Raw genomic sequence first — 48929 nt, 5'->3', positions numbered from 1 at the left:
CGCCGTCGACCGGAGCGGCTACAAACGTGGCAATGGCGACGATGACCAAAACCTCAGAGATCACCGCCTCCAAAGCCAAAGGCTACACTGGAAACGCCTGCGGCGAATGCGGCCAACTAACGATGGTCCGCAACGGCTCCTGCGAAAAATGCGACAGCTGCGGTTCCACGAGCGGGTGTAGTTAAAAGTTAAAAATATCCGCGTGTTTCGTTAAATGTTACACGCTTAAGCTTGGACAATGCAATAACGCGCTCCGGCATCGTCGGGGCGCGTTATGTCTGTAGTGCAATGCCCAAACACACGCGTCCCGCTCACTCAGTAACGAAGGTCAGCTTAATTGCGTCTTCGCCGACGGGATTGGTGCCGACAAGGCGGAGCGATATGTACCCGTTCCCAGTAAACCGTGGGATATTCTCAATCACGTCTCAACAGCCATACGAGGAAAAGAGCTATGGGTCGAGTACTCTGGATGTCGAGCGCTAGGGGCGCATCCGGTCCGCGGAAAGGGCAGAGCCCACCCTCGTAAAACGAATCGATTCATAACGGACTTTCTGCCTGCTATGCGGACGTCGGGCGCAACAACGAAAGGAAGTCTGTTATGCCCACAAAGCTTCTTCCCACGCGTCCCAGCCTGGATCATCTCAAGAAACAGGCGAAGGATCTCCTCGACGCGCATCGCGCCGGTACGATGGCCGCGGCCCAACGGATCCGAGAGTTTCATCCTCGGTTTCGCCGCGCAAACGACGCGGAGATCGCGAAGTCAATATTCAAGCTCAGCGACGCACAGCTTACGATCGCGCGCGAGTACGGCTTTCCGAGCTGGCCGCAGCTCAAGGACTACATCGAGGCTCCAGACCGCGAAGACCTACAGGCGCCGACGCATGAGCGTATAAAAGACCCGGCGTTTCGGCATGCCGTCGAGTTGCTGGACGCTGGACGCGCCGGCGAACTGCGCGCATGGCTGCACGGGCATCCCCATCTCGTCCGCCAGCACGTCGCCCTTCCCGGCTCGAACTATTTCACCAATCCGGCGCTTTTGGAGTTTATCGCCGAGAATCCCACGCGGCATGGAACGCTTCCGCCGAACATCGCCGTGGTCGCACGAGTCATCTTAGATGCCGGAGCGGCCGACGATCGCGCCGGCCTGGACTCCGCTCTCGAACTTGTCGCATCGAGCCTTGTCGCACGCCGATACGGCGTTCAGCTCGATTTGGTCGCGCTGCTCTGCAGCTACGGTGCGGATCCCACACCCGCAGCGCGCATTGCTGCGCTGTACGGCGAGTTCGCCGCTGTCGAAGCGCTCCTTGAGAGCGGCGCTACGCTCGATCTTCCGGTTGCCGCGGCGCTCGGAAGAATAGACGACGCGCGCGCGATGGTCGCGACGGCCACGGCGGAGCAGCTCGACGCCGCCCTCGCGGTGGCCGCCAACCACGGTCATGCCGACCTCGTTACCTTGCTATTGGACGCCGGCGCTCACGTGAACCGGTTCAGTCCTGTCGGTGCACACTCGCACGCCACGCCGCTGCACCAAGCGGTGGCCTCGGGCCAAGAGAAGGTCGTGCGGCTGTTGGTCGAGCGCGGCGCAGACCGGAGCATCAAGGATATTCGCTATAACCGTACGCCGCTGGATTGGGCTGAGTATCTCGGACACGCCGCCATCGCAGATTACCTTCGCGAACTTTGACGCGATTCCAAGCAATTGTCCATTTAGAGGTCCTACGCACAAGTGAAAATCGTCGTGCTGATACCGTTCTTGGCCTCCGAGCTGCGGGCAATACTTATTGGGTTCCATCAGCCAATGAACGGCATTCAGGTCGTTCCTCAACCATTCCGCATTCTTCGGGCGCTCCAGGCGCATGTTTGTCGTCCGCCAAGTGAAGATCGCTTACCGCAGCAATGACCGGCAGCACCACGCTCACCTTGTTTCCACTTACCAATCGCGTCGATGACAGGTTCGTGCAGAGTTGCGCGACAATAAACAAGCCGCGCCCGGACTCGCTGTTCCTCGGCGGCAAAGAGTGCATCAGCACGAAGCCCGCGCCCGAATCGCAGACGTCGAGCGTCACGAGGCCGTGCGCGTCGGACTCTACGGTAATTTCGATGGGCCCGGGCGCGTGTCGCACAACGTTTGCGACCAGCTCGCCAAAGGCGATTTCGGCGCTTTTGCAATCGGACTCCGATGTGCACGCCTGCTGCAACGCATCCAAAAACCCGTGTCGCGCGTAAAGGGCGAGTCTTGCGTCAGCTGCTTGAAACTGCCATTCCATTGTTGCCCCCGAGGCCTCCGGACCTTTCCGGGCCTCTGTGTTGTACGGTGTCCTCGTGGGGTTGCCGGGCCGCTCCGCCACTTCTTACCCTATAAGCACGATTCCATACATAGTGGTGGCCACTTTCTGCCAAAGCTCGGCTTCGCGGCAGGCCGGCACCGAGATTACTCGAAGCTCGGAAACCTCGCCGTACTTGTGAAAAAGGTGCGCGGTCGCCGGTCTAATCATAGACCTATCGGTCGGACCCTAATCGAGCAATCCCCGAATCGCCAGTCACCTATGAGGCTGGCAAAAGTGGTGATCTCGATGGCGGATGCTTTCTCGCCAACTCACACAACGGGCAATGTCTTTTTGGATAAAATGCCAGCGGCCGCGCGAGCGGCTCTTCATCCGCACCTTCAGCATGTGTCGCTAAAGCACACGCGCGAGATTTACGCGGCGGGTGAACCGATGGACGCGCTGTTTTTTCCGATCCACAGCATTATCTCGGTTGTCGCGGATCTGCGCGAGGGCGAAACTGTCGAAATCGGTATTGTCGGTCGCGAAGGTATGTCCGGTCACACCGTGGCGCTCGGTCAATCCATCGCACGACACCGGTCCAACGTGCAAGTGGGAGATTCGGCGGAGTGCATATCTGCCGACCACTTTCGGGCGGCGCTCCAAAGCGAGCCGGAACTCCAAGCGTACGTGGAGCGCTACGCATACGCAACGACCATTGCTCTTGCACAGTCGGTCGCGTGCAATAGCCATCATCCGGCCAACGAACGATGCGCCCGCTGGCTTTTAATGGCGCACGATCGCGTTGAAGGCGACGTTGTGTTGTTGACTCAAGAATTCTTGGGGCAAATGCTCGGGGTTCGACGTGGCAGCGTAACCATCGCTGCGTCTGCTCTACAAGAAGCTGGGTTTATTTCGTACTCGCGCGGGCACATTTCCATACGCAATCGGAGCGGACTCGAATCGGCGTCCTGCGAGTGTTACGATACCGTGGAACACGAGCTGAAGGGCATCATGGGGTATTCTATTAGCAAGACGGCCGACATGGATGCCGACGCGCGCCTCGTTACTAAGAGACAGGATGGGTCCGCGAGTCCCAGCTCAGACGGTCACGCCGGCAGCACCTATTAATGTATTAATCTGGGCAGCGTCCTGGAGGGCGTCGGCGACGCGCGGTTCCCAATGCACGATGTCGCGGCGACCGGGCTTGCTAAGCAACAGGCAGATCTGATAGTCGGCTCTAGCCAGATCAATCGAGTATGAATAGCTGATCCAGATTCGCAAGAGAAAGCATCCGCGCCAAACGCGGTGCGACATGAAGGAGGCGCAGCTGCGTCTCGGGATCATGCTCCCTCCATTGGTGCAGCTTGCCGATCAGCACGCCAAGGCACGAGCAGTCCAGATGTTCCGTCGTCGACAGATCGAGCACGACATCGCCGCGCCGTGAAGCGCAGTAAATTCAGACGGATGCCTCGCCAGCGAACCGTGAAAAGAGCGCTTAAGGACGCGTTGGCGAGTGGTCATTGCCGGCAGAGTCGAAGTAGTATGATCCAAACTCTTTGCCCAGTTCCTTCAATGAGAATGGCGTTCCCATTGACTGCATTGCTATGCTGTCGCGATGCGGCTCTTCGATGCGAACAATCAAGGTCGCGGGATACGGCGTCGAAAATGAATCGAACAGATCTATAGCCATACGACGAGCGTTTTCAACGGCTTCTTCGGCTGTTGCACCAACGGCCGCGATGTCCATTTGGCTTTCCGCGATGTAGCCGTTGCCAAGCCGGGTGACGTGGATGCGCACTGGGTCCAAGGTCTAGATCTCCTCCAGGGCGAGCGGGGAAACGGTGTCCTTATTGTAAAGCCAGGAGGCGACAGCATCGGTCAGATGCCGTGCATACGAGAGGCCCGAAAAAGTGGACCCCGGCTTCTTTCTCACTACGTTTAGCAACCAACTAACCGATTGCGACGCCCTCTCCGATTGTTATCGACCTCGATGAGAGCAGGATCAGCGCCAAGACAACTGAAGTCCGGCGGCTGTGGCGGATTCCGGTCCGTTCATGCGGGTGCTGCACTCGATCTTCTCAAGCCGGCAGCGGTGACGATCAACCCGTTCGCTCCGGGCGTCGCGGGGCTCGCGACGGTCACGGTCTCGGGCAACGCAACTTTCAAACTGCTTCCGTAATCTTGGGCTTGCATTTAAGCAATGGGCACTGCGAATCTTCAATCGACCGACAAAGAATCAGAGCCCGTAGTTCCCGCGGATCTTCGCAGGGCTCTCGCAGCCGCGCCGATCGCGAAGGCTCGATGGAACGATCTTACGCCGATCGCGCGCATGGACTTTATTAGTTGGATAGACGGCGCCAAACAATCGGAAACCCGCAGACGCCGGATCGAGAGAACCTGCGAGACGGTTGCCGCCGGTAAGCGACGCCCCTGTTGTTTCTCGATCGTGCCGCTCGATCTTCACAAAGCGCTTACGGCTACGCCGGCAGCAAAGGCACGATGGAGCGATCTTACGCCAATCGAGCGCAGAGAGTTCATCAGTTGGATAGGTTCGGCTAACCAGCCCGAGACCCGTAAAGAACGAATCGAGAAAGCCTGCACGGCGGTCGCGGCCGGAAAACGACGCCCGCTCAAGAACGCGTGATTCGACTTGGGCGCAAGCCGCCTCTACGCTAAGGCCGGTCGGGCGCTCCGTAGTTGACCATGCAAAAACCAAGGCCTGGCCCCGTCAACTTGCTCGATATGGATATTATCGCTATACTAGTTGTATGCCCAAAATATCCATGCTTATTGGCGAGACCGAGCTTCGGCTCATTGATTCAGTGAGCAAAAATCGCACGGTTTTCATGGTAGAAGCCGCCGTGGCCGAGGCAAAAACCCGGAGGCGCGCCCTGCAGGACGCGGAGATCGCTCGTATCTGTCGAGAGAACGCCGATGACGACCGAGCTACTGCGGCCAATTGGGACCCGACGCTTCTCGACGGGTTGCCGGACTAGGTGCTTCAACGTGGTGAAGTCTGGCGCGTCGCTTTTGATCCCGTGTGCGGCAGCGAGCAAGCGAAAACCCGTCCCGCCGTCATCGTTCAGCGAGATTCCGCGAATGCGTCATCGCCTATTACGATCGTATGCCCGCTTGCGGACGCACGCAACAAAGACGGCAATCTGCTAAACGTCTTCGTTCGGCGGGGCGAAGGCGGAACACTAAAGGACAGTCTCGTTTTGTGCAACCAAATTCGCGCGATCGATCGCTCGCGTTTGTTTGGGAGTGCCCTAGGATCCCTAGACGAACCCACGATGCAGCTCATTGCCGAGGGACTCCGGGCGATTCTGGACATTTGACATCACGTCGTCGCAACCAAGAACTGTTCCGAGTTTCCCGGTCGCAAGCCGTCGCTGCGCTCGACAAAGTAACGCTGATAGAGTGCAGCTCCCGTCACGACATCTGCCTCCTTCAAGCCGACGCCATGCGCCAGTGCGACGATTTCAGTTGGGGCAAAGAAGCTGACAAACGGCGTTCCGCTCGCACGCGCCCCGTCGATCGCCGCCTCAAATCCGGCACGTTCTCGCGATTCGACCAATTCGAGTGGGAGCACAAACGTCATCGCGAACGTGGAGCCCGGCGCGAGCGCTGCGATGTGATGCAGCATCTCCACAATTGCATCTTGCGTTAGGTACAAACTCACGCCCGTGCACGCGACGATGGCCGGCTCGAAGCGGTTAAAACCGGCTGCGAGCAGCGCGTCCCACCAAGAAGTACCCGACTCGAAATCGATCGGCACGAACCGCAGCCACTCCGGGATCCCGAAGCCGAGCTCGTTCAGTCGTTGTTTCTTCCACGCCTGCGGACCGGGTTGATCGACTTCGAAGATCTTCACGTGCGAGGCGATACGGGTCGACGTTGCGCGAAAGTGTCGAGACCCGCACCGAGCATCACATATTGCCGTACCCCGCGAGCCGCGGCTTTTTCAACCAGATCGTCAATAAATCGAGCGCGCGCCACAATCGACGCACGAAACGAGCCCGCACGTTGCGGATCCATGTCGGGCCGTTCGCGCCAACCCTCCTTCGGCGAAAGAAGTTTAAGACCGACAACGTCTTCGAACACATGCGGAGGCGCGTCGATGTGTGCGTGCAGCGCGCGCCACAAGGCGACGCGTTCCGCGGTCGACTCCGGCGCAACGGCAGAGTTGTCATGCATGATGGCCCGAAACGGCTCCTTTTCTCGGCGCACGCAACCTGGCTGTTTTCTCGACGGCAGCTAGCATCCTCATAACAAACATCCTCTAGCTAAATCATGACAACGAGGTCGGAGTACGAGAGCTTGCTGGATCGCCCTTGTCGGTAATGGGTCGAACCCGGAAAGTCCGCATAACCGCGCGAAATCAAAAGCGTGGTCAAATGGGGTAGAAGATAACGATGCTTGAGACTATCGCTCGAAAGGCGTCGATCGCGATTGGCGCATTCGTCTTGCTTCTTCTGCTGCCCGTGAGTGCGGCCACGCCGCCTGATAGCCAAATCCACGCTCACGTGAACGCCGCGCTGGAGCAGCTCGACCGATTTAAACTGACGCACGATCCCGCCGATGTAAAGACCGCCCTTGCCGACATGGATACGTCACTCGATTTGGACTCTCTCACGGTCGAAGGCTTTGTCGTCGATCGGCGGCGTTTCGCGTACGGCTATGCGAAAATCGCCGCGGCGATAGAGCGTTCCTACGATCCGAACTACAATGCTCTCGATCCCAACAACGTGCCGGTCGTGCCATGCCCACCGCCGCCGCGGGAACTTAGGGGCGCGATATGCCCGGCGCTTTCGGATATTCACGATCCCAAGGTTCGCGCGGAGTACGCGGAGCTTCTCCGCGCAAACGACGATAAGGGTCGACGCGCGAGCGTGTATCTTATGTGGCAACGCTTGGACGAGTCCGCTATGGCTCGCCTTGAAAGCGGGCTCGATCTCTTAAGACGCGTTCAGCCCTGCACTGTCTCCGACGATTCCGATACCTTACGTTCGATCTTTCAAGCTGGCGGGTTAAGCCGCCAAAACCTTGGGCGAATCGAAAAGGTGCTCCAGACGCCGACACCGCGCGGCCGGGCTCTACGCCTTATTGACGACGCGCCACATCTCGCGTGGTCGGATTGCAACAAGCCCTGATCCTGCGTGCAGGAGCACTCTTCGGACAACTGAAGATCGGCGCATATGGCGAATCCCACCACAGCGCAGAGCACGCCGGGACTCAAGCGCCGCCTTGGCATCGCAGACTTTACGTTGATTACGATCGGCTCGGTTATCGGCTCGGGGATCTTCCGCAATCCCGCCGTCGTCGCGCAGCGCGCCCATTCGCCGGTTCTTATCATGTCGTGCTGGATCGCCGGCGGCGTTCTCGCACTGATCGGCGCCTTCGTCTTTGCCGAACTCGCCTCGCGACGCCCGGAAAACGGCGGCCTCTATGCCTATTTGCGCGACGCCTTTGGCTCGGGCGTCGGTTTCGTTTTCGTGTGGATGGATTTTTGGCTGATGTACAGCGGCGCAACCGCGGCCTCGGCCGCGCTCTTCGCCGGATACGTCATACCGGCTCTAGGCATCACCGCCGACTCGCGACTCGTCGCGGTCATCACGCTCGCCTGCGTTACGCTCATCAATATTTTGGGCGTTCGACAGGGAGCGGCTTGGCAGAACCTTCTCGTCGTTTTGAAAATGGGCGCGATCGCCGCGTTGATCGTTGCGGGTTTCGCGGCGCACCCGTTGCCCGCACAGGCGCCGCTGGCGGCATTTCACTCGCCGGTCCAACTCCTCGGCGCGCTCGGCGTCGCCATGCTGCCGGTGCTTTTTGCCTACGTCGGGTTTCAATCGGCGGGCTACATTACCGGTGAAGTGCACGATCCCGTGCGAACCGTTTCTCGCGGCTTGCTTCTCGGCGTCGGCATCGTGGTCGTCGTCTATCTGCTCGTCAATGCCGGCTGCCTGCGCGTCCTGGGCGCGGCCGGCCTGGCGGCGTCTACAACGCCCGCGGCCGACGTCATGCGTGCCGCATTCGGACCCCTGGGCTCGCGTTTGATCGCCATCGCCATCGGGATATCCACGCTCGGCTATATGAGTACCTCGATTCTGCTGGCGCCGCGGATCTATTTTCAACTCGCGCGCGACGGCATGCTCTTTCGTCAAATCGCGTGGGTGCATCCGCGCACACACGTTCCCGTGGTCGCGATCGCCCTTTACGGCGCGATGGCCGCCGTGCTCGCCGCCAGCGGAACGTTCGCACAGATCATCAATTGGGTCACGTTGCCGGTGTGGTGCTTTATCGCGCTCGCGGCCGTTGCATTGTTCGTGCTGAGAAAGCGCGACGCAGCGCTGGCACCGCCGCAGATTCGCGTTCCCGGTCATCCCTGGACGACGCTTCTACTCGTCGTCGCGGTCATCGGCGTCGTGGTATCGGAGATAGCGATCTATCCGCGCGATTCGATCTATGCGGTGCTGGTCGCCGTCGTCGGCGCAGTCGTCTACGCGGTCGTCGTTCGAAGAATGGTCTCGATGAAAGGCCGGCCGAGCGGGGTATAGAGTGTGCATGGAAACTATTGTGTTTTACGGAGCAGGCATGCTCGGCTCGGGCTTCGTTCGGGCATTTCGCCGCCGCGGCGTCGCCGTGCACGTCTGGAACCGCACGTTCGAAAAAGCGCAGGCGCTTGAAGCGTGCGGTGCCGTGGCCTTCCGCAGCGCTGCAGAGGCGGCGCGCGGCGCGACGCGCGTTCATTTGTGCCTGCGCGACGACGCGGCCGTCGACGAGACGTTTGCCGCCGCTCGCCCGGGCATCGCGCCGAAGACGCCGATCGTGGATCACACAACCGTCACGCCGCGCGGCGTCCTGGATCGCGCGAAGCGCTTGAACGACGCGGGATACACGTTCCTCCACGCGCCGGTGTTCATGGGGCCGCCCCAGGCCGAACAGGCTACCGGGACGATGCTCGCCTCCGGGCCGAAGGGCGATTTCGAGGCCTTGCACCCTTCGCTCGCGCCGATGACCGGCGAAGTTCGCTATCTGGGTGCGCGTGTGGATCTCGCCTCGATTTTTAAACTTATGGGCAACGCGATGATTCTCGCAGTTGTCGGCGGATTAAACGACGTCTTCAGCCTGGCCGAAGCGTGCGGCGTCACCCGCGAAGAGGCCTACACGCTCTTCGATTTCTACCATCCCGAAGGACAAATTACCGGTCGCGGAAAGCGCATGTCGCAGGCCGATTACGAGCCCACGTGGACGCTTGAGATGGCGCACAAAGACGCAACGCTGATGCTGCAAACGGCAAACGATCGAAGCCTGCCTATTATCGCGGCGATTGAAAGCAGACTTCGCTATGCAATAGAGCGGGGATTCGGCGACCAGGACCTGGCAGCTATCGCTAAAAGTTAATGACGGGTGCGCCTGTCATTTCCAGAAGCGAGCTACGTCGAGACCGAACGCGGATACCGCCTCACTATCGGCCGGGTATCTCTTAGCCAAAGCACGTTCCTACTGCTCGCCGCGATTATTGTCGGCCTCGGCGGTGGATTCGGGGCCGTACTCTTTCGTCGTTTGATCTCCGGCGAAGGTGCGTTCGCATTCGGCTGGCTTGGCCCGCACCTCGCGTTTCTCGGCCACGCGAGCGTCGTTCCGGTACTGATCCTCGGTGGCATCATCACCACGTTCGTGGTCGAACGATTTGCAAAGGAAGCTAAGGGTCACGGCGTTCCCGAGGTGATGGCCGCGGTCGCACTGCGCGGCGGCATCATGCGTCCGCGTATCATCGCGGTAAAAAGTCTCGCCTCGGCAACCTGCATCGGCTTCGGCGGAAGCGTCGGGCGCGAAGGGCCGATCGTTCAAATCGGCGCAACAATCGGTTCGGTCATCGGGCAAATCGTTCGAGCTCCAGCACCAATTGTACGGACCCTGGTAGCGTGCGGCGCGGCCGCTGGGATCTCCGCGACGTTCAATGCCCCGATCGGCGGGGTCTTCTTCGCGAACGAGGTGATTATCGGCGACTTCGCACCTCGTTCGTTTGCGGTTATCGTCGTCGCGAGCGTCGTTTCAGCGGTCATAGGCCGCGCGTTCTTCGGAAACCATCCGTCCTTTAACGCGGCGGCGTTTTACCTCGCCTCTCCGTGGGAGCTGGTACTCTACGCAATTCTAGGACTGGTCGCCGCGGTGTGGGCGTTTGGTTTTGTGCGCTTTCTCTACATCCTTGAGGACGGCTTCGAACGCTGGAAACTCCATCCGCTCCTGAAAGCGGCCATTGCCTTCGGCGTGGTGGGCCTGATCGGAGTTTGGGTGCCGCAGGTTCTCGGAGTCGGCTACGGCAGCATGCAATCGGTGCTCGACGGTCACGTGCCGGCGCGGCACGCACTCATGCTCGCCGTACTCAAACCACTCGCCACTTCACTTACACTCGGCGGTGGCGGCAGCGGCGGCGTATTTGCTCCATCGCTCTACACCGGGGCTATGCTCGGCGATGCATTCGGCCGCATCGTGCATGACATCTTTCCCGCCTGGACGGCCAACGCCGCCGCCTACGGCCTAGTCGGGATGGCTGCCGTGTTCGCGGCCGCTGCCGAAGCCCCGATCACCGCGATTATGATCGTTTTCGAAATGTCCGACGACTACACCATCATCCTGCCGCTAATGATCTGCACGGTCATTGCGACGGTGCTGGGCCGTCGATTGCTTGGGCACACCGTTTACGAAATGAAACTGGTGCGTCAAGGCATCGATTGGATGACGGTTCGACGCCCGCGACTCTTGACGCGCGTAAGTGTAACGGTCGTAGAGCGGCAGCCGCCGATCGTTGCCCACGCCGGCGAGACCGTCGCCGACGTCGCCAAACGCCTGCACGGCAGCGAGGAATTTGTCGTGCCGGTTTCCGAGGAACGAAAGTTCACCGGGTTCGTGACGGCTACCGATATCGCGGCCACACTCGCCGCGGGGTCTTCATCGACGCTCGTCCGCGAGATCGCGCGTAAAAGCGCCGCTAAACTCACCCGAGCCGATACGCTCGAACAAGCCGCAACGCTCATGGCAGACCTAGGCACACCGTTGTTACCTGTCGTCGATCCCTCGGACGGCACACTGCTCGGTATCGTCACCCGGCGCGACGTACTCGACGCCTATCGCAACGCCGCAGATCCATAGGGGTTAACCGCTCGTCGGCTTAGCGTGGACGGGTAGCTCGACGCGGATGCTCACGCACTCGCCTTCCTGCCGCACGTCAACGCGTTCGGCGGCATCGAAGTCGGAATCGTCGCGAGCGAGTTCCCGCAAACGAGTGACGAATTCGCGCCGGCAATGGCGAACGTCCGCGCTATCCGCGCAATCGACGAAATCTCACAGTAACCATCGGGAGGGTAGCGCCGGCTGCGATCCGTAACTCGACGTATGTCCGCTGACAGCAATTTTGCCGCACACGCTCCGGTTATCGAAACGCCGCGTCTGGTCATGCGCGCTCACCGGCTCGAGGATTTTCCCGCCTGCGCCGCGATGTGGGCCGATCCGATCGTTACGCGCTACATCGGCGGCAAACCCTCCACGCAAATGGAAACCTGGGGGCGGCTGATGCGTTACGTCGGCCATTGGGCGCTGCTGGGCTTCGGCTATTGGGCCATCCAAGACAAGGCTAGCGGCAATTTCGCCGGCGAACTTGGATTCGCCGATTTCAAGCGCGATATGCAGCCGTCGATCGACGGCATGCCGGAGCTGGGCTGGGCACTCGCAACTCCCTTTCACGGCAAAGGCTACGCGACCGAGGCGGTCCGTGCGGCGATTGCCTGGGGCGACGCTCATTTCGGATCGGCTCGCACCGTCTGCCTGATCGATCCGGAAAATCTTGCGTCCATCCGAGTCGCGCAGAAATGCGGCTATATGGAATCCGAGCGTACGACCTGGCACGGTCTGTCCACGGTGCTGTTTACGCGGTAGACGTCATGTAACGGGCCGGAAACGCATCGCTTTTCGGCGCGGTACACCGCTCGTGTTTTCGACGAATTCGAATCCGAGTCGCGCGTACAGACGCATCGCGGCCGCATTGTTTTCTTCCACCAACAGTTCGAGTTCTTGGCCCGTTTCTTGGATGGCGCGACGCACTAACGCGCTGCCGTAGCCGCTCCCGCGGTGCCGCGGATGGACGGCGATCGAACGCAGGCGGACGGGATCGGCGTCCAGATCCAGTAAGACGTAGCCGGCGACGTCCCCCGCGGGGCCCGCGGCGACGATCGTTCGAAACCGGCGCTCGGCAACGATCGCGGCGTAAAACGCGTCTTCGTACTGCTCGTCGGCCGGAAACGCCAGCCGGTCGATCTCCTTCATCGCGACAACGTCCGCGGGTACTGCGTAGGCAAAATCCGGCATACTGTTCAACCGCCGAGACGCTTCTGGACGAAGTGGTGCCGCCCTCCGTTTTTTGGGAAACAACACGTTCATGCAGCAACACGACGGCTCCGGAACGCGTTCCGAACGCTACCGCGAAATCATGGGCGTCCTAGCCAAGCACGGTCTGGCCGCGGCCGGGGCCGGCATGCGTCTTCATCCCGACGGCGAGCGGGCCCAGCTTCAGGCCGAGCAATTACGGTTGGCTTGCGAAGAGCTCGGCACGACGTTTATCAAGCTCGGGCAAATTCTCTCGACCCGCGGCGACCTGCTGCCGCCACAGTATCGCGACGAGCTTGCAAAGCTTCAGGACTCCGTCGCTCCGCTCGACGCGGCCATCATCGTAACGGAGATCGAAAACGAACTCGGCGCATCGACCGCGGAGCTCTTTGCCACGTTCGATCCCATTCCGCTGGCCGCCGCCTCGATCGGGCAGGTTCACGTCGCAACGCTCGCCGACGGCCGCGACGTCGTGGTCAAAGTGCGCAAACCCGGCGTCCGCGCGGTCGTCGAACGCGATCTCGATATTCTGAACGGACTCGCTGCCTCTGCCGAAAAACACTTTCCGGATTTCGCAGATCACGATGTCGAAGGGCTGGTCGAAGAATTCGGCGACATGCTGCGCGCGGAGCTCGACTACACGCGCGAAGCGCGCAACATCGAGATCTTTCGCGGATTCTTCGGCGACGAGCGCGGCTTCGAGTTGCCTGAGGTCATCTGGGATCGTTCCACGGCCCACGTCCTGACGCTGACGCTGGTGCGAGGCACGAAAGCGACCGAAGATTTCTCCCTCACCAAAAAGCGCCAGGAAGCCGCGGCGCAGCGCATCGCCCGCTTCGTCCTCGAGCCCGCTTTCGTACACGGCATCTTCCACGCGGATCCGCATCCCGGCAACGTTCTGATCCGGTCCGACGGAACGGTCGGCATCATCGACTTCGGCATGGTGGGCCGGCTCTCCGAAGAGCAGCGCCGCCGTCTGGGCGACATCTTTCTGGCCATGGAACACCACGACGCCCAGCGCGTGAGCGATCACCTCATCGATCTCGCGCCGCCGCTTGCGCCGGTCGATCGAGTCGCCTTCGGCGCACAGATCGGCCGCTTGCTCGACCGCTATATGAGCAGTTCGCTCGAGCAGGTTCAAATGGGGGCCGCACTCGGAGAAATGCTCGATCTCATCCGCGAGTACGGGCTGCGCATGCCGGCTTCGGTGGCCTTTCTCTTCAAAGCGATTGCGATGAGTGAAGGATTGATTCTCGCCATCGCGCCGGGCAAAACGATTTCGAGCTTTCTCAAGCCGATAACCAGCAAAGTAACCCTCGCGCAATTGAATCCGGAGCAATGGGCCGAACGAGCCCGGCAGGCTACCAGGGAGGCTGCGGAGCTCAGCTTGGAGCTGCCGCGGCGCGCGGATCGGGTGCTGGCCGATATCGAGCGCGGCAATCTGCGCGTCTGGACGCGCCTCGAAGATCTCGAGCCGGTCCTCACGCGCTTCGAGCGGATCGTCGAACGCGCGAACGCAACGATGATCGCCGCCGCCTGCATCGTCGGCATCACGATTTTGCTCGCCGTCTACCACCCGGGAGGGTGGAAAGGCGCCATCGGTTGGGTACTCTGGTTCGCCATCGTGATTGCCGTTTTGTGGGTCACTCGAACGGCCTGGGCGACGTTTCGCAAACGCGGTTGAACCGCGGGCACAATTTTCTAAAAACTCTTTGATTGACAGGCGATGCGGACAAGCGTAGACTTGGGTCGAACCAATTAATTCGTTAATAGTTCGAGCAGGAGGCTCCCATGCATGCGCTTCATGCACCCCACAGTCCTCACATCGGACCGGGTTTTAGCCGGCTCGTCATCAGCCTAGTCGCCGCGCTTCTCCTCGTTTTCTTCGGATTCGCGGCTCTCGGGCGATTCACGGTCGCGTCGAACTCCGGCACCAACACGGGCGGGCTCAAAATCATTACCACGGTTATGGCACGGCATCACGCCAGGTGATCGCCTAGAGCGAGCGTAGCGCTCCAACGACGGCGCTTTTGGTCGCGCGAAGCACGACCAAAACGGCCACGGCGCTCGACGCCAGAGCGGCGATCGCGAGAATCGCAAGGTAGAGCCATGGCACGGTGAGCGCCGACGGCGGCGGATCGAAAACACCGGTCAGCACCTTCACGAGCATTTGCGCGATCAAAAAGCCCAGCACGATGCCGAACGCCGCGCCGGCGACCACGACGAGTGCCGCTTCGCTCCACAGAAACGCTCCGAGCTGCCGGTCCTTCGCGCCGATCGCGCTCAGAATCGCGAACGCCCGCAATCGCTCGGTAAAGCCTAGCGCGAGCAACAGGCCGGTGGATGCCGCCACGAATAGCACCGCAAAGATCAGTTCGATCGCCGTCAATCCGTGCAAGTCGATCGCGGTAAGACTCGAGCCGACTTTGCGGCGGCTCTGCAGAACGTCGGTCACCTTCGCCCCCGGCAGACCCGCGACGATCTTCCCAGCACTACGGCTGACCGAGGCGATCGCGCCGTTCTTCACGTTGAGCAGCACGTCTTCGGCCGCGTTCGAACCGGTCTGCTGCGAGACGTACGCCATGTTCGCGATCAGAAACGAATCCTTGGGTGCCGTTGGGAACTCGCGACTCACGCCGATAAAGCGAAATTTCACCGGCACGTACGCATGCGTGCGCACGTTCTGCAGCCGCAGCGTCAGGCTATCGCCCAGATGCAACTGATACGTCGTAACCGTCTCCTCGGAAACGAGAATTCCGTTCGGATGAGCGGCTAGATCCGCTAAGGTCTGCCGCGCGTTATTGTTCCCGAAATACGCGTCGGACATGGGCGTAACCGACCCGATGGTATGCGGATCGATTCCGTAGAGGTCCTGAAGATCGCTGCCCACGTAGGCGTACCGATGCTGCATTGGTGCGGCGGCGGTGACCCCTTGGATCGCACGCAATTGCGCGAGTTTCGCCGATGGCGGCGCGCTCGTCAATCCGCTCACGGTTACGTCGGCACCGTTGGTGAGTTGCGCGTCCACCCGCGATTGAGCGTTGTAGGTCGCATTGAATACCGCCGTCGAGACGCCGAAAGCGAACGCCAACCCCACCAGCAGAATCGCGCGGGTTACCGCGCCGTGCTGGCGATCGAGCGAGGCCGCGACGACGCCGGAGAGCCGTCCGGCGATCCCGCGCAAGGCCGCCGCCACGCCCGGCCGGCCGCGCGTTACGATCGAACGCCAAACGCGCACGGTGAGCAAGCCCGCGCCGATCCACAGAAAGAGCGGCGCCAGAAACGCTTCGTAATGCACCGAGGTTTGCGGAACGCCTTCGGGCGCCAAAACCACCTGATAGCCCGTACTCGCCGTTTGCCAAAAGACCACGACGGCAACCGCGAGCAGGATCAGATCGAGAAAGAGGCGCTCCCAAAGCGGCGCGACGGCGCGTCCAACGACCGCGCGCGCCGCGGTGACGGTCGTGAGTCGGGCTTCCCGCCACGCCGGCACGAGAATCGCGAGTAACGCCACGGCAAAGCCGATGCACGCCGCGATAACGATCCAAGCCGGCGCGCTCGCAACGTGTCCGCGAGCGAGCGCGGCATGCAGAATCAGTCCCAGGAGTACGCCGCCGACTCCGACGACGAGGGCCTCAACGCCGCTCAAACTCAAGAGTTGCCGCGTCGTCGCTCCGCGTACCCGCAAAAGCGCCTGCTCGCGGCGCCGCCGCACGTTGCCGGATCCGGCGACGGCGAAGGTCAGCAGTACGGCCAAGATCGCACCGGGAATCCCGAGGAACAAAAAGAGCACGCGCGCGTAAAGCGCGTCGGCCTGCGTTCCGAGCAATTTGGCCGCCAGGTTGTCGCCGACGATGCCGTTGCCCGCTATTCGCGCTTCGACATTTTTGGCTTCGCCCGTAACGGCCGCGTAGGCCGCTAAGGGATCCGCCGGAAGCGCGTGACCGATACGCACGTGGAACTGTTCGCGCACCGAGTCCGGACGCACGATCCGTTGCCGATCGAAGAGTGCGTGCCATTGCGCTTCGGGCAGCAACACGACGTTATCGGGCGGCGCCTGCGGCGCCGCACCCGGCGGCAATCCGACCGCTTGAAAGAACGAATCGATGTTCGGCATCGAGATCACGCCGGCGACCTTCACGCGCACCGGCGGTAACCCAACGCGGCGAATCGTGACGGTGTCGCCCACACTCGCGTGCAGGTTCGCAGCCGTTTGCTGGAAGAGCAGCGCGCCGCTACGAGCACCGACCAGCCACTGCACTTCGTTGGGAAACGCTTTCAAGTACCCGTTCTGCAGACCCACCGCTTTGCCGGCGCCCGTCGTTTGCGTGGAGCCCTTCGAGGTCAGTTGAAAGCCGGCGACGTTTGCATACCACACGCGCTCGAGCGCGGTGTACGGCGTCGCTTTGGCGATTGCCGAGCGAATCGACATCGGATCGGCGCTTGGGTTGAGCTGGACTTGCCAGTCAACCGAGACGCCGGCGATCGCCTGCGCCGTCATCTGCGCGGAACTCGACGAGACGAACGACCCGATCGCCGCCAACAGCGCGATCGTCAGCGCAACGCCGACTATCGCTCCAACGAGGCGGCCCGAGCGCGTACCGATCAATCCGCGCAACCATACGACGATCATTCGCTCACCCGCAAGATGCCGTGCTCCATACTCCAGCGATGCTCCATGCGCGCCGCAACGGCGCGATCGTGCGTGGCGATGACGAGGGCCGTCTTCGTGCCCTCGAGCGATCGCATGACGACATCGAGCAGCCGTTCCGCAGTCGGTCCGTCGAGTTGCCCCGTCGGTTCGTCGGCTAAGACGAGCGGCGTCTTCGCAACCAGAGCGCGCGCGAACGCGACGCGCTGGGCCTGACCGCCGCTCAGTTCCTCCGGCAGCTTCTCCGCAAGACCTGCGAGTTCGATGGATTCCAACATCTGCAGCGCGCCGGCGCGCGCGCGCGATTGGGATTCGCCTTCGAGCAGCAGCGGCAGCTCGACGTTCTCAAGAACCGTCAGCGGTGCGAGTAAACTCATATTTTGGAATACGAACGCGACGTTGTGCGGACGCAGCCGGTCGATCGTTCCAAACGCCGGCCAGCGAACGGCACCGCCCGTCGGCGCGTCGATCCCGCCGAGAATCTGCAGGAGCGTGGACTTCCCGCTGCCCGACGGTCCGACGAGCGCGACGCGAGCGCCGGCTTCGATGCTGCAACTCGCATCGACGAGCGCGACGATCTCCGATCCGCCGACCCGATAGCTTCGCGAGACGTTTCGCGCCTCCACCAGCGCATCACTCATTGACGACGCGTCCGTCGTGCAGGCGAATGACTCGGTCGGCCCAGGCCGCCAGCGCCTCGCTGTGCGTTGCAACCAGCGTCGCGCCGCCTGCCGCTTTGCGGCGATCGAGCATTTCGAGCAATCGTTTCTCGGTTTGAGCGTCTACTTCACCCGTGGGTTCGTCCGCCAAGATCAGCGGCGGATCGACCGCTAACGCGATGGCGAGTCCGGCGCGCGCCGTCTCGCCGCCGGAAAGATGATCCGCACGGGAACCGCCGCGAGTTTCGAGTCCGACGGCGCGCAACAGCTCGGAGACGCGTTTGCCCGTTGAACGGTGCGCGAGCTGCAGCTGCAGCGCGACGTTCTCCGCGACGGTCAGGTGGCCGATCAAATTTCCGGATTGCAGCAAGATGCCTATTTTGCGCGCCCGAATCGTGGCGCGATCGCCTTCCGAACGGCGCGTTAAGCGAGTACCGTCAACGACGACGTACCCGCCGTCGGGTTCGTCCAAGCCCGCGAGACACGCAAGCAGCGTCGATTTTCCGCTCCCCGACGGCCCCATCACCGCCACGGTTTCGCCGGCCGCAATTGCCAGCGAGACTCCGCGCAACGCGAGCGTCTCTTCTTCACCGGCGTGGTAAAACCGATAGAGATCGTGCGCTTCGAGGGTGGGTCTCGCCGCGGCTACTTCCACGCGAAGCTGCGCGAAATCTTACGCCATTGATCGACGTTGTCGGCGCCGAGCGGTGCCCAGAGATCGACGCGCACGCTCTTACCTCCGCGTGCAAAAACGTAGCTGTTATTTTCGAGACGAATCCGCTTGCCCGTCACCGCATCGGTCGCGGAATCCGACGTATAGGTTATCAAAGTTGCCGGACCGCTCGGGAGCGTGACGGTCTTCGCCTTCGCATCGCGGACGCCGGCAAAGGCCGATCGAATCGCCGCGAGCGCCGCACCCGTGCTCGATGCGCCCCGAGTCTCCACGGCGCGCTCGCCGTCGTAGTGCCAGGTAAACGTGACGTCGGAACCCTGGGTGCTACGCGACCAGCCCTCGGGCGCGAGCACCGAATACCCGCCGCTCGACGCGTAGGGCACGAAGAGCTGCGTATCGGGAATGTCGCCGGCCGGATTGGCCTGTGCGGCATGCGGCGCCGCCGCCTGCGGGGCCGCCGTCGCAACGCTCGCCGTCGAGGCGCTTTGCTGTTGCGAGCACCCGCTTGCGACGAGCGCCAAGGTTAGTACGGCCGGCCACCAACGCTGTTGCATTCTCGATCCTCCTGGACGTTAGCATACCCCGAATAAATGACGCTTCGATGAACGCTAACGTAAGGGGACGCTCGCCTGCGCGAGGAACCGCAGATGAACGAGGCGCGTTTCGGGGAAGGAGGTAGCCGATGCACTGGCCGCGATTTTCATTGATTTGCGCGTTGTTACTGGCCTCCCAGGCGAGCGCGGCGCGCGCGAGCGATACGTTGGCGGCGGCGGGCACTTCGGCGTATTCCATCTACGGCCACGCCCGCACGGTTTGGCTGGCGCAGAAGTACCCCGACTATCTCGCCTACACGATCGTGGTGAGCGTCGACGAACGCGGCGTCACGAAGTCGAACCACTATCACTCCGTCTACGACGCGCTGCACGACGTCGTTCACGTCAATGCGATCAGCGATGAGGAACACGCGGCGCCGCACGTTCCGACGGGCATAAACCTGCATATTCGTCCGAAACGCCAGTATCAAACGATCGTCGACAAGCGCGTCGGCAATCCCGAAGAGGCCGTAGATTTTCTCGGCATCCCGCTGCTGGCGCCCAACTACTCGTTTGGTCTCGCACCGTACGTTGCGCCGGAGCAGAGCGTTACGAGCGATCAGCTCGTCGCCCAAATACGCAGGCAGTTCAACGACCCGATGCCGGCCGCCAAGGCGCAAGAACTTAATAGCGACGGCACGCTCAAAGAGATTGCCAGCGTCAGCGCGCAAGCCCGGGATTACGTCGTCACGTTCGACGGCACCGAGCGCGTGAACGGACAACCCGCCTATCACCTCTCGCTGCATCCGGTGCACGATCCGGCGCGCCTGCGCCTACGCGAGATGTGGATCGACCCGCAAACCTACGCAACCACGCAGATCGTCACCGCGGGCAATTTCACGACGCCGCAGGCGATGGTGCCTTGGACCATCACGTTCGGAACCGTCGACGGCGTGCAGTACATCGCCTCCGAGACCGCGGACGCGCCGGTCAGCGTCGGTCCGCATACGTACGATCGCGCGAGCATTTCGTTTCAAGCGATCTCGCCGACGCAGTGGTCGCCGCTCTGGGTGAACGGATTCGCCTCGTCCTCCGACAAGGCGATCGTCGAACCGAAGAACTAGCGGTTTAGAGCTGGAAGCGCAGGCCGAGTAATGCCGCGTTGGCGCCGGTGTTGCCGGCAGCGGTGTAGCCGCGCAGTTCGAGTGAGGTGAACGGCGCAACTTTTGCGCCGACGAACGCGGTGAAGATGCCGGTGCTCTTCGCACCGCCGAGCTGCCCGACTCCCACACCGGCACCGCCGTAGAATCCCGCCGCGCCGGCCCGGCCTTCAACCGTAAGCGCGTAGCCGCCCTTACTGCCGAGCGGAAGCAGCCCGGTCACGTCGATCGACGCCGGCAGCACCGGAACCGCGCGCCCCGAACTCAAAAATACCGCCCCGCCCGTCGACGACGCACCGTTTCCGCTTTGCGTGAATAGACCGGCACCGCCGGAGATCGTGCCCGCGCCGGCGGGAGCGACGAATAGCGATACGCTCAGGGCGCACGCGAACAGACTGTAGAGTGAACGCTTCAACATACGGCCGCCTTTTGCAGCGGCGTAAACGAACTCCTCGCACTCGAGCGAGCGCTTCGTACGCGTTTTGCAGGACATTGCTACGACCCGCGTTCTATTGGGAGCGTCATGCGCGAGATCGGCGACTTTTGGGAACAACGCGGCATCTATCTCAACACCGCGACTTACGGTCTTCCGCCAAAACCGGCATTCGACGCAACGGTCGCCGCGCTCGAGAACTGGCGAACCGGACGCACGAGCGAAGACGCGTGGGAAGCCAGTACCGAGAGCGCCCGCATTACGTTTGCGGGAATCCTCGGCGTCGAGCCGTGCAACGTGGCCGTCGGTGCCACCGTCTCCGAACTGATCGGCCTGATCGCCGCCTCGGTTCCCGACGGCGCCCGCGTGTTAACGGCCGAGAACGACTTCAGTTCGACGATTTTTCCCTTCTCCGTGCACGAGCACCGCGGCGTCCGCGTCGACGCGGTTCCACTCGCGGCACTCGCCGATTCGATCGACGCGTCGCACGCCATCGTCGTCGTGAGCCACGTACAGGCGCGAAGCGGTGAAGTCGCGGATCTCGCGCGACTCCTTGCGAAGTGCAAACAAACCGGGACGCAGCTTTGCGTCGACGGCACGCAGGCGTGCGGCTGGCTTCCCACCGACGCTCGCGAGATCGACTTCTACGTGTGCCACGCCTATAAGTGGTTGATGGGCCCGCGCGGCAGCGCATTTCTCACCGTCCGGCCCGATCGTTTGGCATCGGTCCCGCCGCTTCACGCGGGCTGGTACGCGACCGAGGATCCGAATAACAATCTGTTCGGGCTTCCCAATCGCATATCGCAAAGCACCGCACGCCGGCTCGATACGTCGCCGGCCTGGTTTTCGTGGGTCGGCACCGCCGTCTCCCTCGATATGCTCGCATCGATCGGTATCGCGCGCATCGAGGCGCACGACATGATGCTCGCTCGCCGGTTCTGCGATGCGATGGATCTCGAACCGCCGTCGTCGCCGATCGTGTATCTGGATTCGAACGACGGGTACGAGTCGCTCGAGCGCGCCGGCATTCGTGCCTCGGTTCGTGCGGGCCGCGTGCGACTCTCGTTCCACATCTACAATTGCGAGGCCGACGCCGATGCGGCGGCCGCCGCGTTACGATCTTAGCGATGCAGCAGCGGCGATTGAACGATACCGTTGAGGACGAATTGCACCGCGAGCGCCGCCAGAATGATGCCTAACAAACGCGTTACGACATGGACGCCCGTATTGCCGATCACGCGCAGCAGCACGGTCGATCCGCGCATGCACAGCCACGCAACGACGAGCGCGACGGCATAGGCGAGCGCGACGATGAGCAGATCGAGCCGGTCGCCCTTGGCCAAACTCACGAGCAAGAGAACCGTTGCGATCGTCCCGGGTCCCGCAATCATCGGCACCGCCAGCGGAAAGACCGCCGGATTCTCGACCGCGGCCGCTTCGCGTTCCTCATCGGGCGTGCGCTTCGCTCCGGTGGGCCGCGCGAAGAGCATGTCGATGGCGATGAGAAAGAGCAGAATGCCGCCGGCGATCGTGAACGCCGGCAACGTGATCCCCAGATAGTTTAAAATCGCCCGGCCGACGAGACCCATTACTAAAATCACGCCCGCCCCAACGAGTACGGCCTGATCGACGATTTCGCGGCGCTTGTCGACGTGCGTTCGCGCGGTCGCGGCGAGCGTCAGCGGGATCATTCCCAGCGGGTCGATGATCGTGAAGGCCGTCGCAAACGCGGTGGCCGCAAACCGAACGTCCATGCTCTGCATCATACCAGAATTATCCCGCCGCTACGGCAGCGCGATGCCGAATCCGAATCCGACGTAGTGAAAACGCATTGCGGGATTGCCCGTGAGAGAATTCCCCAACTCGGCGTCTATTTCGAATCTCGGCCCCAGCAGCTTCTGCACCCCGTAGTCCACAAAGGCGCGTCCGCCCGCGTCGGGTGCCACGCGCGAGGCGTAGACGTACTCACCGTAGAGTTGATAGAAGTTCGGCAACTGCTTCGTGACCACGAAGGAAGGCATGAAGACGCCGTATCGCGCGTGCGTTCCGTCGGCTGCGTACCCGCCCGTGCTGGCGAGCGCGAGCGTCGTGCCGATCCCGGTGGTTTCGTCCAACGCGTACGCAATATCGAGATTGCCGGTGAGTGTAGCGTTGCCGGCCGTTAGCAACGGCGACCCGTTGGGACTCGTATAGAGTCCGTCAATTGCGACCGTGAACTTTCCCGACGGCGGAAGTTCGTACTTAAGGCCCAGACCGGAATCGTATGCGCCGCCGCCTGCGAAGTTTGGACCGATCACGTCGAGCTCGACACCGCGGCTCAGCCCGGCCCGCACGAACGTTTGCGGATACTGGCTGGTTCGCGAAGCGAGCGCGTCGCTTCCGGTTTCTTGGTTTTGATAGCCGACTTCTAGCAGGACCGTTTTCGGTGCCGCCGCGCAAGCGCTAAATCCAACCGTCGGCCGATTGAGGGTAGCGAGCAATCGCCCGGAACCGCCGCAGGGGTCGCTGGGGGCGGCGGTCGCCGTCGGGACCGGCGTGGCACCGGCGGCGGCGAGTACCGGGGGCGGCGCCCCCCACAGGGCGGCCAGCAGCAGCAGCGAGCTAACGCGCATGCGAAATCCGGAGCATCGTGTGAAAGAGCCTCCATCCTCTGAAAAAGACGCGACGGCCGCCCGTCATCCATGGCGGCGGCGATAGCGTTATACTACCGTGAAACGTTCCATGAAGTATTCGGTGCAGCTCCTCGCGCTGCTTGCCTTGCCGTTCGGTCTCATCGCGCCGGTCGCCGCTCCGGCGGCCCAAACCCCGCCGCGGGCCTCGACGACGCAGCACGTCGTGCTCGCCGGCGGATGTTTCTGGGGCATGCAACTCGTCTTCGAAAAGCTGACCGGCGTCGACCGGGTCGTGGCGGGCTATTCCGGCGGGAACGCGGCCACGGCGCACTACGACATCGTGAGCACCGGGCAGACCGGCCAGGCTGAATCGGTCGAGATCACGTACGAACCGTCGAAGATCTCGTTCGATCAACTTCTACGCGTGTACTTCATGGTCGCGCACGATCCGACCGAGCGCAACTACCAGGGTCCCGACACGGGTTCGCAATACCGATCGGCGATCTTCTTCGCTACCCCGCAACAAGCGCGTGAAGCGCGCGCGGCGATCGCGGAGCTAAAAAAGCGCCGCGCGTTCGATAAACCGATCGTTACGCAAGTCGTGCCGCTTAAAGCGTTCTATCCCGCAGAGGCCTACCACCAGGACTTTGCGCTGCACAATCCCGCCGACCCCTACATCGTGATAAACGATTTACCGAAAGTCGTGCGCCTTCGCCACGAGTTTCCGAAGCTCGTTCGGTAAATCGCTACTCCGGCGATTGGCTCGCGTACGTCGCGTAGTCGCGGGGGTTGAAATACCACGACGGCAGCGAGACGGGGAAGATAATATTCTCAAAGTGGTAATCGACGATCGCCCCGTCGTCGTCGTAGCCGCCGCCCACGACGCCGTGAATATCGGTCACGACGGGCCGCCCGCGATGCTCGCCCATCGTTATGGTAAAGGCGACCGGATAGACCTTATCGTGTAAGACGAAGAGCTTATCGGTAGCGACGATCTTCTTCAACTCGTACGTGTGTTTGTCGACCCAAATTTCGCGCAAGCGATTGCGATCGACGTCGCGCCGCGGAACGACGCTCACGTGCAGCAACTCCCCCTCGATCGCCATCGAGGTCACGTTGTATTCGGTCTCGCCGAGCGCCGTGACCGAACCGATGACCGCGAGCGGCGGACTCGGCGCGGGAGTCGGACTCGGCTCCCCGGCCTGACGGCGCACGCGCGCCTTCTGGAAGAGGTCGGCCGTCGGCGGACCCGGATCGACGTCTTCGTTAAAGACCGGCTGCAGAAACTCGAGCGGACCGCGCGCGTCTTCACGAAAGACCTTGCGTCCGAGGCATGCGTTGTCGGAGGTGCGGCACCACAGATGATAGGTGTAGCTATTGGGATAATCCGGATACCCGTTCGCGGCTTGCTGCGCGCGCACGAGCGTATACGTAACGTACGGTGCCGGAGGGCGATGCGAACGGAAGACCGCACGAATGCGAGCCAGCGTTTTTTGAGGCGATAGCGTCCCGGTCGCCGGCGTTGCCCCGAGGATCCCGGCCGCGAGAATCGCCACCAGGGCGGTACGAAAAATCTGCATGCGTGATCCCATGTCGTCGGTAAACGGTTCGATAGAGAGAACGCAGCGAGCCTGCAAAACGTAACGGACGCGGCTAAAGAGCGTCGTGCAGGATGATCCCGAGCGTGAAACGCTCGCCGCGGCGAACCTCGCTCACCCCGTGCCGGAAGGTCGTGCGATAAAAGCCCCGCTCGCCCCGCACGGGCCGGTACTTGTTTGGTACGATCAGCACGTCGCCCCGGCGCGGCACGATGCATATGGGGCGGCTCTGCGAGCGCGGGCGTCCCTCGACCAGGACGAACTCGCCGCCGTCGAAGTCCTCGCCCGGCTCGCTAAGAAAGGCGGTTAACTGAAACGGGAAGGCAACCGGGCCGTAGACGTCTTGATGCAGGCAGTTGTAGTCGCCCGCACCGTAACGCAGCAGCAAGGCCGTCGGACGCCGCTGCTCGCTTTCAAAACACTGCGCGAGAAACTGCTGCTGCGTCGCCGGAAAGCGCGCCGGCACGCCCAACGCCTCGTTCCAGCGATCGGCAATCGGCGCGAGTTGGGCGTAGGCGCCGTTTCGCAATCCTTCGACGAGTGCCGGAAGCGGATACGCGAAATATTGATATTCGCCGCGACCGAAATGATGTCGCGCCATAACGACGCGCGATCGAAAAAGCGAAGGTTCCTCGTACATGTCGCGCAGTTCGCCGCATCGAGCGGAATCTATAGCGCCGGGAATCAAGGCGTATCCTCGTTCCCAAAGGTCGCTCTCGGTCTGCTCCGAGACCAGCGTGGGCATAAGCATTCGTCCATGGTACGCCATGGATGGTGACGCATGCATTCCGTTTCTTGCCGCAGAACCGTGCAGGATGGACGAAAAGCAGGCCAAGAAATCGGATGCCGGCGCGCACCCCCACGACGATGACGAGAGCCGTAAAGATGCGATCATCAGCGCCGACGATACCGGGATGCTCTCGAACGAACGGCTGATTACCGACGGTGAGATCGAACGCGGAGAGCATCCCGACCGAAGATAATCGACCGCTCGGCCGCCGTTACTGCTGCAGCGGGGCCAAGTTCTGCGCCCGCAGGCCGGCGTCGATCGCCGGCAGGCGTGCGGCGAGAAGGCCGTCGATAGCTGCGGTCACCTCGTCGGTTTGACGGCCGTACCGCTCGATCAGCGCGGTTTGCGCCGCCGTCGGCGGCCCGTCGTACGATTCGATCGTGTCGCGTACGTAGGCCAGCTGTTCCACGAGACGAGCGGGTGCGCGATAGCCGCTCGGGTCCGCATTGCGCAGGCGGTCGAGTTCGCCGTCGAGCGCTGTGGAGAGCGATGCGAGGTCGCCGCGCAGCCGCACGTCGCGCGTTTTCGTAAGCGACGCGCCGATGCGGCGTTTCAGCGCCGTAACCCGGGCGATGGCTACCTCGCCCTTCTCTCCGGCTGCGACCAGTTGCTCGATCGCCGTCTGCTGCGCGCGCAACCCCGCCGTCGTTGCCGAGTCGCGCGGGCTCATCCGGACCTCGATTGGAGCGTTCTCGCTCGTGCCGAGCGCGTTGAGCCGAACGGTGTAGGTCCCCGGCAGCACCTGTGGTCCGCGCAAGGCCAGCGAGTAGAAGACGTAATACGGACGGGCGTCGGCGACCCGCGCGCGCCCCGCTGCCGGTTGCATCCGCAAGTCCCACACCGTACGGTTGATTCCCGCGTGCGCGGCCGTTTCGAATGCGTCGATGACCGTTCCGCTCCGATCGAGAATCTGCACTTGAACCTGTGGTTTTTTCCTTGGTGCGGCGGGCGGAACGCGAGGCAAGTAAAACGAGATCAACGCCCCGTACGGTTTGTTCTCGGCGGCGAATGCGCCGCGCCCGCTTTGGTGATACGTCGCGGATTCGTACCGGATCGCCGGCATCGGTGCAAAGAGCGTGGGGCCGGCACTCTCGCGCGCCCGCGCGAGATGTTCGATCGCGCCGAGATCGTCGAGAATATAGAATCCACGCCCGTGCGAGCCGACGATGAGATCGTGATCCCTGGGATGGATCGCCAGGTCGTAAACCGGTACGTGCGGCAAGCCCAGCCGCAAGTCGGACCAGGTCGATCCGCCGTCGAGCGACACGAAGACGCCGGACTCGGTGCCGGCATAAAGCACCGCGGGATCGACGGGGTCTTCGCGTATCACGTGCACGTAGCCGGCCAGCCCCGAATCGATGCGCGACCACGTCGCGCCGTAGTCGCGCGTTACCAGCGCGTACGAGCGATAGTCGTTCTGCTGGTGGCGGTCGATGGCGGCGTACGCAACGCCCGGCCGCGTCGGCGACGCGGCGATCGCATAGACGCGCGCCGGCTCCGGAACGGGAAGCCGCGCCGTTACGTCGGTCCAGGTGGCACCGCCGTCGCGCGTGAGCGAGATGTGACCGTCGTCGGTTCCGATCCAGAGCGTCTGCGCGCTCGCGGCATCCTCGGCGATCGAGTAGATCGTGCAGTACGTTTCGGCGTTCGTGTTATCAAAAGTGATCGGGCCGCCGCTCGCCGCCAACTGCTCCGCCGTGCACCGCGTGATGTCGGGGCTGATCGCGCGCCACGAATCTCCGCGATCCACACTCCTAAAGAGCACGTTCCCGCCGAAGTACAGCACGTCGGGATCGAGCCGCGAGACGAGCAGCGGCGCGCTCCAGTTAAAACGGTATTTGTAGGTTCCGGCTCCGGTTCCGAAAGCGACGATCGGCTGCGGCGAGATGTCTCGGCGTTCTTGCGTGCGCAAATCGAGACGCGCCAAATCGCCGAAATGCGTATCTTCGTAAACGATCGCCGGATCGCGCGGATCGGCCATTGCGTATTGACCGTCGCCCCAATCGGAGATGTTGAGCCAGTCGCCATTGCCCACCGCGTCGCTCTGCGACCATTTCGTCGACGGTCCCCGCCACACTTCGTGATCCTGCATTCCGCCCATCACGTGATACGGCTGCGCGAAGTCGTACCCCACGCGATACACTTGAGCGAACGGAACGACGTCGTCGTAGCTCCACGTCCTGCCGCCGTCGAGCGTAAAATGAAAGCCCATATCGCTGCCGTCGAGCATGCGGTTGGAATTGCGCGGATCGATCCAGAGATCGTGGTTGTCGCCGCCGCCTCCCGCGCCCTTAAACGTACGGCCGCCGTCGGTCGAACGGAGCAACCCGCCGGCGACGGCGTAGACGCGCGACGGATCGTGCGGATCGCAGCGTATTTGCGAGAAGTAAAACGGCCGAAAATTGATGTCTTGGCTCGCGTTGCGCAGACTCCAGTGCGCGCCGCCGTCGAGCGTTCGATAGAGCATTCCGCCGCGCACCGGGACGAAGGCGTAGACGACGTTGGGGGCGCTCGCACAGACGCTCACGCCGACCCGGTTGATCGGCCCGCTCGGAAGTCCGTTGCGAACGCGCGCGCCGGTGAGTCGATACCAGCTCCGGCCGGCGTCGGAAGAGCGCCACAGGCCGCTCCCCGCGCCGCCGCTGCGCATCGTCCACGGCCGTCGCAAATAGTCGAACGTGCCCGCGTACACGATGTTCGGGCGGCGGGGATCGAATGCGATGTCGCTTCCACCGGTGGTTGAATTGACGTAGAGCACGCGCGACCAATGTGCGCCCGCATCGGCGGAACGATAGATGCCGCGCTCGCCGCCGGCCGCGAATTCGTCGCCCATGGCCGCCGCCAGAACGACCCGATCGTCGGCCGGGTCGAGGGCGATTTTCGCGATACTGCCGCTGCGCGCCAGGCCCAGGTGCGTCCACGTCTTCGCGCCGTCGCGCGTCCGCCAAATCCCGTCGCCGGCCTCGGCCGTGTTGCGCGGAAAGCCTTCGCCCGTGCCGATGTAGACGACGTTGGGATCTCGCTTCTCGATGGCGATCGCACCGATCGAAGACGACGTTCCGGCCTCAAACGCCGACGCGAACGTCAGGCCGCCGTCGTTCGATTTCCACAAGCCGCCCGACGAGTGGCCGAGATAGATGAGATTCGGATTGCCGGGCACGCCGGCGACCGCATCGAGACGCCCGCCCATGACGGCCGGCCCGATCCATCGGTAGTGCAGATCGCCGAAGGCGTTTTGCGCGCCGCGCACGGCGCCCGCGAAAAACCAGGCGCAAGACAGGAGCGCGCAGGCAAAGACGAGCCGGCGTTTCAGTGCAGTTCGATCCAGCGTTCGGCCCACTTGCCGAGTTCGTCGAGTGCGGGTTCGAGCTGCTCGCCGCGTTCGGTAAGCGTGTAGACCACGCGAACCGGCGACGCCGTTTGTACTTCGCGGCGCACGATACCGGCGGCCTCGAGTTCCCGTAGGCGCTCGGTCAGCAGACGGTCCGAGATGCCGTGGATCGCCGCCAGCAGCTCGTTAAAGCGTTTCGGGCCGGAGAGGAGCGTACGAACGATCGCGCCGGTCCAACGGCGTCCGATCAATTCAACCGCGCGGTGGAAGCGCGGGCAGAGCCCCGCATCGAGGTGCGCGGCCGGCGACGATTCTAAACGGCTAGTTGACATGAGTGCTCGTGCTCCGTATACTTTCGTTATTAGGCTACCATAAGTAAGTAGACTATAGCAAGAACTACTTCTCGAAGGAGTAAACGATGGACGCCCTGTTTTTGATCGCACGACTCATCATCGGCCTGGGACTCGCGGCCCACGGGGCCCAAAAACTCTTCGGCTGGTTCGGCGGCTACGGGCTCAAGGGCACTGGCGGCTATTTTGAGGGTCTCGGCTACCGCCCCGGAACGCTCTTTGCGGCTGCCGCGGGCCTCGGTGAGTTAGGCGGAGGACTCCTGGTTGCGCTCGGGTTGCTGGGAGCGGTCGGCCCGGCGATCGTGCTATGCGTCATGCTCGTGGCGATCTTCAGCGTCCATATCGGAAACGGGTTCTTCACGACCGGCAACGGCTGGGAAATGCCGAGCCTCTACATCGCCGGGGCTCTGGCCTTCGCGGCGGCCGGTTTCGGCGCCTACTCCCTCGATGCGCTCGTCGGACTCGCGGCCTTGAGCACCGCCAAGGTAACCGGGATTCTTCTTCTCGCCGGCGTCGTTTTGGCAATAGCCAATTTGTTGGTCCGTCACAAAACAGGTGATAAACCCGCCACGGTGTAGCCTCGTGAAATGCTCGATACACCGCCGCAGTTTTTGCCTGCGCGTCGCTTTACGGATGTCGACGCGCAAACGCCCTCGCTTGCAGATCTCGAAGCCCGTTACGAATCGCTGCGTTCGCGACTCGTCGACTCGGAAGATGCATCGGTCTGGCTCGACGTCTTTCGCGAGTGGGACGATCTGCGGCGGACGTTCGATACGTGGGGAAATCTCGTCGAGCTGCGCTTTCAACAAAACACCGGCGATGCGGCAGCCAAGGCGCACCTCGATCTCCTAAACGCTCTGCGCCCGAAGGTAACCGGGTTGAACAACGTCGTCAAGGCGCTGTTCCTCGCTAGCTCGCAGCGAGACGCGCTCGAGCGCGAGATCGGTTCGTATGCGTTCGCTCTCTGGCAGGCCGACATTAGCTCCTACACGCCCGTTATCGAAGCGGATTCGGTCGAAGAATCCAAGCGCTGCGACGACTACGTCGCGCTGCTCGCGCAGGCGAGCTTCGATTTTCGCGGTGAGCGATTGAATCTCTCCGGCATCGGCAAATTCGACGAGCACCCAGATCGCGACGTTCGCCGGGAAGCGGCGCAGGCGAAGTGGGCCTTCTATGCCGCCAACCGGGCCGATCTCGACCGGATCTACGACGACCTGGTCGGGTTGCGCCACGGGATGGCCGTGAAGCTCGGCTTCGAGAACTTCGTCGGTCTGGCGTACCGCCGTCTTTCGCGCACCGACTACGGTCCGAGCGACGTGGCGCGCTATCGCGACGAGATCGTTCGCGAGGTCGTTCCGCTGGCGCAGCGCATCGTCGAACGGCAGGCGCGCGAACTGGGACTCGACCGCATCGCGCTCTGGGACGAGCATATCTTTAGCCGCGCGGATGCACCGAAACCGCCGCAGCGATTCGACGGAATGATGGACGCGGCGCGAAAGGCCTTCGACGGCGTGAGCGATCGCGTAGGCGAGTTTGGAACCCTGATGATCGATGGCGGATTTCTGGATTTACAGAATCGCGCCGGTAAGGCCGGCGGCGGATTTTGCACGTCGTTTCCGACCTACGGCTTGCCGTTTATCTTCGCCAATTTCAACGGCACCACGCACGACGTCAACGTGCTCGTCCACGAAATGGGGCACGCCTTTCAAAACTACTCCAGCCGCGAGACGCCGGTGCTCGATTATCTCTGGCCGACGTACGAGGCGTGCGAGGTACACTCCATGTCGATGGAGTTTTTCACCTGGCCGCAACTCGAACGGTTCTTCAACGGCGACGCGACGCGGTACCGTCAACAGCACCTGCAGACGTCGCTGCTCTTCTTACCGTACGGCGCCGCGGTCGATCACTTTCAGCATCTCGTCTACGAACACCCGGATGCAACGCCGGCGCAGCGCCATCAGTTTTGGAAAGACGTGGAGGAGCGCTACCTTCCGTGGCGCCGGTACGGCGGTATCGATCACCTCGAACGCGGCGGGTTTTGGCAACATCAGCGCCACATCTATCAAATGCCGTTTTACTACATCGACTACACGCTCGCAATGTGCTGCGCGCTGCAGTTCTGGGTGAAATCGCTCGACGATTACGACGGCGCGCTCGCCGATTACACGGCCCTCTGCGCGCGCGGCGGCGAGGCGCCGTTTCAAGCGCTCGTGCGCTCGGCGGGACTTCGCTCGCCATTCGACAGCGGCGCGCTGCGCGGCGTGGTCGAACGCGCCCGGCGCGTACTCGACTTGGATTAAGACCGCGTCAATGCGCGCGCAGCCAGGCGACGATGGCTGCGAGTGCCGACGGGTCCACGCCGTGCGGTTCGACGTATTCGGCGCCCGTCGAAGCGACGCCGGCAGGCAACGCGAAGAACAGGTGATCGTCGTCGGGGAACTCCCGCTCGGTCACGTTCGGCCGGTCCCGCGCTGCGGCCAGAAACGGCGCGATGTCCGCGCCGGTCACTTGAATGTCTTTGCCGCCGTGCATCACGAACGCCGGCACGCGCAAGGCCGCGATCTCCGCCGTCGGATCGACGCCGTCGTAACTCTTGATAAAGGGCAGATTCTCCGCCAGCCGAAAGCGCGCGGCCATTTCGGCGGGCACGTGCTCGCGCGCGAGCTGCAGGTCGATAATGCGTTTGTACGACATCGGCAGCGGCGACATCAGGACGAGCCCGCGCACGGGGACGCCGTCGAGCGCGAGCGCCATTGCGAGCTCGCCGCCCTCGCTGTGGCCGATGACGTACAGATGCGACGCGTCGACGTGCGGGTCGGCGGCGGCCGCCTCCACCGCCGCGCGCGCGTCGTCGAGAAAATTCTGCCGCACGACGTTGGAGACCGGCGTCGCGCTGGTGCTCTTCCCAACCGCGCGCTTGTCGTAGCGAAGCACGACGAAGCCGGCCGCGTTGAGCGCATCGGCCAGATCGCCGAAGATCTTGTTCGGCCCGATCGTTTCGTTGCGATCCTGCGGTCCGCTGCCGTGAAGCAGCACCACCGCCGGGAGCCGGCCTTGGGCGGCCGCCGGCGCAGAGAGCGTGGCCGACAAGACGCTTCCGTCGGCCGAACGAAACGTGAGATCGCGCGACGTTGCCAAACCGATTGAAAGCGCCGCGATCGCGATGAGACTCACGCGTCGGCTCCCTTCTGCGCGGCCATCGAACTCAAGCCCGTAATCGCACCGAGCCCCATGGTTTCGACGGCCGTGCTCGGCACGACGATCATCGCGCCCTTCTCCTTCAACCCTTCGTACAGCATGTTCATCGCGCGTAGATGCAGCGCGACCGGATTGCTCGCGTAGATCGTGCCGGCATCGACGAACGCCTGCGCGATCTCCTTCTCCGCTTCGCTCAAAATCACGCGTGCTTGGCGTTCGCGCTCGGCCTGCGCCTGGCGCGACATCGCGTCCTGCAGCACGTCGGGAATCTTGATGTCGCGGATTTCCACCGACTGCACCGTAATGCCCCAGGGTGTGGTGCGCGCGTCGATCGCTTTTTGGAGATACGCATCGACGGTCTGCCGGCTCGAGAGCAGGTCGGCGAGCGTCGTCGTGCCGATGATGTCGCGCAACGCCGTCTGCGCCGCCCAGGCGATCGCTTCGCCGTACGAAGCGACCTCAAGCGCGGCTTTCTGCGCGTCCCAAACGACCCAGAACAGCACCGCGTCGACGTCGACCGGAACCGTGTCTTTTGTCAGCGACTCCTCCGCCGTGAACGTGGTCGTCTGCACGCGCTGGTCGACCCACGTTGCGATACTATCGATGGCCGGCAAGATCACGAAGATGCCCGGACCTGCCAAGCGCCGGAAGCGGCCGGCGCGCAAGATGACGGCCTTTTCCCAGGCCTTGGCAACCTGCAGCATGACGAGCACGAGCACGGCGAGCACGACGGCGCCCACGAGATAACCGGCGGCGTTCGTGCGCACCGTCGTAACAAAGCCGGCGATTGCGATCAACGCGGCGAGCGTCCACGAGATCGAATTGCCGGCGTGCACTGCGGGTTTGGTCACCGGCCGAACCTTCGGCGACGCTGTTGACGGAGTGAGGATCGGTATGGGCATAGCCTCTCCTAACGTTGCTTGCGATTTTGAGTGTTGACGGCGCGCAGAATGTCGTCGGCCTCAAAGCCGAGCGAACGCGCTTGCGCGACGAAACGCTCGGCGAGTTCGAGCAGCTTCAAACGATGCGGACGCATCTCCCCGCGCGGCGCCTCGGAGACGAACGTGCCGCGCCCTCGCTGCGTTTCGAGGACGCCGTCACGTTCGAGTTCGGCATACGCGCGATTGACCGTGTTGGGATTCACCCGCAGGGCGACCGCAACTTCGCGAACCGTCGGCAGTCGATCGCCGCGGCGCAGGGCGCCGCGGGCGATCGCGTGCAGGATCTGATCGCGAAGCTGCAGGTAGACCGGCAATCCGGAACGATCGTCCAACCGGAACTCGTGAGCCTTCATGGCCTCCATTGTCCTAATACATTAGGACACTAAGACTATACGCCGCCGGCGTCGAGCCGTCAAGATCCGGGTCGGGGCGTCGCGCCGGTCATCGACGAGAGCGGAACCGGCGTTCGTCGCGGGACGGGCCGGCCGGTGAAAACGGGGCGCGGCGTCGAGACGGGCTGCGGGGTAAAGACCACGCTCGGCCTCGCCTCGGGAACCGCCGGGTTGAACGGGGTCGGGAGTGCCACAACGCGCGCGTCCGGCGTGGTGATCGTCAAGACGCGCAGGAGCGGATCGTACGTCACTACGTCGCCGAGGTCGCGCAGAATGGGAGCGATCGCGACGTAGGTCGAGGCCAGCGCGTTGGGCGCCGGTGCGCGCGCGAGGCGAACCTGTGAGAACCGGTCGCCGCGCGTGACGATCATCGTGGCTCCGTCGTAGCCGATGCGATCGGCGACCGCCGTCACAACGGGATCCACCGGCGCGAGCACGCGGCCTCGCTCCAAGTATGCAGGGAGATACGTTCGCACGACCGCTCCGTTGAGAACCAGGGTGAGCGAGAGTGCGGCAAGTGGGAATATCACCGTCGAGGAGCGATATACCGCATCGGATGAAACGACTCATCTTGGCGTTCCGCGAGGCCGGCATCCGCTTCTCGCGCGACGGCTGCGCCTTTCTGGCTCAAGCGGTTGCGTTCAACGCGCTCTTTACGATCTTCCCGCTCATCGTCTTGGTGATCACGGCAGGTTCGTATATCTACCCCAACAGCGAACAGCGCGTCCTGAACTTCTTCGATACGTTCGCGCCCGCGCTTCACGATTTTATTGCCGGCAATCTGCGGTCGTATATCTACGGCCGCGGAATCTCGTCCATCATCGCGCTCGGCTTCGTCGTTTGGTCGGGCAAGAATCTCTTTATGGGTCTAGCGTACGCGCTCGATCGAGCGCTCGGCGTTCCGAAGGGGCGCCCGCTCGTTCACGACATCCTGCTCTCGGTCGTCATGCTGCCCGTCGTCGGCCTGCTCTTTTTGGTCGCGATCTCGCTGCCGATTCTGCTCGCCGTCATCGTGGCGCTGGCCGCCATGCCGGATCAGGCGCATCTCACCCAGATCGGCGGTTATCTCATCTCGATGGCGCTGGTCTTCGTCGTCGTGCTGATTCTCTACACGTTTTTGCCGAACCGGCGCGTTAAGTGGCATTTCGCGGTCCCCGGGGCGAGCTTCGCCGCGCTCGCGTGGCCGGCCGTGCAATTTGCGTTCGCGCAATACACGCTGCACGTAAACTTCCGCGCGATCTACGGCGCGCTTTCCGCGCCGCTCGCACTGCTGCTTTGGTTTTACTTGATCGGTTCGATCTTTCTTTTCGGCGCGCAGCTCTCCGCCGGCTGGGCGCACCTCAAGGGCACCGAGCCCGTCTCCGAACTGATCGACGAACTGCCCCACCCGAGCGAGGCCGTCTCATCGTGACACTACTCTTCATTCACGGATCGGGATTCACCGGCGATGTGTTCGCGGCGCAAATGGCGGCGTTTCCCGGCGCGCACGCGCCCAATCTTCCCGGCCACGACGCGCCGGGCGAGCCCGCGAGCGTCGACGAATTTGCGGCCTTCATCGAGAGCTACATCGGCGAGCGCGGGTTGACGAACGTCGTGCTCGCGGGCAACTCGCTCGGCGGCGCGGTCGCGCTCGAATGTGCGCTGCGCGGCTCCGCCGCGATCGCCGGCGTCATCCTGCTCGGGTCGGGCGCGCGGCTGCGCGTCGCGCCCGCGATCTTCGAGCAGCTCGAGCGCGACTTCGAAGAAGCCGCGGCGTACCTCGCGACGCTGTTTTTCGCCGAACCGGCGCCGGCCCTCGTCGATGCGGCCGCCGCGCGCCTGCGCCGCACCGGGCAAGCGCAAGTGCTGCGCGACTTTCGCGCGTGCGACGCCTTCGATGCGACGGGCCGCCTCGACCGCCTCCGCGTTCCCTTGCTCGCGTTGACGGGCGTTGCCGACCGGCTGACCCCGCCGAAGTTCGCGCAGTTCTTCGCCGACCGGGTAGAGGGTGCCCGAGCGCGAATACTGCCCGAAGCCGGGCATCTGCTCATGCTGGAGCGCCCGAACGAAACGAATGCCGAAATTCGCGCGTTCGCTGAACAGTTCGCCTAAGAGAGGACCTCCGTGCGTCAAGTCTCCGCCGTTTTATTGCTGTGCCTGAGCGTTGCCTTGGTTGGCGCGACGCCGACTCCGTCTCCATCGCCGGCACCGTCGCCCGCGCCCGCAGCGCCGATCGTGATCGTGTATCCGTTCAGCGTCACCGGCGAGATTAAAGGCGATACGGGCGTCAAAGCGGCGCAGCTCTTCGTGCAGCAGATGCGCGAAGGCGGCGGCGTTACGACTATCGACGGAAGCGCGACCGTCAAACGCAGCGACTATCCGGCCGATGCCAAGAGCAACCACGCCGAATACTACCTCTCCGGCTACATGACGGCGCTCGGCGACGGCGTCGCACTCGTCGAGCAGCTGGTCAGCGTGCACAACAGCACGATCGTCTATGCGAACAGCGCGCAGATTCAATCCTTCAACGACGCCGCCGCGCAAGCGCACGCGGTTCACGACGCCATCATCGCCGATCAGAATCGTTTCAGCGCCGCGCTCAACGATCAGCAGTCGGCCGCATCGGCAACGCCCACGCCGTTGCCCGGTAACGAAGCCAACATCGGCGGCTTATTCAAACATCGCGGCGCGAAAGCCACGCCTAAGCCGAAAGCTACGCCGGCGAGCAAACCGGCGAAGGGAATCTTCGTGGTGCGAATCGCCGGAGATCTTACGGGCAGCGAGCTAGCCGCCGGAACGCGGACGCTCCTCGCGTCCCTCGACACCTACTATAACGCCACGATGAGCGGCGTCGCCGGCAACGCCGCCGCGAACGCCAACGGCATCTGCGGCACGCAACGCGATAATACGGTCGCGAGCGGCAGCGTGAAAACGGCATCGGTCAAGAGCGGATTCTTTCACAAGACCCAATACACGTTCACGCTCGACGTCTACACGTGTTTCGGCGCGCCGCTCTCGCAAGCGTCGGGCACGGCCGATAGCCTGACCGGCGCGATCCAAACGGCCGTTCAATCCTACGCGACCAGCCACCCGAACAACGCGTAAGCGCCGCGACCGAACCGCCGTTAGAGCCCTGGCGTTTCGCGGTGCTGCTCGCAGGTGGCGATCATACTCCAGCGCGGATTGCGTCCAACGCTCTGCGCCCAGCAGCCGCAGGGCCACTTGTGAAGCCCGGTGACGCGCGGATCGCGGGACTTTTGGGCGGTCCCCGGTCCTAGCTGTTTCTGGAGTGCGTTGAGGGTGTTACTCATTTGAAGACGCCTTCTTCCGCCGTCTCGCCCGCGCCTGGCGCGACCGGAAAGGATCTCCGGTGTCGCGAAGGCCGACTGCGATGACGAATCGCATGCCCGTCCTGTTTTTGGCCCACGGAAATCCGATGAACGCGCTCGCCGACAATGCTTGGACGCGCGCATGGAAGAGCATCGGCGAGCGTCTTGAAAAGCGCCCCGCAGCCGTACTGGCGATCTCCGCTCACTGGTACGTTCCGGGCGTCGCCGTGACGTCGTCGCCGCACCCCCGGACGATTCACGATTTCGGCGGCTTTCCCAAGGCCTTGTTCGAGATGCAGTACCCCGCTCCGGGAAGCGCGCAACTCGTCGAGCGCGTCGCCGCGCTGCTCGCCGGAACGCAGGTAAGCAACGATGAAACCTGGGGACTCGATCACGGAACGTGGTCGGTCTTGTGCCATGTCTTTCCCGAAGCGGACGTTCCGGTCGTGCAACTGAGTATCGATGAAACGAAGCCGCCGCAATGGCATTACGATCTCGCGCGGCGGCTAGCGCCGTTACGCGACGAGGGCGTTTTAATCGTCGGCAGCGGGAATATCGTGCACAATCTGGAGGCGGCCGCGTGGGGCGACGGGCGATCGAAGGCGCACGATTGGGCCGAACGTTTCGATGCACTCGCGGCGGAGTTCATCGAGCGGGGTCAACACCAGCCGCTGATCGACTACGAGGCTCTCGGCGGCGACGCGCTGCTCTCGATACCCACGCCGGAACACTATCTGCCGTTGTTGTACGCACTCGCCGCGCGGCAATCCGGCGACGCGCTGACCTTTCCCACGTCGGGAATCGATTTGGGATCGATCTCCATGCGGTCGATCGCGATCGGTTAGCCTTCTTCGGCCTGCGTTTCGTCGAGTAGACCCAGCGGCAGATCGACGACGACCGATCGTTTCGCGATGTCGATCGAGCGGATGAATTGGTGGATCATCGGCACGAGCTTTCCGCCGACGACCAGCATATCCGACGTCGGGAAATGCTGAACGGCGGTGACGACACCGAGCGAGGCTCCCGAGTCATCGTAGAGCGTGCAGCCCACGAGATCGCGATCGAGATACTCGTTTTCGTCGAGGTCGATCTGCGTCGCATCGGCGTAAAACGTAGCGCCGGCGAACGCTTCGGCCGCGGTCGCATCGGCGATGCCCGCGAGACGAACCAGCAAGCGGCCCTTGTGCTCCCGAACGGTTTCGAGGCGCACGGTGCGGGCGGCACCGCCGGCGTCGATCAAGCGCAGTTCGGCATCTTTGAAAAAGAGCGTGCGACCCGCACTCGTCGGATCGCACTTCAACTCGCCGTTTAACCCAAAAATGCCCGCGATGCGCCCGACCGGCAAATCGCCATCACTCTTCGGCGTCGGTCGAATCCTCGGCGCCTTCGTTGGCATCCTCGTCGAGATCGTAGATATCGACGGCGATCCGGCCTTCGGCGGTCGCGCGAATGATCGTTCGCAACGCTTGCGCGACGCGCCCGCTGCGGCCGATGACTTTTCCGAGATCTTCACCGTCGACGAGCAGTTCCAGCACGGGCGGTTCGGGACCGTCGGCCGGATACGATTCGATCGCCACGACTTCGGGTTTCGCGACCAGTTTCTTGGCGAGAAATTCGAGCAGGTCGCCGGCTCGCTGCTGCGCGGCGACGGGATCGGCGGGCGGACGGTTGCGCTTCTCGGCGAAGCGGCGCCCGCCGCCTCCGCCTTGCGTGCGGCCGCGAAAACCGCCCGAGCCGCCGCTCGAACGCTCGCCCGGGCCGTTGCTCCGGCGAGCGGGCCGTTCGTCTTCGGGTTCGATGTCGTCGATGATCGTTTCGCTCGACGCGATTTTGCGCGCGCCTAGTGTCGAGCGACGCTCGTCCTCTTCGCCGCCTTCGCCGAATAGTCCGAATTCGTCATCGAAGGCGCTCATTACTCAGCGCCTTCCGACTTCGGCTTACGCTTACTCGTGGGAACCGGTCCGCGCTCCATGATGCCCCGTTCGGCAAAGAGGCGGCGAACGGTGTCCGACGGCTGCGCGCCTTTAGCGAGCCACGCCTTGGCCTTCTCTTCGTTCACGACCACGGTGCGCGGTTCGGTCCGCGGGTTGTAATGGCCGAGAATTTCGATGAAGCGCCCGTCGCGCGGCGAGCGCGCGTCGGCGACTACGAAACGATAGGTCGGTTGTTTCTTGGCGCCCATGCGCCGCAGTCTGATCTTAACCATGTTGTTTTTCCATTAGGATACGTTGTTCGCGTAAACCACGCGAGTTGGTAGAGAGCACATTTTAGCGCATCAAGCCTAACGGCATGCGCGGCCGTTTCTTACCGCCGCCTAAGCCCATCTTTTTCATCATTTGACGCGACTCTTCGAAGCGTTTGATGAGACGGTTCACATCGGCTACTTGCGTGCCGCTGCCGCTCGCGATACGTTTGCGGCGCGAGCCGTTGAGAACGCCTGCGGGATCGCGGCGTTCGCGAAGCGTCATCGAGCAGATGATCGCTTCGATCTTCGAGATCTCTTTTTCGGGGATCTCAAAATCTTTCGGGAGCGCCCGTGAGACGCCGGGAATCATCTTCATGATATCGCCCAGGCTGCCCATCTTGCGAATCTGGCGCATTTGATCCAAGAAATCGTCGAGCGTGAACTGCGACTTGACGAGTTTTTGCTGGAGATCCTTGGCCTGCTGCTCGGTGTAAACGCTCTGCGTCTTCTCGATGAGCGTGAGCACGTCGCCCATGCCCAGAATCCGCGAGGCGAGCCGGTCGGGGTAGAATTGCTCGAGCGCCGAGAGTTTCTCGCCGACGCCGACGAATTTGATCGGCGCGCCGGTCACTTTGTAGATCGAGAGCGCCGCGCCGCCGCGCGTGTCGCCGTCCATCTTCGTGAGAATCACGCCGGTGATGCCCAAGCGTTCGTTAAAGACCTTGGCGACGTTGGTCGCTTCTTGACCCGTCATCGCATCGGCGACGAAAAGAATCTCTTTCGGGTTGACCGCCGCCTTGATCTTTTCGAGCTCGGTCATGAGCGCGTCATCGATTTGCAGGCGGCCCGCCGTGTCGATGATGACCGTCGAGAGCCCCAGCCGCTTCGCTTCGGCTACGCCGTCGCGCGCGATCTTTACCGGATCGCCCGATCCCTGATCGTAGACCGGCAGATCGACCTGTTTACCGAGCGTCTGCAGCTGGGCGATGGCGGCCGGACGATAGACGTCGGCAGCCACCAGCAGCGAACGCCGGCCCTGTTCTTTCAGACGCATCGCGAGCTTACCCGCGTGCGTCGTCTTACCCGACCCCTGCAGACCGACGAGCATGATGACCGACGGCGGCGCGTCGGAGAACTGCAGGCGAGCCTGCGCGCCTCCGAGCAATTCGATGAGCTGATCGTTGACGATCTTGACGATCGTCTGCGCCGGCGAGAGCGACGCGAGCACGTCGGCCCCGACCGCTTTTTCCTTGATTGCGTTGACGAACTCTTTGGCAACGGCAAGCGAAACGTCGGCCTCGAGCAAGGCGATGCGCACTTCGCGCATCACTTCGCTGACGTCGGTCTCGCTCAAACGGCCTCGACCGGTCAAGCGCGAAAAGATCGCGCCTAACCGTTCGGAGAGTTGGTCTAGCATGATTGTGTTAGGTGCTTACTCTTTCGCGGTTGCTTGGTCGATACGGGTTACCGCATCGCCGACGGTCTTGATCTTCTCGGCCTCTTCGTCGGGGATGTCGATGTTGAACTCCGTCTCGAACGCCATCACGAGCTCGACCTGATCGAGTGAGTCAGCTCCCAGATCATCGGTGATCGAGGCTTCGGTGGTAACCTCAGACTCGTCAACGCCGAGCTGCTCGACGATGATCTTCTTGACTTTATCGAACGTGGTGGACATACGTCTCCTATTCTGAATATGGTTGAGTTGGAACGAACGGTGCTTACATCACGACGCCGCCGTCGACTACCAGGGTTTGCCCCGTTATGTAGCCGGCAGCATCCGAACAAAGAAAGCTAACCACTCCGCTGATATCCTCCGGCGTTCCCGGTCGGCCGAGTGCTGCATTCTTAAGGATCATCTCTCTCATTGCGTCGGTCATCTTATCGGTCATAGCCGTCTCGATGAAACCTGGCGCGACGGCGTTGACTCTTATGTTCCTCGACCCCAATTCCTTCGCTAGGGACTTGGCCAAGCCGAGCAGCCCCGCTTTGGAAGCCGCGTAGGCGGCCTGCCCGGGGTTGCCGGTGAGGCCCACGATGCTCGAAACCAGCACGATCGCGCCGCCGCGCTGCTTCATCATGGGCTTGGCGACCGCGCCGCAGAGAAAGAACGCCGATTTCAGGTTGACCGAGAGCATCTGGTCGAGCACGTCGCTTTTGAGCCGCAGCACGAGTGCATCGACCGACTGGCCCGCGTTTGCGATGGCGCAGTCGATCCGGCCGAAGGTTTTTAGCGTCTCGTCCACCGCGGCATCGACCGCCGCCTGATCGGCGACGTCGGCGATCAGCACGTGCGTCTTGACCGCGGCGCGCGCCGTTTGGCAGGCGGCGACCGTCTCGTCGAGCGCCGCGCGATCGCGGCCGATCAATGCGAGATCGGCGCCTTGGGCGGCGAATTCCACCGCGATCGCCCGGCCGATACCGCGGCTGGCGCCGGTGATCAACGCGACTTTGCCGGCGAAACTCATGCGGGGGCTTGCTCTTTATCGCCCTGCGGTTGGCGTAGAAGCGCGTGCATCTTCTGGACTCCGGCGTAGTCGGTGACGTTGATCACCGAAGGCGCGTTGGGCAAGCGCTTCATCAACGGACCGAGCACCGGGCTCGCGCCGAACTCCACCACCAGATCCAATTCGTAGGCGAGCAATCTCTGCGCGGTATCGTGCCAGCGCACTTCGTCGCTGATCGAGCGGACGAGATTGCGCTTGATCGTTTCGATATCGCGATACGGCTCTGCGTCCACGTTCGAAACGACGTCGAATTGCGGCAGCAGGAACGCCCCGCCGTCGACGGCGCGCGCGAAACGTTCGATGGCCGGCTCCATGAGCTGCGAATGCCACGCTCCCGAAACGTTGAGCGGCACCACGCGTTTCGCGCCGGCTTCGAGCAGCGCGTCGCCCGCAGCCTGCACGGCTTCGAGATCGCCGCTGATGACGATTTGCGATGGGGAGTTGAAGTTGGCGAGCCGCGCGCGCTTGCCGGTGCGTTCGTTAACGGCTGCGACGATCGTGCGAATCTTCTCCGCATCCATACCGAGTACGGCCGACATGCCGCCGGGGGCCAATTCGGCCGCATGCTGCATCGCTTTGCCGCGCTCGTCGACGATCGTAAGCGCCGCATCGAACGTGAGCGATTGCGAAACCGTCAAACTGCAAAGTTCGCCGAACGAATGACCGGCGGTCACCACCGGCTGCAACTCCTCGCCGCACGCGTAGAAAAGTGCGACGTTGGTTGCAAAGATTGCCGGCTGGCTATATTGCGTTTCGCGGAGCTTCTCTTCGGGGCCGTTCTTCTGTAGTTCGAGCAGATCGTATCCGAGGATCGAACGCGCGTGATCGAACAGCACGCGCGCGCCGGAGGAATAGTTCGCCACGTCGACGCCCATGCCGACGGCTTGCGAGCCTTGTCCGGGGAAGATGACGCCGATTCTTGCCATTATGCCCACCGCCATGTTACGGCGCCCCAAGAGAGGCCGCCGCCGAAGCCGACGAATACGATCACGTCTCCCGGCTTGATTTTGCCTGCGGCGACCGTTTCGGAGAGCGCGATCGGAATCGTCGCAGCCGACGTGTTGCCGTACTCGTGAATGTTGACGATCACTTTTTCCGGCGGCATGTCGAGGTATTTGGCCGCCGAATCGATGATGCGCTTGTTGGCCTGATGCGGGATCAGCCAAGTCAGGTCGGCATGCGTGAGATTGGCCTTGCGCAGCGCGATCTCGGTGGCGTCGATCATCTTCGTGACTGCAAATTTGAAGACTTCGCGCCCTTCCATGCTGATGAACTGACGGCCGGCCGCGAAGGCCGCGGGATCGAGCGTGTTGCGCGTGCCGCCCGCCGGAACGTAGAGCAGTTCGGGCTTGCTGCCGTCGGAGCCCAATTCGCTTGAAAGAAACGAATCGATCTCCGAGGCTTCCAGAATCGCCGCGCCCGCACCGTCGCCGAAGAGCACGGCAGTGCTGCGGTCGGTGCGGCTCACGATCTTAGTCAGCGTCTCGGCGCCGATAAGCATGATGCGTTTGTAGACGCCCGACCGAATCAGCGCCGAGGCGACGGTCAGGCCATAAATAAAACCGCTGCAGGCGATCTCGATATCGAACGCGGGTTTATCCTTCGCGCCCAGCCGCGCCGCCACCAGACACGCCGTCGCGGGAAAGATATAATCCGGGGTCACCGTGGCCACGATATAACAATCGATGTCCTGCGGCTTTAATGCGGTCTTGGCGAGCGCGTTGCGCGCGGCGGCGATGGCCAGATCGCTCGTCGCCTGGCCGGCGGCCGCGACGTGCCGGCGCTTCATGCCCGTACGCGAGACGATCCACTCGTCGGACGTGTCGAGAATCTTCTCGAGATCCTCGTTGCTGAGGATCTCGTCGGGCGCGTAATGCCCGACGGCGGCGATCTTGACCCCGGTCTGATTCAAGGGTTAGCCGTGTTGATGCCCGGCGTGATCGTCCTTCACTGCGACGACTTGGCGCCCGTCGTACGTGCCGCAATGCTCGCACACGAAATGCGGGCGCTTGGGGGCGTGACACTGCGCGCACTCAACGGTCGTAACCGGGTTGAGCTTCCAATTCGCGGCACGACGGCTACGCGTCTTGCTGCGCGGGGTTTTCCATTTAAGATTCGCCACTTCTAATCTCCAGTTCGGCCGCGCAATGACACGCGCCCTCGTTCTTGTTCTCTCCGCAACTATCGCAGAGCCCCAGACAATCGTCCGCGCACAACACGCCCGGTGGAAGCGCGCTGTACACTAACTGTGACGCGAGATCCGCCACGTCCAGACGGTCGCCCATCAGCACGTTACTCGGACCGAACGGGTCGGTGCGTCCGTCCGCCTCCGGTTCGAGTTGTTCGTCGACGTCGACGTGCATCTGCCGCGTCACGTCGCTCAAACAGCGATCGCACTCGCCATGGGCTTCCACGTCGATCGTTCCGGCGATCTCCAGCATGCGATCGATCGCATGAAGTTCGAGTCGCACTTGCGCCGGCTCGGGGAAGAGTATCCCCTCAAACGGCTCGAGCGCCACATCTTGATCGACCAGCAGGCGTTGGCGCCCACCGGCTAAGAGACCGCCGATATCGATTTTGTGTGAAGAACCCATAACATCATGAAAGGTCCCCACGGAGGGAGACCCCTTTCAAACTCGCACCATTGTAGACCCCGACAGTCCGCCTTGTCAAACCCGTAGGTCGGGGTGAATGACGGGCACTATGAGCACGATCGGAAGTATCCCGAGCGCGATAAGCGAGCTTGCGGCCCACGGGGTTGCTTACGCGCCGCAAATCGCTCGCGCGGCAGCCCAGCACGGACTCGACCCCCGACTCCTCGCCGCCGTCGCCGCCCAAGAGACCGGCGGCCCGGGTGCCAACGGCGGCCGCAACATCCTCGGTGACGGCGGGCACGGCCATGGCCTCTTCCAAATCGACGATCGCTGGCACCCGTTCGCACGAACCGGCGCGGCCATGAACGCGGGGCGTAATGCCGATTATGCGGCGGGCATGCTCTCCGGGCTGCTGGCGCGGTACGGCGGGAACGTTCACCGCGCTCTCTCCGCTTATAATGCCGGCAGTCCCACGGCCTGCGGTACCGTTACCACATGGCAGGACGGCGCGAAACTGGGCTACGCGGATTCGGTGATGCGGCACTATGCCGATCTTGGCGGCTCGGCGGTCCACGAAGAGCTGCAGGCCGAAAGCCCGAGCGAGCAGGCGAGCGTCAATTCGCTGCGAGCGTTTTCGCTGCAGTTTCCGGGTCTCTGCCCCGCGTCGATGCCGCCGCAAAGCAACGCGCGCCCGGCGCCCGAACCGGATTTCGCCTCGATCGTCAACGATTCCAGCAATCAAAACAGCGGAGGATAGTAGAAATGGGTTTCAATTTGATCGGCGCCCTGGCCGGCGCGGCGACCGGCTTTCTCGAGGGCGGACCCGCCGGCGCCGCAACGATGGGACTCGCCGGTGGGTTCGCCGGAGGCGGCACAACCGGCGGCAACCTTACGGGTGCGCTCGGAAACGCCGGGCTCGGAGCGCTCAACGCGCAAAACGAACTCTTTCAAGTCGGGATGTATGCCCAACAGATGCAGCATCAAGAGCGCATGCAAATCCAATCCGATGCGTTCAACGAAATGATCGACGAACGGTCGGAACAGATGCGCGAGGTCAACACCCTGCGCGACGTGCAGATGGCTCAGCGCCGCGCCGACGACGGAATAGTGAAGAAATTCATCGAGAGCATCACGCAGTGATCGAACGGCCGACCGCGCGTACGGGTCGCCCATCGGCGGGGCGGCCCGGCGCGGCGCCGCTTGCGGCGATGCTCGCGGGCACCGTCGCGGCGCAAGCGCCCGATGGCGTCGGTGCCGACCACGAACGCGAGTTAGCGGAACAAGCGCTGCTCGCGGTCCAGCGCGCGCAGTACGACTTCAGTCTGGAAGAGCGCACCGAACTCGAGCGCGAATACAATACCGAGCGAGCCCTGGTACTCGCTCAAATGAAGATCGACGACGACGTCGTCAAGAAGTACATCGAACTGATCTAGAGGATTGCGCTAGGCGCAATCCGTCGCGTTCGGCCTTCGGCCGAGCCGCCCGTTGGCAGGTAGGCCCGTCGGCAGGTAGGCCTTGCCAAGTGTGGTACAATTCTGTCTTGTGCGGGCCATTAGCTCAGCTGGTTAGAGCGCATGCTTGATAAGCATGAGGTCCCTGGTTCGAACCCAGGATGGCCCACCAAGAATGTGGCGATCACGTAAGCGACGGTTTTTTGACCGTCGCTTTTGCCGTCGTCACGCCGCTTCGCTCGACGGTTGCCATCGTCGGTGTTTTTTAGGACGCCCGCGCGATTGGCTTGATCCGGCCAACGGCCTTAGCCATACTCCCGTGGAGCGCGTCGTACATGTCGAGCGTCAGTTGCATTCGCATCCATGATTCAGCCTTGAATCCTAACGCTCGCTCGAACCGAAGCGCAGAATCCATCGTAACCGGCCGCTTCCCGTGAATGATCTCCGACAGGCGCGCGTTCGTAACGCCAATGTGCTTGGCAAACGCGGACTGCGTGATCCCCAACGGTTGGAGAAACTCCCGAAGGAGAATCCCGCCGGGAGAAGTCGGGCGCCGATGCGCAGGGATCGTTAGCGGGCGATTCATCGTTCTCTCCTAGGTATGATAATCGACGATCTCAACGTCGATTGCGCCAGCATCGGTCCAGCGGAAACAAATGCGGTACCGATCGTTGATTCGTATCGAATGCTGGCCCGTGCGATCGCCGCGTAGAATTTCTAGTCGGTTTCCGGGCGGAATGTTTAGCTGATCCAAGTTCGCGGCAGCATCCAAAAGAGTCAGCTTATCGATGGCCTTCCGACGGAGCGCAGACGGGACGACTTTGCGCGCAACCTTAGACGGGGTGCCGTTGTAAAGATCCCGCGTTCCACGATCCGCAAAATCCATACGTTATTTTATCACTATGCGATAATATCGTCAAGCGATAAGACCAAAACCAGGGAATCCCTGGACGGACCTTTGCGACTCCGTGTATACTGGTGACAACTTCGCGAGGGGAACCGCTCCCATAAGAGCTACGAACGGGAGATCGGTAACGGTCTCCCGTTTTCCATTTCCAATCGTCAGCTCGTTCCGGTCGAGCTTTCCGCGAATAGCGAGTTCGGCAGCGATGCCGGAAAATCGAATCCGGTAAAGTAATACTCGCCGAAGAGATTCTCGTACTGCGAATACGAGCGCAATCGGTACGCCCACGTTACGTGGTTGACGACCAGATATGGACCGGCGTAGCCTAGCTCGACTTGGAAGTCCGTTAGCGGCTTCTCCGGGATGTCGGCAAAGATCACGTATCCGCTGACGATCAGTTTCCAAATGTCTTTGCTTTTGGTATCGACCCACATCGCTTTTAGCGCGGGACGATTTTTCGGCGTATTGCGAAAGACGAGATGATACGTCGGGTGGCCTTTGTAGATCTCCGTATCCGCAATCTCGCAATCGAACGTTCCGTGCGCGCGTACGTCGCCGATGACGCGTAGCGGCATCTGCAGTTCGTCGACCGGCAGCCAGGACCGGCGGTCGCTCCCGTACGGTCCGAGTTCGGGCGGTCCGGGATCGGCTTGATGCGTCACGAACGGTTCGTTATCGAAACGCGAATCTTCAACGCGCGCGACGCCGTCGTCGCGGTACTCAACGTGGGCGCGCGCCGAGATCAACGGCTGATTGTCGTCGATGAGCACTTGACGAACGTCGTAGGAGACATAGTCGGGATGCGACGCGGCCGCGCGCCGGCGAACCGCCCCGTCAAAGATGTCCCAACATGCGGGGCTTCCGAGTGCCGCCGCGAGAACAAGGGTCGCGAACATAGGCCGCGCCTCCACTATGGTAGAGAAATTATCCACCTTTTGTATGCCGAAACGCAAGGTTGTGAGGTCCTCAATCGCGTACCGTGGGGATTGGCCGCGGGGACGTAGCTCAGTTGGTAGAGCGCCTGCTTTGCAAGCAGGATGTCAGGAGTTCGAATCTCCTCGTCTCCACCAAGGGCCCGTGGGGGCATAGCTCAGCTGGTAGAGCACTTGCATGGCATGCAAGGGGTCAGGAGTTCGAGTCTCCTTGCCTCCACCATATAAACGAAAGCCCGGAGGTCGTCTCTCCGGGCTTTTCGTATTAAGCAGTCGCGGAGTACGCTGGACGGCCGCGCGATACGCGGTATCGCGAGGAAAGTCCGGGCTTCACTGGGCAGGGTGCAGGATAACGTCCTGTCGGGGCAACTCGAAGGAAAGTGCCACAGAAACAAACCGCGAGCTTGGGGACTTCGTCGCCAAACTCGTAAGGGTGAAATCGTGAGGTAAGAGCTCACGGAGCGTCGCGGTGACGCGCGCTCGGGTAAACCCCACCCGAAGCAAGACGCGCTCGATATCGTTTCCTCGGAAACGCGGACTGCCCGTCCGAACGAGCCAGGTCGCATCGAGGTGCGCGGTAACGCGCACCCCAGAGAGATGGTCGTCGGGGCGCGAGCCCTACAGAATCCGGCTTATAGGCGTACTCCGCAACCTGGCGCCGGCCGCCGTTCGAACGCAACCGGCGGGGCCGGAGATGCGTTTTAGCCAATGAAGCATCCTTGAGGAGAACGATCTGCCCGTGAGCGAACAACAGTTTACCCCCGCGATGACCGTCGACCAGGCGTTCAAGCTGCACGCCGGAGCGCGCCGCGTATTCGCGCGCTTCCATTTAGGCGGCTGCTCGAACTGCGCGATTAGCGAATCGCACACCATCGGCGCGGTGAGCGAAGATTACGGCATTCCCTTGCCGATGCTGCTCGATAGCCTCAACGCCCTCTTCGCCGAAGGCGTGGCGTTGGCAGTCGGCGACAAGGTGCGAATTCCCGAAGAGATCCGCTCGAAGGTCCCGCAGCTCGCGGGCGTGCCGGAGATCGGCGAGATCAAAGCCGTCGATGCCGGCGCCTACACCGCCGAGTT

At 62.6% G+C, this 48929-nt stretch carries 56 protein-coding genes, 3 tRNA genes, 1 other RNA gene and 1 pseudogene; 29 read left to right on the top strand and 32 right to left on the bottom strand.

Annotated features, from left to right (window positions below):
• A partial coding sequence (locus VIG32_05340) for a hypothetical protein (protein ID HEY8297426.1) occupies positions 1–185 on the top strand: 185 nt, incomplete at its 5' end.
• 413 nt (positions 186–598) lie between these two features.
• The gene (locus VIG32_05335; protein HEY8297425.1) at positions 599–1684 is read left to right on the top strand and encodes an ankyrin repeat domain-containing protein; all 1086 of its coding nucleotides are present in this window, start codon (positions 599–601) and stop codon (positions 1682–1684) included.
• A 94-nt stretch (positions 1685–1778) separates the two neighbouring features.
• Here the strand turns inward: VIG32_05335 and VIG32_05330 are convergent, their stop codons facing one another.
• Entirely contained in the window at positions 1779–2267 is a 489-nt protein-coding gene (locus VIG32_05330; GenBank protein ID HEY8297424.1) for an ATP-binding protein, read from the bottom strand.
• A 279-nt stretch (positions 2268–2546) separates the two neighbouring features.
• Between VIG32_05330 and VIG32_05325 the strand changes: the two genes are divergently transcribed.
• Positions 2547–3395 carry a Crp/Fnr family transcriptional regulator gene (locus VIG32_05325; protein ID HEY8297423.1) on the top strand — a complete coding sequence of 283 codons (849 nt, stop codon included), beginning with the start codon at positions 2547–2549 and terminating at the stop codon, positions 3393–3395.
• A 367-nt stretch (positions 3396–3762) separates the two neighbouring features.
• On the opposite strand, the gene VIG32_05320 is transcribed toward VIG32_05325, so the two are convergent.
• Positions 3763–4065, bottom strand: coding sequence for a hypothetical protein (locus VIG32_05320; GenBank protein ID HEY8297422.1), 303 nt, complete (start codon positions 4063–4065; stop codon positions 3763–3765).
• Between the two features lie 970 nt (positions 4066–5035).
• On the opposite strand from VIG32_05320, the gene VIG32_05315 reads away from it, so the two are divergent.
• Positions 5036–5263 carry a hypothetical protein gene (locus VIG32_05315; protein ID HEY8297421.1) on the top strand — a complete coding sequence of 76 codons (228 nt, stop codon included), beginning with the start codon at positions 5036–5038 and terminating at the stop codon, positions 5261–5263.
• Between the two features lie 344 nt (positions 5264–5607).
• On the opposite strand, the pseudogene VIG32_05310 reads toward VIG32_05315, so the two are convergent.
• Positions 5608–6464: pseudogene (locus VIG32_05310) on the bottom strand (class I SAM-dependent methyltransferase).
• A 218-nt stretch (positions 6465–6682) separates the two neighbouring features.
• On the opposite strand from VIG32_05310, the gene VIG32_05305 reads away from it, so the two are divergent.
• The 5 genes from VIG32_05305 to VIG32_05285 all read left to right on the top strand — a co-directional run bounded on the left by VIG32_05305 (position 6683) and on the right by VIG32_05285 (position 12206).
• Complete coding sequence (locus VIG32_05305) at positions 6683–7420, top strand: hypothetical protein (protein ID HEY8297420.1); 738 nt, start codon at positions 6683–6685, stop codon at positions 7418–7420.
• A 45-nt stretch (positions 7421–7465) separates the two neighbouring features.
• Entirely contained in the window at positions 7466–8824 is a 1359-nt protein-coding gene (locus VIG32_05300) for an amino acid permease (GenBank protein HEY8297419.1), read from the top strand.
• A gap of 7 nt (positions 8825–8831) precedes the next feature.
• A complete protein-coding gene (locus VIG32_05295) occupies positions 8832–9671 on the top strand; it encodes an NAD(P)-dependent oxidoreductase (GenBank protein ID HEY8297418.1) in 840 nt (279 codons plus the stop codon).
• 6 nt (positions 9672–9677) lie between these two features.
• Positions 9678–11423 (top strand): chloride channel protein, encoded by a 1746-nt coding sequence (locus VIG32_05290; protein ID HEY8297417.1) that lies wholly within the window; start codon positions 9678–9680, stop codon positions 11421–11423.
• 243 nt (positions 11424–11666) lie between these two features.
• Positions 11667–12206 (top strand): GNAT family N-acetyltransferase, encoded by a 540-nt coding sequence (locus VIG32_05285; GenBank protein HEY8297416.1) that lies wholly within the window; start codon positions 11667–11669, stop codon positions 12204–12206.
• A gap of 3 nt (positions 12207–12209) precedes the next feature.
• On the opposite strand, the gene VIG32_05280 is transcribed toward VIG32_05285, so the two are convergent.
• Positions 12210–12593 (bottom strand): GNAT family N-acetyltransferase, encoded by a 384-nt coding sequence (locus tag VIG32_05280; GenBank protein HEY8297415.1) that lies wholly within the window; start codon positions 12591–12593, stop codon positions 12210–12212.
• A 112-nt stretch (positions 12594–12705) separates the two neighbouring features.
• On the opposite strand from VIG32_05280, the gene VIG32_05275 reads away from it, so the two are divergent.
• On the top strand, positions 12706–14337 hold the full coding sequence (locus VIG32_05275) for an AarF/UbiB family protein (GenBank protein HEY8297414.1): 1632 nt from the start codon (positions 12706–12708) through the stop codon (positions 14335–14337).
• Between the two features lie 107 nt (positions 14338–14444).
• On the top strand, positions 14445–14645 hold the full coding sequence (locus VIG32_05270; GenBank protein HEY8297413.1) for a hypothetical protein: 201 nt from the start codon (positions 14445–14447) through the stop codon (positions 14643–14645).
• Positions 14646–14649: 4 nt separating this feature from the next.
• On the opposite strand, the gene VIG32_05265 is transcribed toward VIG32_05270, so the two are convergent.
• From VIG32_05265 to VIG32_05250, 4 genes are read right to left on the bottom strand one after another with little or no spacing between them, the layout of a single operon-like run.
• Positions 14650–17286, bottom strand: a complete 2637-nt coding sequence (locus VIG32_05265) for an ABC transporter permease (GenBank protein HEY8297412.1) — start codon at positions 17284–17286, stop codon at positions 14650–14652.
• The gene (locus VIG32_05260; protein HEY8297411.1) at positions 17283–17945 is read right to left on the bottom strand and encodes an ABC transporter ATP-binding protein; all 663 of its coding nucleotides are present in this window, start codon (positions 17943–17945) and stop codon (positions 17283–17285) included. The genes VIG32_05265 and VIG32_05260 overlap by 4 nt, the downstream gene beginning before the upstream one ends.
• Positions 17938–18618, bottom strand: coding sequence for an ABC transporter ATP-binding protein (locus VIG32_05255; protein ID HEY8297410.1), 681 nt, complete (start codon positions 18616–18618; stop codon positions 17938–17940). The genes VIG32_05260 and VIG32_05255 overlap by 8 nt, the downstream gene beginning before the upstream one ends.
• Positions 18609–19190: a hypothetical protein gene (locus VIG32_05250; protein HEY8297409.1), complete on the bottom strand. Its 582-nt coding sequence runs from the start codon at positions 19188–19190 to the stop codon at positions 18609–18611. Before VIG32_05250 ends, VIG32_05255 begins: the two co-directional genes overlap by 10 nt.
• A gap of 128 nt (positions 19191–19318) precedes the next feature.
• Here VIG32_05250 and VIG32_05245 point away from each other — a divergent pair, with 128 nt between their 5' ends.
• Positions 19319–20293, top strand: a complete 975-nt coding sequence (locus VIG32_05245) for a hypothetical protein (GenBank protein ID HEY8297408.1) — start codon at positions 19319–19321, stop codon at positions 20291–20293.
• Positions 20294–20297: 4 nt separating this feature from the next.
• On the opposite strand, the gene VIG32_05240 is transcribed toward VIG32_05245, so the two are convergent.
• Complete coding sequence (locus VIG32_05240; GenBank protein HEY8297407.1) at positions 20298–20747, bottom strand: hypothetical protein; 450 nt, start codon at positions 20745–20747, stop codon at positions 20298–20300.
• Between the two features lie 105 nt (positions 20748–20852).
• On the opposite strand from VIG32_05240, the gene VIG32_05235 reads away from it, so the two are divergent.
• On the top strand, positions 20853–21887 hold the full coding sequence (locus VIG32_05235) for an aminotransferase class V-fold PLP-dependent enzyme (GenBank protein ID HEY8297406.1): 1035 nt from the start codon (positions 20853–20855) through the stop codon (positions 21885–21887).
• Here VIG32_05235 and VIG32_05230 read toward each other — a convergent pair.
• Together VIG32_05230 and VIG32_05225 are read right to left on the bottom strand one after the other, a co-directional pair.
• Positions 21884–22516 (bottom strand): MarC family protein, encoded by a 633-nt coding sequence (locus VIG32_05230; GenBank protein ID HEY8297405.1) that lies wholly within the window; start codon positions 22514–22516, stop codon positions 21884–21886. The two genes, VIG32_05235 and VIG32_05230, sit on opposite strands and share 4 nt — an antisense overlap.
• A 30-nt stretch (positions 22517–22546) precedes the next feature.
• Complete coding sequence (locus tag VIG32_05225; protein ID HEY8297404.1) at positions 22547–23374, bottom strand: hypothetical protein; 828 nt, start codon at positions 23372–23374, stop codon at positions 22547–22549.
• Positions 23375–23471: 97 nt separating this feature from the next.
• Here VIG32_05225 and msrA point away from each other — a divergent pair, with 97 nt between their 5' ends.
• The gene (gene msrA, locus VIG32_05220; GenBank protein ID HEY8297403.1) at positions 23472–24116 is read left to right on the top strand and encodes a peptide-methionine (S)-S-oxide reductase MsrA; all 645 of its coding nucleotides are present in this window, start codon (positions 23472–23474) and stop codon (positions 24114–24116) included.
• A gap of 4 nt (positions 24117–24120) precedes the next feature.
• Here msrA and VIG32_05215 read toward each other — a convergent pair whose 3' ends face one another.
• Positions 24121–24954: a hypothetical protein gene (locus tag VIG32_05215; protein ID HEY8297402.1), complete on the bottom strand. Its 834-nt coding sequence runs from the start codon at positions 24952–24954 to the stop codon at positions 24121–24123.
• A gap of 73 nt (positions 24955–25027) precedes the next feature.
• Positions 25028–25573 (bottom strand): 2OG-Fe(II) oxygenase, encoded by a 546-nt coding sequence (locus tag VIG32_05210; protein HEY8297401.1) that lies wholly within the window; start codon positions 25571–25573, stop codon positions 25028–25030.
• A 214-nt stretch (positions 25574–25787) separates the two neighbouring features.
• Here VIG32_05210 and VIG32_05205 point away from each other — a divergent pair, with 214 nt between their 5' ends.
• Positions 25788–25955, top strand: a complete 168-nt coding sequence (locus tag VIG32_05205) for a hypothetical protein (GenBank protein HEY8297400.1) — start codon at positions 25788–25790, stop codon at positions 25953–25955.
• An 18-nt stretch (positions 25956–25973) separates the two neighbouring features.
• On the opposite strand, the gene VIG32_05200 is transcribed toward VIG32_05205, so the two are convergent.
• Both VIG32_05200 and VIG32_05195 read right to left on the bottom strand, forming a co-directional pair.
• The gene (locus VIG32_05200) at positions 25974–29102 is read right to left on the bottom strand and encodes a hypothetical protein (protein HEY8297399.1); all 3129 of its coding nucleotides are present in this window, start codon (positions 29100–29102) and stop codon (positions 25974–25976) included.
• The gene (locus VIG32_05195; GenBank protein HEY8297398.1) at positions 29072–29425 is read right to left on the bottom strand and encodes a winged helix-turn-helix transcriptional regulator; all 354 of its coding nucleotides are present in this window, start codon (positions 29423–29425) and stop codon (positions 29072–29074) included. The genes VIG32_05200 and VIG32_05195 overlap by 31 nt, the downstream gene beginning before the upstream one ends.
• A gap of 86 nt (positions 29426–29511) precedes the next feature.
• Here VIG32_05195 and VIG32_05190 point away from each other — a divergent pair, with 86 nt between their 5' ends.
• On the top strand, positions 29512–30021 hold the full coding sequence (locus VIG32_05190; protein ID HEY8297397.1) for a DoxX family membrane protein: 510 nt from the start codon (positions 29512–29514) through the stop codon (positions 30019–30021).
• A gap of 9 nt (positions 30022–30030) precedes the next feature.
• Entirely contained in the window at positions 30031–31743 is a 1713-nt protein-coding gene (locus tag VIG32_05185) for a M3 family oligoendopeptidase (GenBank protein HEY8297396.1), read from the top strand.
• Between the two features lie 7 nt (positions 31744–31750).
• Here the strand turns inward: VIG32_05185 and VIG32_05180 are convergent, their stop codons facing one another.
• Genes VIG32_05180 through VIG32_05165 form a run of 4 tightly spaced genes read right to left on the bottom strand, consistent with a single transcriptional unit; the run spans position 31751 to position 34504 of the window.
• Positions 31751–32617 (bottom strand): alpha/beta fold hydrolase, encoded by an 867-nt coding sequence (locus tag VIG32_05180; GenBank protein HEY8297395.1) that lies wholly within the window; start codon positions 32615–32617, stop codon positions 31751–31753.
• Positions 32614–33492, bottom strand: a complete 879-nt coding sequence (locus VIG32_05175) for a slipin family protein (GenBank protein ID HEY8297394.1) — start codon at positions 33490–33492, stop codon at positions 32614–32616. Before VIG32_05175 ends, VIG32_05180 begins: the two co-directional genes overlap by 4 nt.
• 59 nt (positions 33493–33551) lie before the next feature.
• Positions 33552–33944, bottom strand: a complete 393-nt coding sequence (locus VIG32_05170; GenBank protein ID HEY8297393.1) for a GntR family transcriptional regulator — start codon at positions 33942–33944, stop codon at positions 33552–33554.
• Between the two features lie 50 nt (positions 33945–33994).
• Entirely contained in the window at positions 33995–34504 is a 510-nt protein-coding gene (locus VIG32_05165) for a hypothetical protein (protein HEY8297392.1), read from the bottom strand.
• Positions 34505–34530: 26 nt separating this feature from the next.
• On the opposite strand from VIG32_05165, the gene VIG32_05160 reads away from it, so the two are divergent.
• From VIG32_05160 to VIG32_05150, 3 genes are read left to right on the top strand one after another with little or no spacing between them, the layout of a single operon-like run.
• The gene (locus VIG32_05160) at positions 34531–35385 is read left to right on the top strand and encodes a YihY/virulence factor BrkB family protein (protein ID HEY8297391.1); all 855 of its coding nucleotides are present in this window, start codon (positions 34531–34533) and stop codon (positions 35383–35385) included.
• Positions 35382–36065 (top strand): alpha/beta hydrolase, encoded by a 684-nt coding sequence (locus tag VIG32_05155; GenBank protein HEY8297390.1) that lies wholly within the window; start codon positions 35382–35384, stop codon positions 36063–36065. Before VIG32_05160 ends, VIG32_05155 begins: the two co-directional genes overlap by 4 nt.
• Positions 36066–36077: 12 nt before the next feature.
• On the top strand, positions 36078–37058 hold the full coding sequence (locus VIG32_05150) for a hypothetical protein (protein ID HEY8297389.1): 981 nt from the start codon (positions 36078–36080) through the stop codon (positions 37056–37058).
• A gap of 20 nt (positions 37059–37078) precedes the next feature.
• On the opposite strand, the gene VIG32_05145 is transcribed toward VIG32_05150, so the two are convergent.
• Entirely contained in the window at positions 37079–37264 is a 186-nt protein-coding gene (locus VIG32_05145) for a hypothetical protein (GenBank protein HEY8297388.1), read from the bottom strand.
• Between the two features lie 80 nt (positions 37265–37344).
• Between VIG32_05145 and ygiD the strand changes: the two genes are divergently transcribed.
• Positions 37345–38127 carry a 4,5-DOPA dioxygenase extradiol gene (gene ygiD, locus VIG32_05140; protein HEY8297387.1) on the top strand — a complete coding sequence of 261 codons (783 nt, stop codon included), beginning with the start codon at positions 37345–37347 and terminating at the stop codon, positions 38125–38127.
• Here ygiD and rimM read toward each other — a convergent pair.
• The 10 genes from rimM to VIG32_05090 form a co-directional block, all read right to left on the bottom strand.
• Entirely contained in the window at positions 38124–38627 is a 504-nt protein-coding gene (gene rimM / locus VIG32_05135; GenBank protein HEY8297386.1) for a ribosome maturation factor RimM, read from the bottom strand. The two genes, ygiD and rimM, sit on opposite strands and share 4 nt — an antisense overlap.
• Positions 38628–38634: 7 nt before the next feature.
• Positions 38635–39195 carry a KH domain-containing protein gene (locus VIG32_05130; GenBank protein ID HEY8297385.1) on the bottom strand — a complete coding sequence of 187 codons (561 nt, stop codon included), beginning with the start codon at positions 39193–39195 and terminating at the stop codon, positions 38635–38637.
• Positions 39195–39488 (bottom strand): 30S ribosomal protein S16, encoded by a 294-nt coding sequence (gene rpsP, locus VIG32_05125; GenBank protein HEY8297384.1) that lies wholly within the window; start codon positions 39486–39488, stop codon positions 39195–39197. The genes VIG32_05130 and rpsP overlap by 1 nt, the downstream gene beginning before the upstream one ends.
• Before the next feature lie 61 nt (positions 39489–39549).
• A complete protein-coding gene (ffh, locus tag VIG32_05120) occupies positions 39550–40884 on the bottom strand; it encodes a signal recognition particle protein (GenBank protein HEY8297383.1) in 1335 nt (444 codons plus the stop codon).
• 15 nt (positions 40885–40899) lie between these two features.
• Positions 40900–41142 carry an acyl carrier protein gene (locus VIG32_05115; GenBank protein HEY8297382.1) on the bottom strand — a complete coding sequence of 81 codons (243 nt, stop codon included), beginning with the start codon at positions 41140–41142 and terminating at the stop codon, positions 40900–40902.
• A 43-nt stretch (positions 41143–41185) separates the two neighbouring features.
• Positions 41186–41932: an SDR family NAD(P)-dependent oxidoreductase gene (locus VIG32_05110; protein HEY8297381.1), complete on the bottom strand. Its 747-nt coding sequence runs from the start codon at positions 41930–41932 to the stop codon at positions 41186–41188.
• On the bottom strand, positions 41929–42897 hold the full coding sequence (fabD, locus tag VIG32_05105) for an ACP S-malonyltransferase (protein ID HEY8297380.1): 969 nt from the start codon (positions 42895–42897) through the stop codon (positions 41929–41931). Before fabD ends, VIG32_05110 begins: the two co-directional genes overlap by 4 nt.
• Positions 42897–43883 (bottom strand): beta-ketoacyl-ACP synthase III, encoded by a 987-nt coding sequence (locus VIG32_05100; GenBank protein ID HEY8297379.1) that lies wholly within the window; start codon positions 43881–43883, stop codon positions 42897–42899. Before VIG32_05100 ends, fabD begins: the two co-directional genes overlap by 1 nt.
• Before the next feature lie 3 nt (positions 43884–43886).
• Positions 43887–44093, bottom strand: coding sequence for a 50S ribosomal protein L32 (gene rpmF, locus VIG32_05095; GenBank protein ID HEY8297378.1), 207 nt, complete (start codon positions 44091–44093; stop codon positions 43887–43889).
• Positions 44080–44565 (bottom strand): DUF177 domain-containing protein, encoded by a 486-nt coding sequence (locus VIG32_05090; protein HEY8297377.1) that lies wholly within the window; start codon positions 44563–44565, stop codon positions 44080–44082. The genes rpmF and VIG32_05090 overlap by 14 nt, the downstream gene beginning before the upstream one ends.
• A 109-nt stretch (positions 44566–44674) precedes the next feature.
• Between VIG32_05090 and VIG32_05085 the strand changes: the two genes are divergently transcribed.
• From VIG32_05085 to VIG32_05070, 4 genes are all read left to right on the top strand, one after another.
• Positions 44675–45322 carry a transglycosylase SLT domain-containing protein gene (locus VIG32_05085; GenBank protein ID HEY8297376.1) on the top strand — a complete coding sequence of 216 codons (648 nt, stop codon included), beginning with the start codon at positions 44675–44677 and terminating at the stop codon, positions 45320–45322.
• A 5-nt stretch (positions 45323–45327) separates the two neighbouring features.
• Entirely contained in the window at positions 45328–45705 is a 378-nt protein-coding gene (locus VIG32_05080) for a hypothetical protein (GenBank protein HEY8297375.1), read from the top strand.
• Positions 45702–45998 (top strand): hypothetical protein, encoded by a 297-nt coding sequence (locus tag VIG32_05075; GenBank protein ID HEY8297374.1) that lies wholly within the window; start codon positions 45702–45704, stop codon positions 45996–45998. The genes VIG32_05080 and VIG32_05075 overlap by 4 nt, the downstream gene beginning before the upstream one ends.
• Before the next feature lie 113 nt (positions 45999–46111).
• Positions 46112–46188 (top strand) — tRNA-Ile (locus VIG32_05070).
• Positions 46189–46611: 423 nt separating this feature from the next.
• Here VIG32_05070 and VIG32_05065 read toward each other — a convergent pair.
• Both VIG32_05065 and VIG32_05060 read right to left on the bottom strand, forming a co-directional pair.
• A complete protein-coding gene (locus VIG32_05065) occupies positions 46612–46902 on the bottom strand; it encodes a type II toxin-antitoxin system RelE/ParE family toxin (GenBank protein ID HEY8297373.1) in 291 nt (96 codons plus the stop codon).
• Positions 46903–47078: 176 nt separating this feature from the next.
• Positions 47079–47816: a hypothetical protein gene (locus tag VIG32_05060; protein ID HEY8297372.1), complete on the bottom strand. Its 738-nt coding sequence runs from the start codon at positions 47814–47816 to the stop codon at positions 47079–47081.
• 98 nt (positions 47817–47914) lie between these two features.
• On the opposite strand from VIG32_05060, the gene VIG32_05055 reads away from it, so the two are divergent.
• The 4 genes from VIG32_05055 to VIG32_05040 form a co-directional block, all read left to right on the top strand.
• A tRNA-Ala gene (locus VIG32_05055) sits at positions 47915–47990 on the top strand.
• 9 nt (positions 47991–47999) lie between these two features.
• Positions 48000–48075 (top strand) — tRNA-Ala (locus tag VIG32_05050).
• A gap of 54 nt (positions 48076–48129) precedes the next feature.
• Positions 48130–48503: RNase P RNA component class A (gene rnpB, locus VIG32_05045), an RNA gene on the top strand.
• Between the two features lie 88 nt (positions 48504–48591).
• Positions 48592–48929 (top strand): hypothetical protein (locus VIG32_05040; GenBank protein HEY8297371.1); only part of this gene is annotated, 338 nt, incomplete at its 3' end.

The organism is Candidatus Baltobacteraceae bacterium, assembly GCA_036559195.1.
Lineage (GTDB): Bacteria > Vulcanimicrobiota > Vulcanimicrobiia > Vulcanimicrobiales > Vulcanimicrobiaceae > JALYTZ01.
Note: the sequence above shows the minus strand (reverse complement) of the source record. Positions and strands in the feature narration are given on the sequence as shown.

Excerpts from the sequence above, each read along its gene's own strand:
- VIG32_05335 (HEY8297425.1), top strand. The coding sequence starts at position 599 with ATGCCCACAAAGCTTCTTCCCACGCGTCCCAGCCTGGATCATCTCAAG.
- VIG32_05330 (HEY8297424.1), bottom strand. The coding sequence starts at position 2,267 with ATGGAATGGCAGTTTCAAGCAGCTGACGCAAGACTCGCCCTTTACGCG.
- VIG32_05325 (HEY8297423.1), top strand. The coding sequence starts at position 2,547 with ATGAGGCTGGCAAAAGTGGTGATCTCGATGGCGGATGCTTTCTCGCCA.
- VIG32_05315 (HEY8297421.1), top strand. The coding sequence starts at position 5,036 with ATGCCCAAAATATCCATGCTTATTGGCGAGACCGAGCTTCGGCTCATT.
- VIG32_05305 (HEY8297420.1), top strand. The coding sequence starts at position 6,683 with ATGCTTGAGACTATCGCTCGAAAGGCGTCGATCGCGATTGGCGCATTC.
- VIG32_05300 (HEY8297419.1), top strand. The coding sequence starts at position 7,466 with ATGGCGAATCCCACCACAGCGCAGAGCACGCCGGGACTCAAGCGCCGC.
- VIG32_05295 (HEY8297418.1), top strand. The coding sequence starts at position 8,832 with ATGGAAACTATTGTGTTTTACGGAGCAGGCATGCTCGGCTCGGGCTTC.
- VIG32_05285 (HEY8297416.1), top strand. The coding sequence starts at position 11,667 with ATGTCCGCTGACAGCAATTTTGCCGCACACGCTCCGGTTATCGAAACG.
- VIG32_05280 (HEY8297415.1), bottom strand. The coding sequence starts at position 12,593 with ATGAAGGAGATCGACCGGCTGGCGTTTCCGGCCGACGAGCAGTACGAA.
- VIG32_05275 (HEY8297414.1), top strand. The coding sequence starts at position 12,706 with ATGCAGCAACACGACGGCTCCGGAACGCGTTCCGAACGCTACCGCGAA.
- VIG32_05270 (HEY8297413.1), top strand. The coding sequence starts at position 14,445 with ATGCATGCGCTTCATGCACCCCACAGTCCTCACATCGGACCGGGTTTT.
- VIG32_05265 (HEY8297412.1), bottom strand. The coding sequence starts at position 17,286 with ATGATCGTCGTATGGTTGCGCGGATTGATCGGTACGCGCTCGGGCCGC.
- VIG32_05260 (HEY8297411.1), bottom strand. The coding sequence starts at position 17,945 with ATGAGTGATGCGCTGGTGGAGGCGCGAAACGTCTCGCGAAGCTATCGG.
- VIG32_05250 (HEY8297409.1), bottom strand. The coding sequence starts at position 19,190 with ATGCAACAGCGTTGGTGGCCGGCCGTACTAACCTTGGCGCTCGTCGCA.
- VIG32_05245 (HEY8297408.1), top strand. The coding sequence starts at position 19,319 with ATGCACTGGCCGCGATTTTCATTGATTTGCGCGTTGTTACTGGCCTCC.
- VIG32_05240 (HEY8297407.1), bottom strand. The coding sequence starts at position 20,747 with ATGTTGAAGCGTTCACTCTACAGTCTGTTCGCGTGCGCCCTGAGCGTA.
- VIG32_05235 (HEY8297406.1), top strand. The coding sequence starts at position 20,853 with ATGCGCGAGATCGGCGACTTTTGGGAACAACGCGGCATCTATCTCAAC.
- VIG32_05230 (HEY8297405.1), bottom strand. The coding sequence starts at position 22,516 with ATGGACGTTCGGTTTGCGGCCACCGCGTTTGCGACGGCCTTCACGATC.
- VIG32_05225 (HEY8297404.1), bottom strand. The coding sequence starts at position 23,374 with ATGCGCGTTAGCTCGCTGCTGCTGCTGGCCGCCCTGTGGGGGGCGCCG.
- VIG32_05215 (HEY8297402.1), bottom strand. The coding sequence starts at position 24,954 with ATGCAGATTTTTCGTACCGCCCTGGTGGCGATTCTCGCGGCCGGGATC.
- VIG32_05210 (HEY8297401.1), bottom strand. The coding sequence starts at position 25,573 with ATGGCGCGACATCATTTCGGTCGCGGCGAATATCAATATTTCGCGTAT.
- VIG32_05205 (HEY8297400.1), top strand. The coding sequence starts at position 25,788 with ATGGACGAAAAGCAGGCCAAGAAATCGGATGCCGGCGCGCACCCCCAC.
- VIG32_05195 (HEY8297398.1), bottom strand. The coding sequence starts at position 29,425 with ATGTCAACTAGCCGTTTAGAATCGTCGCCGGCCGCGCACCTCGATGCG.
- VIG32_05190 (HEY8297397.1), top strand. The coding sequence starts at position 29,512 with ATGGACGCCCTGTTTTTGATCGCACGACTCATCATCGGCCTGGGACTC.
- VIG32_05185 (HEY8297396.1), top strand. The coding sequence starts at position 30,031 with ATGCTCGATACACCGCCGCAGTTTTTGCCTGCGCGTCGCTTTACGGAT.
- VIG32_05170 (HEY8297393.1), bottom strand. The coding sequence starts at position 33,944 with ATGGAGGCCATGAAGGCTCACGAGTTCCGGTTGGACGATCGTTCCGGA.
- VIG32_05160 (HEY8297391.1), top strand. The coding sequence starts at position 34,531 with ATGAAACGACTCATCTTGGCGTTCCGCGAGGCCGGCATCCGCTTCTCG.
- VIG32_05145 (HEY8297388.1), bottom strand. The coding sequence starts at position 37,264 with ATGAGTAACACCCTCAACGCACTCCAGAAACAGCTAGGACCGGGGACC.
- ygiD (HEY8297387.1), top strand. The coding sequence starts at position 37,345 with ATGACGAATCGCATGCCCGTCCTGTTTTTGGCCCACGGAAATCCGATG.
- VIG32_05130 (HEY8297385.1), bottom strand. The coding sequence starts at position 39,195 with ATGAGCGCCTTCGATGACGAATTCGGACTATTCGGCGAAGGCGGCGAA.
- rpsP (HEY8297384.1), bottom strand. The coding sequence starts at position 39,488 with ATGGTTAAGATCAGACTGCGGCGCATGGGCGCCAAGAAACAACCGACC.
- ffh (HEY8297383.1), bottom strand. The coding sequence starts at position 40,884 with ATGCTAGACCAACTCTCCGAACGGTTAGGCGCGATCTTTTCGCGCTTG.
- VIG32_05115 (HEY8297382.1), bottom strand. The coding sequence starts at position 41,142 with ATGTCCACCACGTTCGATAAAGTCAAGAAGATCATCGTCGAGCAGCTC.
- VIG32_05110 (HEY8297381.1), bottom strand. The coding sequence starts at position 41,932 with ATGAGTTTCGCCGGCAAAGTCGCGTTGATCACCGGCGCCAGCCGCGGT.
- fabD (HEY8297380.1), bottom strand. The coding sequence starts at position 42,897 with ATGGCAAGAATCGGCGTCATCTTCCCCGGACAAGGCTCGCAAGCCGTC.
- VIG32_05090 (HEY8297377.1), bottom strand. The coding sequence starts at position 44,565 with ATGGGTTCTTCACACAAAATCGATATCGGCGGTCTCTTAGCCGGTGGG.
- VIG32_05085 (HEY8297376.1), top strand. The coding sequence starts at position 44,675 with ATGAGCACGATCGGAAGTATCCCGAGCGCGATAAGCGAGCTTGCGGCC.
- VIG32_05080 (HEY8297375.1), top strand. The coding sequence starts at position 45,328 with ATGGGTTTCAATTTGATCGGCGCCCTGGCCGGCGCGGCGACCGGCTTT.
- VIG32_05065 (HEY8297373.1), bottom strand. The coding sequence starts at position 46,902 with ATGGATTTTGCGGATCGTGGAACGCGGGATCTTTACAACGGCACCCCG.
- VIG32_05060 (HEY8297372.1), bottom strand. The coding sequence starts at position 47,816 with ATGTTCGCGACCCTTGTTCTCGCGGCGGCACTCGGAAGCCCCGCATGT.